The sequence below is a fragment of the Pseudomonas sp. AMR01 genome, assembly GCF_041946035.1.
GTDB classification, from domain to species: Bacteria; Pseudomonadota; Gammaproteobacteria; order Pseudomonadales; family Pseudomonadaceae; genus Aquipseudomonas; species Aquipseudomonas antarctica_B.
Genome location: NZ_JAUTYR010000039.1, coordinates 1 through 43,187, shown reverse-complemented (window position 1 = coordinate 43,187; position 43,187 = coordinate 1). Strand labels below are relative to the sequence as shown.

The following is a 43,187-nucleotide window of genomic DNA, read 5'->3' as shown; positions in this document are numbered from 1 at the left end:
ATGCGGTGTATCAGCCACCAAATTCATCAACTGACCCACCGCATTCGCGAGCAAGCCCGCTCCCACAGTTTTGACCGAGTAAGACTTCAATACCTCCACACACTGTTGAGCTTCTCTGTGGGAGCTGGCTTGCCTGCGATGCTGTCACCTCGGTCCATCAGGCACACCGACCCCAAACAAAGGCACCGAGTGGTGGGGCGCAGTGTTTTGATCACTTTTGGCTGGGCCGCAACCGGACTTTTCCAAAAGTGACCCGCTGTAAAAGCTGAGCCGATATCAGCCGCTACCGCAGCATCGGGCATGTACTCACTCCCCCTTACCACCGCCATTCCCAATCTGCCAAACAAACGGCGGCTCAGCCCCATTAACCACCCAGTCACCCACAATCCGTGCCTTGTAAATCACCGGGTTGTGCGAAGACACGGTTCGAGCATTTCGCCAGTGGCGGTCCAAGGATTTGCCTTGACGCACATCCGACGCACCCAGTGCGTTGAACAATTGCGTCGTCGCGCGCTGAATCAACTCCGATACCACTACCTGCGCCGTGGCGGATTCAATCTCAGCCGCCACATTGGCTTCCCGCTCCAGTCCTTCATCTGCCCCAAACCGTGCCAGATAGGCGCGTTGCGCCGGCACCGCTGCTTTCAACGCACTCGCTTCGGCGGCATACACCAGGGCTGCCACTTCACCCACTACCTGTTGAATTTGCGCGTCCTGACTGACATGCGCTGCATTGCCATGGCTGTAGATACGCGTGCGATGACGCACCTGGTGCGCCACGTCGTTGAGCGCCGCGCGGCCGATTCCGGCGAGGGTGGCCAATAGCACCAACTGATAAAACGCCGTCTGGTATTTGAAGCGGGTAGCAAAGTCAATCACGTTTTCTGTTTCCACCACCGCATCGGTAAACCGCGTGGTGCCACTGCCGGTCGTGCGCTGGCCAAAACCGTCCCAGTCATCGCTCTGTACCACGCCGGGCTGGCGCGTGCGGGTGGCCGCGATGACGTCGCCGCCGGTGTCGCTGCGCTGGGCGTACACGTCAATCCAGTCGGAGAAAAGACTTCCGGTGCTGTAAAACTTTTCACCGTTGAGCGTCCATTTATCACCGTCAGGGCTGACCTGGGTGACGACGTCGCCGATGGTCACATTGCCGATTTCGGTCCAGGCGCAGCCGACGATGTCGCCATCGACAAAGCGCTTGAACCACAGATCGCGGCCAGCGCCGGGTGGTGCATTCAGGCGGTCTTCAGCAAACGCGAAGTGCCCGCGCAAGGCCTGGGGCACGTTGGAGTCGGCGGCAGCCAGCTCGATCAACAGTTCAAACAACTGCGGCAACGAAGCACCGCCGCCGCCGTATTCCACCGGCACGCGCACTGCGCCAAAGCCGGCTTGCTTGAGCCATTGAATCGGCTCATAGGGCAGGGCGCGGGTCTGTTCGCGCTCAACCGCGCCGTCGGCGATGCGCTGGAAGATCGGCCGAAAACGTGCGGCCAGCGTGGGGTAATCGACGCCGGTGGACAGCGGGTTGATCACGTGTTGCTCGGTCATGGGAACAGCTCCTTGGCAGTGTTCAAGTTCCCTGGTGATTGCACAGTCCGTGCCGGGCACAGCGGCCTGTATTTGCTGCGCGGGCCAGCGATTTACTGTTGCTCCAGCAACAGCGGATCGACAAATCGACGCGATCCATAACATCAGCGACCACGCGTCGAGCCGCTTGATGTTGTGCCGCAGCGCTTGCGCCTCCAGGGTTTGCCAGCGACTGGCACGCTTGCTGCTCAAGCCCTCACTCCATCCCTTCGTACGAGGTACTGCCAGATGAGTCAGCAAGCTGTGAAATTTGCCTATTGGGTGCCCAACGTCAGCGGCGGGCTGGTGGTCAGCAAGATCGAACAGCGCACCGATTGGGGCATCGACTACAACCGCAAACTGGCGCAATTGGCCGAAGCCGCCGGCTTTGAATACGGTCTCACCCAAATTCGTTTCACCGCCGGTTACGGCGCGGAAAACCAGCATGAATCCGTGGCGTTCAGCCACGCATTGCTGGCGGCAACCACCACACTCAAAGTGATTGCGGCAATTCTGCCCGGCCCGTGGCAACCGGCATTGGCGGCGAAGCAACTGGCGACCATCGACCAGCTCACCAACGGCCGTATCGCGGTGAATATCGTCAGCGGCTGGTTCAAGGGTGAGTTCCAGGCCATCGGTGAACCCTGGTTGGAGCACGATGAGCGCTACCGTCGTTCCGAAGAATTTATCCGCGCCCTGAAAGGCATCTGGACGCAGGACGATTTCACTTTCAAGGGCGACTTCTACCGCTTCAACAACTACACCCTCAAGCCCAAACCGCTCGGCCAGCCGGAAGTGTTCCAGGGCGGCAGCTCGCGGGCGGCGCGGGACATGGCCGCACGTGTATCGGACTGGTACTTCACCAACGGCAATACGCCGGAAGGCATCAAGGCCCAAGTCGACGACATCCGCGCCAAAGCTGCCGCGAATAAGCATTCGGTCAAAATCGGTGTAAATGCTTTTGTCATCGCCCGTGACACCGAGGAAGAAGCCCGCGCGGTACTCGCGCAAATCATCGACAAGGCCGACCCGCAGGCTGTCAACGCGTTTGGCGACGCGGCCAAACAAGCCGGCAAGTCTTCACCGGAAGGCGAGGGCAACTGGGCCAAGTCCAGCTTCGAAGACCTGGTGCAGTACAACGACGGCTTCAAGACAAACCTGATCGGCACCCCGCAACAAATTGCCGAGCGCATCATCGCGCTCAAGGCGGTGGGCGTGGACCTTGTGCTGGCCGGCTTCCTGCACTTTCAGGAAGAAGTCGAGTACTTCGGCAGGCGCGTATTGCCGCTGGTGCGCGAGCTGGAAGCCAAGGCCGTGATCAAGCAAGTTGCCTGAGCGTTTACCGGGTAAAGACGACGACCGCCGCGCGCAGTTTGTTGTTGCCGAAGCGGCACATTCGCTCGAACTCGCCGTGGCTGACCGGCAGGTGCTGGCAGTCCAGGGGCTGGCGGTGTTGGCTGTGGTCGACGTCCGGGTCGTGCAGGTAGACGAAGTCGTCGTCGCAGTCGGTGACCATCACCCAGTGCGGCGACTTGGAGCGGGTCAGGCGGTAGCTGCTGATCAGCACCAGCGGCTGCCCGCCGTCGCGTAATACCTGAGGCAAGTCAAGGGCGCTGCCGAGTACCTGCTCGACGTCGCTGCTGGCCAACTCTTCCTCAAACGCCTCGTGCACCACGCGCATGACGTCCTTTTTATGCGGGTCGCGTACGCCGTCGAGAAACAACGGCCCGCGCACATTTACCTGCATGCGCACCCGAAAGCCCCGACGCCAAGCCGCCAGCGCCAACCCTTGCGGGCTACAACCGCCGTGGCCGGCAGTCATGAACACGGTGGTGGCTTCGCGCCAGATTTGCAGCTCCTCACGGCGCTGCGCGATGCGCTCAGGCACCAGCGCGCCCATGGCCATCAGCAGGCACGCGGCGCCGCAGGTGAAATCGGTGGTCTGTTGGTAATACGGCACACTGTGCGGGCGCGCGTCCTGATGCTGGACGATGCGCTTTTCCAGGCGCAGCGCGGCGGTGTGGTCTTCGTAGTAATCGTTGATCACGGCAAAGCGTCGATAGCCATTGCGTTCATACAGGGCGAGGGCGCCGGGGTTGTCGGTGCGCACTTCGAGGCGCAGGTAGGCGCAATCGTGCTCAACCGCGCACGCCTCGATACGCGCGAGCAATTGCTTGCCCAGGCCCAGACCGCGTGCGTGTTCGGCAATGGCGATGGAATACAGGCGCGCAAGCGACGTGCCGCGATGGAACAGCACCAGCCCGTAGCCGAGCAATTGGTGGTCTTTTTCCGCCACCAGCAACTGGCCGTGAGCACGGCTGACCATCCACTGAAAGCTGCGCGTCGAGAGCCGGTCGGTGGTGAAACAGTGCTGTTCCAGTGCCACTAATTCGGGCACGTCACAGGGGGTTGCAACGCGAAAGGAAAGAGCCATATGACCGCCGTAAAAGTTGCGTAACGAAACGGGACTTCTCTAAAAGATCGTGCTTAATAGAAAAGGTCGAGTTCTCTAAAGCGGATCAAATATTATGTCGGCGGTACAAGGTCATTGGCGTGAAGTATCCGAGCAAACAGTCGCGGCGACAATAACTTCCAAAGGTTATTTTTCTGCACCCTCCAGAGGCTCCAGTCAAATCGTGATTATTGTCGAACGCAAGGAAGATTGGGCCTCCTACTTTCCCAGCGAAGACATCGTCACCGCTCAGGAATACCTCGAACAAACCCGCGAAAGCGAGACGGGCAAGCGCGTGCAGGTGATCAACCTGTGCCGCAGCTACAAGTACCTGGGGCACGGTTACTACTGCTCGTTGCTGGCGGAAGCGCGGGGGCACAAGGTAATTCCCTCTGTGCGCACCATCAGTGAGCTGACCAAAAAGTCGTTGTATGGGTTGTCGCTGGATGACCTGGATAAAACCCTCGATAAAGCCTTGAGTCATCACCTCTACAGCAACACCGAAGGCTTTACCCTGACACTTTATTTTGGTCGAACCAATATAGAGCCGTTGCAAGAGTTGGCCCGTCAGTTGTTTGAAACCTTTCCGTGCCCGATCCTGTTAGTTGAGTTTCGCAAGAACAACGGCTGGCACATCGAAGGGGTAAAATCTGGCGTGTTGCACAAGTTGCGCGACGATCAGGAAGACCAGTTTGCCCACGCCCTCGACAACTTCAGCCGCAAGATCTGGCGCCAACCGCGTTCACGCCGGTTGGCCCGTTACGACCTGGCGATTCTTCACGATCCCCAGGAGCAACTGCCGCCCTCCAACGCCAAGGCCCTCGAGAATTTCGTGCGAGTCGGCAAGGGTTTGGGCATCGATGTCGAACTGATCGAGCGCAAGGATTACTCGCGCCTTGCCGAGTACGACGCCTTGCTCATCCGCGAGACTACCAGCGTCGACAACCACACCTACCGCTTCGCCAAAAAAGCCGAAAGCGAAGGCCTGGTGGTGATGGACGACCCGGCGTCGATCCTGCGCTGCACCAACAAGGTTTACCTCACCGACCTGCTCAACAGCCATCAGCTGGGCATGCCCGCCACCGAAATTCTCTACAAGGAGCGACCGGAAGATTTCGAACGGGTGGGTGAGCGCCTGGGCTTTCCGCTGGTGTTAAAGATCCCCGACGGTTGTTTCTCACGGGGCGTGATCAAAGTGGAAAGCCAGGAAGCATTGCTCCAGGCCACCGCCGAGCTGTTCGAGCATTCGGTATTGCTGCTCGCCCAGGAATTCTTTTACACCGAGTACGACTGGCGCATCGGCGTTCTCAACCGCAAGCCGATTTTTGCCTGCCAGTACTTCATGTCCAAGGGCCATTGGCAGATCTACAACCACAAGGCCATCGGCCAGGACATCAACGGCGAATGCCGCACCCTGGCGGTCCACGAGGCGCCCAAGGCGGTGGTGGAACTGGCGGTCAAGACGGCCAACCTGATTGGCGATGGCCTGTACGGTGTGGACCTCAAACAGTCCGGCGACAAGGTGGTGGTGATCGAGGTCAACGACAACCCGAACATGGATGCCGGCATCGAAGACGCCTATTTGCAGGACGACTTGTACGCGCTGGTGCTGGAGGAATTTGTGCGGCGCCTGGAGTTGAAGCGCCAAGGCCAGGTGTGGTGACGCGCGATGATTCAGCGCTTTGAGTTAGCCGATGGAAAGCTGTGCAGTGGGGCGCGTGACGATGCCCCCGTCATGTTGTTCAACAACCCGGATTTGCCTGAGCGCGAATGGCTACGGGACCACCATAAACTCGACGAGCACGCCCTGGCCTCGGCGCTCGACCCGGATGAAGTCTCACGAATCGAGTTTCACCCTGACTACCTGTTTCTGATCTGGAAGCGCCCGGAGAATTACTCCGGCGGTGGCAACCTGGTGTTTGAAGTGTCGTCCTGCGGCTTGCTGTTTTCGCCGGGCCGTTTGCTGGTGATTGCCACGGATGAAACCCCGTTGTCGGGGCTCGGTGCACGGCGGCCATTGCACACGCCGCTGGATGTGTTGCTGGACCTGTTGCTCAATAATATCCATCACTATCTGGGCCACCTGAAGGTGATCAAGCTGGTTGCGCGGGAGTTGCAGCAGCAGTTCAACGCGTCGATGAGCAATCACCATTTGATGCAGATGTTCAGTCTCAGTGAGAGTCTGATTTATTACATCAATGCGCTGCACAGCAACGGCGCGGTGTTGTCGCGGTTGCGTAATCATGGCGAGAAGGAACACTTCAGCCCGCAGATTCTTGGGTTGATTGATGATCTGATTATTGAGAACCATCAGTGCTACAAGCAGGCGGAGATTTACTCCAATGTGTTTTCCGGGTTGATTGATGCGCGCGGGAATTTGATGAACAACAGTATGAATAACCTGTTGCGCAAGTTGACGCTGATCAACGTGGTGTTTTTGCCACTTAACTTGATTGCCAGTGTGGGCGGGATGTCGGAGTTCAGCATGATGACGGCGGGGACGCCGTGGTGGGTGTCGTATCCGTTGCTGATGGCGGCGATGGGGGTGGGGGCGGGGTTGATGGTGCTGGGGTTGAAGCGGATAGCGGGTGGGCGGTGAGGTTGTCTGGCGGGGTGCATATCCGTTAGCGGGGCTACGGCTGATATCGGTTGCGCAACCCAACGGCCAACCCTTTCAAGGTCTTTAGATACAACAGGTGATAAGTACCCTGTGGCGAGCGGGCTTGTCCCGCGTTGGGCTGCGAAGCAGCCCCAAAACCAGCGCCCGAAGAATGCCTGACTCACCGCATTGTTGCTTTTAGGGTCGCTGCGCAACCCAACGCGGGCGGTGCGACGATTCGACAAGCCCGCTCGCCACAGAGATGGTGTTCGCCCTGTCAGACAGATTTCCAAAGACCTTGAAAGGGCTGGTTCTTACAGCGGGTCACTTTTGGAAGGGCCGGAAGCCGGCCCAGCCAAAAGTAACCAAAAGGTCCTCGCCCCACCACTCCGCACCTCGCCTTCATTCGGCCAGCGTGGTTAACGGGGCGACTCAGATCAAGATCAAAAGTAAGAGCACGGCGGCCTAGTAGCCGACCTGAGTGGTTGGATCAAAAGCGCTGTTTTTTCTAGAGCAGATTGCGTTTCTTCAGACAAATGGAGTTCTAAATGTCAGCCCTTTCAAGGTCTTTAGATACAACAGGTGATAAGTACCCTGTGGCGAGCGGGCTTGCCCCGCGTTGGGCTGCGAAGCAGCCCCAGAACCAGCGCCCGAAGAATGCCTGACAAACCGCATTGTTGCTTTTAGGGTCGCTTCGCAACCCAACGCGGGGCAAGCCCGCTCGCCACAGGGATGGTGTCCGCCCTATCAGACAGATTCCCAAAGACCTTGAAAGGGCTGGTTCTAAATGTGGGAGCGGGCTTGCTCGCGAATGCGGTGGATCAGTCACTTAATTTATCAACTGACACACTGCATTCGCGAGCAAGCCCGCTCCCACACTGGACCGCTTTTGATCTACACCACTCAGGTCGGCTGTCAGGCCGCCTTGCTTGTGATCTTGATTTTGATCTTAGGCGCCCCGTTAAACACGCTGGCCGGAATTCGACATTGATTTGGGGGGTAAACCGGCAGGGATGCCGGTTTAGCCGCCCCGCGCCATGGATGGCGCGGGGCGGCGGCCCCCCAAATCAATGTCGGATTACGGGCACACCGAGCCTAGGCGAGGTGACGAGTGTTGGGGCAAGAGCCTTTTGGTTACTTTTGGGCTCTTTTCAAAAGTGACCCGCCGTAAGGGCGGAACCCATTTCAGCCATCACCCAATAACGGATATGTACCCAGAAACCCCTACTGCAACGTCAACACCTCAAACCCCTCAGCCGTCACCGCCACCGTATGCTCCCACTGCGCCGACAACCCGTTATCCCTGGTCACCACCGTCCAGCCATCCTTCAAGCTGCGCACTTTAGAACTACCCTGATTCAGCATCGGCTCCACCGTAAACACCATCCCCTCACGCAATTCCATCCCGGTACCCGGTCGCCCGAAGTGCAGAATCTGCGGCTCTTCATGCATCTCCCGGCCAATACCATGGCCACAATATTCACGCACCACGCTGTAGCCATTGGCCTGCGCATGGCTCTGAATCGCGTGCCCGATATCGCCCAGCCGTGCTCCAGGCTTGACCACGCGAATACCGGCCCACATCGCCTCAAAGGTCTTTTCCACCAGCCGCCGCGCTTTGGGCGCGACGTCGCCGATCATGTACATCTTGCTGGAATCGGCAATAAAACCGCCTTTCTCCAGGGTGATGTCGATGTTGATAATGTCGCCATCCTTGAGGATTTCCTTGGCACTCGGCATCCCATGACACACCACCTCGTTGATCGACGTGTTGATGCAAAACGGGTAGTCGTACTGCCCAAGGCTCGCCGGGCGGGCGTTCAAGTCGTTGCGGATGAAGGCTTCAACGGCGCTGTCCAGCTCCAGAGTGGAGCGGCCGGCGGCAACAAAGCTGTCGAGCATCGTGAACACCTGGGCCAGCAGGCGCCCGGACTCACGCATCACGGCAAGCTGCGCGGCAGTCTTGATCATTAGCCGCGCCCCCGGATCAGGTCGGGTTTGTCCAGCAACAATTTGTTGATCAGGTCGTTGTAAGCCAGGTTGGGGTTCAGTTCGGCGAGCAGGCCGATCTTGATCCAGAATTCGGCCTGGGCGTTGATGGAGCGGTCCATGGTGGCGCTGGCCAGGCGTAGCTGTTCGTGCAATTGGTCGGTGATCTTGACGATGCCCATAGGGTTCACTGTGATGATGGAATATACGAAGCGTATACGTTTCGTATGTCCATCGTAAACCCTCGCCGGCTAAATCGTGGTTGGCCGTTGACTTGCGCGGCAGCCGCCCTGATGGCAGCGCCGTGGCGCAGACGGGCGCCAATATCACTGTTGATAGTTTGCGATATGTTGCTGAAAGAGTCGCCGTCCATTCCGATGTTTAAAGCGAAGTGTCGGGTTAAACGATTAATCCAAGCTGTTCGAAGAAAATTTAGTGACTGAATGTAAAATCGTGAGCGACATATATAACAAGTGCGGCCACTTATGAGGAATGGTTACAACGAGTGCGGACTTTGCCGAGTAATCTGAGTCATGAAACGTCTTCCAGGGTCGGCAAGACATGGCGGGCGAGTGATCCGCCTGCAGTTGATTGGTCATATAAATTAATTGGCGGTCTCATAAAAGGAGAGGTTAGCCATGCTTTCGGAATTAGAACTTCGCAGCATTATTGAAGGAAGTTTCCTGCCCAAACGGTGCGAATGCATCAAAGCCGAAGACGCTTCGCTGACGATCAAGGTCTATGACGACCGTGACCGTGACCGAGTGGATTTGGAAGTCAAAGGCATAAACGCCGATAAACTCGACAGCAGTCGAGCCATTTGCAACCTGATTGCCGGGTTGCGCGAAGACCTCAAACACACCCACGCACCCGCGCTGCAAAGAGTGGGCGGGCGCGGCTATTACTAGGCGGATGTTTGAGGTTGAGTCACCGATGACCTGTGGGCCTGGATAAACGCCAGGCCCAGTACGGTTTCTGTCGCCACCGCCAACAGGATTCCCGGCCCGGCGTTTCCATTGATCCATTCCCCGAAACCCAATACAGCGAGCACCAGGCAGCCGGTAATAAACCCGGTGGTCAGGGCGCGGCGTGTCTCGGAGGGTGGCGCATGGCGGGCACGATAAAAAATGATGCCGATGGCCAGAAACAATGCGGCATTACGCCGTGAAACCAACCCGGTCGCGCTGGAATATTCGACACTCCACAGCCATAACAACAGCTCGGGGCGCAGGCCCCAGATCAATGCAAGGGCGAAGCAGAGCAGGGCGGTAAAGAGGGCGAGCGTATAAAAGCGAAGCGGCATGACGAATCCTTTCGGCTGCGGGACAAGCGCGAGAGGATACCAGCTATTGCGCCGCCCTATGTCGTCACCCCTCAGTTCTGAAACAGGCAGGCGTTGGACATTTTGCGATAACTCACGTTTTTCAATTCGCCGGCTTTATCCAGATACTTGATGGATGCATCGATCACCTTGCATTCATCGGTCATCGTTTCATTCATTGCGATCACTTTGTGTATGTTCAGGGGCACGCTGTAGCGATACGGCATCGGCTCTGATTCTGCGTGTGCGATTGCCGATACGGCAGCCAGCGTGAGGGTGCAGCAGAAGATCGCTGGGAATTGCAATTTCATGTGGATTTTCCATCAGTGATGCGGCTCATCGAAGTGATGATCCGGCGCCGCACGCTCAGCCGATGGCTGCAAGAGTGCGGTCGGCCCACTGTTAACCCCCAACCTTAACCATTGATTAAATGAGGGTTTTCAAGAAATTTCCTACATGTATCAGGTAGATTGCCCATCCCGTCGCTGATAGTTCCTACCCAGCAGGGCGGCTCAGTTCTGGAAATCGCACGCTTCGGACATTTTGCGATAACCCACGTCCTCCACCTTGCCAGCCTTGTCCACGAACTTGATATCCGCGTTGATGACCTTGCAGTCATTGGTTGGGGTTTCGTTCATGGCAATCACCTTGTCGATGTTCAAAGGCATGCCGTATTGATAGGGCACAGGTTTGGTCGCAGCCTGCTGAGTGTCGGCCTGGGCAAGGCCGGATACCGCAGCCAGGGCCAGCGTGCCGGTGAACAGTAACGTACGCAGTTTCATGAGGGTTCTCCGCAAGTCGTTCGCGGGCGCATCAACATGATGCGCCGGCGGCCGCACGGGCCCCAGAGGGCGGTGAGTGCGGTCACTTTCAGAGTCGACTCGGGGGATTAACCGTGGATTAATCTTCGGCTAACTGACAAAACCTTCATGAGCGCCCGTTCAGGCTAGCTGCTGGCGATACGGAAGGTCCGGCCCGGTCTTGCTGCACGTAAGCGCGGCGGCGCGAATGGCAAAGCCAAGCATGCCGTCGATGTGCTCGCGGGTCAGTTGTTGCAGGCCCGCCACCGAGTCCAGCCCGCGCTCGGTCAGCCAGGCGATCAGTGCGGCCTGGAAGGTATCGCCGGCGCCGACGGTGTCGGCCATCACCACCTTGACGGCGGGTGCCGACCAGGTGCCGTGCTGGCGACTGAACACGGTTGCGCCGTCGCCACCGCGCGTGAGGAACACCAACTGGCAGCGGTGTTTCAGCCAGCCTTGCAGCACGCTTTGCGGCGACTGGTCGGGGTAGAGCAGGTGCAGGTCTTCGTCGCTGACTTTGATCAGGTCGGCATGCTTGACCAACTCCGCGATGCGGTCACGCCACAGCTGAATATCCGGCTGCGGGTTGAGGCGCACGTTGGGGTCGAGGCTGATCAGGCGCTTGCCGCTTTCGCGCTTGACCAGGCTCAGCAGGGTGTCGCCGATAGGCTGAACCACCAGTGAAAACGAGCCGATGTGCAGGCCGCGAATGTCATCGCCCAAGGCCGGCAGGTGCGTCACCTCCAACTGGCGATCGGCGCACCCTTCGCCACGAAAGCTGTATTGCGGCGAGCCATTGGCGCCCACTGCAACCATCGCCAGCGTGGTCGGCGCGGCAAACTCCACCAAATATCGCTCATCCACGCCCTCATCCTTGAGCACCTGCAATAACCGGCGCCCGAGAAAGTCGGTGGACACGCCGCCGAACAACCCAGCCTCAATGCCCAGACGGCGCAAACCCACTGCGACGTTGAACGGCGAGCCACCGGCAATCGCCTTGTAATTGACCCTGGAAGCCTGCCCGCTGGCATCTTCTTCGCTGAAAAAATCAAACAGCGCTTCGCCACACACCAAATACATAGTCGCTCGCTCTTAAAGGGTTGCCACGAGCTGCTGATAGCGCTCGTAGGCATGTTGGTAGGCGCTCACGTTCTCGGCGACCGGCAGCGTACGGCTGGTCGGGTCGACGCTCACGCATTTGTCGCACAGGCTGGCCAGCGATTCACCGGACTGGCTCCACGCCGCCTGGATCGCCGCGCCCAAGGCTGCGGCTTCGCTTTGTTCGGTGCAGACCACTTCGGTGTTCATGATATCGGCGACCATCTGCCGCCACACCGGGCTTTTTGAGCCGCCGCCGATCAAGCGGATGCTCTGGCTTTGCAGGCCGGTCTGGCGCAGCAGGTCCAGGCCGTAACGCAGGCCGAAGGTGGTGCCTTCCACCACCGCTCGGCACAGGTTGGCGCGGGTCAGGTTGGTCATGGTCAAACCGTGCAGGCTGCCGGTGGCGTGGGGCAGGGCGGGCACGCGCTCGCCGTTGAGGAACGGCAGCATGCTCACGCCGTCGGCGCCAATCGGCGCGTCTGCAACCCGTGCGTTGAAGGCGGCCAGGTCGAGGTCGAACAGCTCGCGAATCACCCCGGTGGCGTTGGTCAGGTTCATGGTGCAGATCAACGGCAACCAGCCGCCGCTGGAGGAACAGAAGGTCGCGACAGAAGCCTGCGGGCTCACATTCGGCTGATCGGCAAAGGCGTAGACGGTGCCCGATGAGCCGAGGCTCATGGTGATCACGCCAGGCGCGATATTGCCGGTGCCGATGGCGCCCATCATGTTGTCGCCGCCGCCGCTGGATACCACCGCATTGGGGTTGATGCCCAGGCGTTCGGCAATCGCAGGCAGAATGCTGCCGACGATTTGATGGGCTTCAAGCAGTTGCGGTAGCGCCGCTTCAAGGCGACCGCTGGGGTCGATGTGCTTGAGTAACGCCACGTCCCATTCGCGGGTGCGCACGTTGAAATAGCCCGTGCCCGACGCATCGCCGTATTCGGTGACGGCGCGACCGGTCAGCCAGTAGTTCAGGTAATCGTGGGGCAGCAGGATGTGCGCGATACGCGCGAAGACATCCGGGTGTTGTTCGCGGGTCCAGAGCAGCTTGGACACGGTGTAGCCCGGCGCGATGGCCACGCCGAGGCGTTCCAGCGAACCGCTTTCGCCGCCCAGGTGGTGCAGCAGGCGGTCGTTTTCCGGCGCGGTTTCGGTGTCACACCACAGTTTGGCGGGGCGCAGCACCTGGCCGTTGTCATCCAGCAATACCAGGCCGTGTTGCTGGCCGGAAACGCCGATGCCGAGGATGTCCTGGCCGTCCACGCCGGCCTGTTGCAGGGCGCGGTGAGTGGCTTCGGTAAAGGCGTCCAGCCATTCCTGGGTGTGCTGTTCGCGGCGGCCATTGGCACCGCTGATCAGCGTATGTGCCGCAGCGCCCAGGCCCAGCACCTTGCCGCTGGAGGCGTCGAGCACAATAGCCTTGGTGCCCTGGGTGCCGCAGTCGATGCCGAGAAACAGGTTTTGCTGGGTCATGATGATTTGCTCAGCAGTCTTGTTTTTGTTGAGGTGTAAATGCAGTCCAAATGTGGGAGGGGCTTGCTCCCGATGGCGTTGAATCAGTCAATATATTCTCCACTGAACCACCGCTATCGGGAGCAAGCCCCCTCCCACATTTTTAAGCCGGTTTCTTCAGGAGGTTTTGCAGGGTTTGGGTGACACCGTTGTCACGCAGGCTTACATAACACCGCTCAAAAGCTGCCACAAATTCAGGCGAGTTGGGAATAGCCGTGCCAAAAATCTCTTCCACACCCAGCAAGCGCTGACTGATCAGCGCATCATCACTCACCAGCCCCTGGCAAAACGCCGCGCGCGGATCCGGGATCTTGTAGCTCACCCCATTCTCATCCACGCCCTTCAAATACAGGGCCCACGCCGCCACTACCAACGCCGCGCGTTCAGTTTCGCGCCCATCGGCAATCAAGCGGTTGATGGTCGGCACGGTGAACTTGGGAAACTTCGACGAGCCATCGGAACACACGCGTTCCAACTGGTCGGCAATCGCCTGGTTCGAGAAGCGGTCGACCAGTGTTTGCTTGTAGTCGGTCAGGTCGATACCCGGCACCGGCGCCAGGTTCGGCGTGACGTCGAGGTCCATGTAGGCGCGCATATAGGCCACAAACACCGGGTCATTCATGGTGTCGTGAACGAACCGGTAACCCTTGAGAAAACCCAGGTACGTCAGCGCCAGATGGCTGCCGTTGAGCAGGCCGATTTTCATTTCTTCGTAAGGCGTTACGTCATCGGTGAACTGCACGCCGACCTTTTCCCAGGCCGGGCGACCGTTGACGAATTTGTCTTCCAGCACCCACTGCACAAAGGGTTCGCAGACCACCGGCCAGGCATCGTCGATGCCGTGTTCGTCGTGCAATTGCAGGCGGTGGGCGGCGCTGGTCATCGGCGTGATGCGGTCGACCATGGCGTTGGGGAAGCTCACGTTGGCCGCTATCCAGTCATGCAGCTCGGCATCTTGCAGGGCGGCAAACGCCAAGAGCGCCTTGCGCGTGACGGCGCCGTTGTGCGGCAGGTTATCGCAGGACATCACGGTAAAGGCCGGCGTCCCGGCCGCGCGGCGTTTGCTCAGCGCGGCGCAGATAAAACCAAACACGGTGTTGGGGGCGTCGGGGTGTGCCAGATCATGCTGGACCTGCGGCAGGTGAGCCATGAACTCGCCGTTACTGTCGTCGATGCAGTAGCCGCCTTCGGTGATCGTCAGCGAGACAATCCGAATGGCCGGGTTGGCCAGCTTGTCGATCAGCGCCTGGGCGCCGTCTTCGGCCAGCAGCATGTCACTGATCGAGCCAATGACGCGCACTTCGGTGTCGTCGGTGTCGCCCAGTTCATACAGGGTGAACAGGTAATCCTGGCCGGCCAGATCGTCGCGGGCCTTGCGGTCTTCGCTGCGCAGGCCGACGCCGCAGATGCTCCAATCCAGGCCCTCGCCGGTGTTCATCAGCGCATCGGTGTAATACGCCTGATGCGCGCGGTGGAAACCGCCGACGCCGATATGGGCGATGCCTTGCGTGGTGCTGGCAATTGCATAGGCTGGGATTTTTACTTCCGGCGCCAATTGAGTGAGGTTCTGTTTATTCAGTTTCATCACAAAGTCTCGCGTAATCAGGCGGCAGCGCGCAGTGGACGGGCCACAGCCACGCCGTCGGAGTCGAACAGGTGGCAGTGCGCCGGGTCCAGGTGCAGTTGCAGCGTCTGGCCATATTGGCTGGCCATGTCGCCGCGAATCCGCATCGTCAATGGCTCGCCATTGGCGGTGATGACGTGGCAGAAGGTGTCGCTGCCCAGGCGTTCGCCGACATCGGCGGTAACGGTCAAGGCGGTTTGGCCTGGTGCGGCGATTTCCAGGTGCTCCGGACGAATGCCCAGGGTCACCGCGCTGCCCACGCTCAAGGTTGCGCCGCTCAACGGCAGGCTGATAGTCGTGCCGGCGTCCAGTTGCACGTCGCAGCCGTGGCTTTCGATGCGGGTGACGCTGCCCTTGAGGAAGCCCATTTTCGGCGTACCCAGAAAGCCTGCCACGAACAGATTGGCGGGCTGGTGATACAGCTCCAGCGGCGAACCGACTTGCTCAACGCGGCCGCTGTTCAGCACCACCACTTTGTCGGCCAGGGTCATCGCTTCGACCTGGTCGTGGGTCACGTAGATCATGGTCGCTTGCAGTTCTTTGTGCAGGCGCGACAGTTCCAGGCGCATTTGCACACGCAGTGCGGCGTCAAGGTTGGACAGCGGTTCGTCGAACAGGAAAATCTTCGGGTTGCGCACAATCGCGCGGCCGATGGCAACACGCTGGCGCTGGCCACCGGAAAGCTGCTTGGGCTTGCGCTCCAGCAACGGGCCGAGTTCCAGGATGCGCGCCGCTTCGTTGACCTTGCTTTCCACCAGCTTCTTGTCGACACCGGCCAGGTCCAGGGCAAACGACATGTTCTTGCGCACGCTCATGTGCGGGTACAGCGCGTACGTCTGGAACACCATCGCCAAGTCACGCTTGGCCGGGGTTACTTCAGTGATATCGCGCCCGTCCAGTTCGATGGTGCCTTCGCTGACTTCTTCCAGGCCCGCGATCAGGCGCAGCAGGGTGGATTTACCGCAGCCCGAGGGGCCGACGAACACCACGAATTCCTTGTCGTTCACTTCCAGGTCGATGCCCTTGATGATCGAGAAACCTTCGAAGCCCTTTTGCAGATTCTTGATTTTCAGGTTGGCCATGGGATGGGCCTCCACGTTGAATTTTTTATAAGGAAGCCGTTATTTCACGGCGCCGAAGGACAAACCGCGCACCAGCTGTTTCTGGCTGATCCAGCCAAAAATCAGGATAGGCGCGCAGGCCAGGGTCGAGACGGCAGACAATTTGGCCCAGAACAAGCCTTCGGGGCTGGAGTAGGAGGCGATCAAAGCGGTCAGCGGCGCGGCATTTGACGAGGTCAGGTTCAACGACCAGAACGCCTCGTTCCAGCACAGGATCAGCGACAGCAGCACCGTGGAGGCCAGGCCGCCTTTGGCGATTGGCAGCAGCACCCGGACCATTTCCTGCCACAGGGTGGCGCCATCCAGGCGGGCCGCTTCGAGGATGTCCTTGGGGATGTCCTTGAAGTAGGTGTAAACCATCCACACCACAATCGGCAGGTTGATCAGGGTGTAGATGATGATCAGCGCGATGCGCGTGTCCAGCAGGCCCATGCTTTTCGCCAACAGATAAATCGGCATCAGCACGCCCACGGGCGGCAGCATCTTGGTCGACAGCATCCACAGCAGCGTGCCCTTGGTGCGCTTGGTTTCGTAGAACGCCATGGAGTAGGCGGCGGGCACCGAAATCAACAGGCACAAGGCGGTGGCGCTGAACGAAATCACCACCGAGTTCCAGGCGTAGGCGAAGTAGTTGCTGCGCTCGTTGATGTGCAGGTAGTTCTCCAGCGTCGGCGTGAAGATGAACTGCGGCGGCGTGGCGAACGCGTCGATTTCGGTCTTGAAGCTGGTCAGCACCATCCAGAAGATCGGAAAGAAAATCAGGATCGCGATGGCCCAGGCCAGGGTGCCGAGCAACACGCTTTGCAGGCGGCGGGATTGTTGAAGCGTCATGGCGCGGCCCTCAAGGCTTGTCAGTCAGGTTTTTGCCGATCATCCGCACCAGGATGATCGCCGCGATATTGGCGATGACCACGGCAATCAAGCCGCCGGCCGAGGCCATGCCCACGTCGAACTGCACCAGCGCCTGGTTGTAGATCAGGTACGCGAGGTTGGTCGACGCATAGCCCGGGCCACCGTTGGTGGTGGTGAAGATTTCGGCGAACACCGAAAGCAAAAAGATGGTTTCGATCATCACCACCACGGCAATCGGGCGCGCCAGGTGGGGCAGGGTGAGGTGCCAGAAAATCGCGATGGCGCCGGCACCGTCCAGGCGCGCAGCTTCCTTTTGTTCCTGGTCGAGAGACTGCATGGCCGTCATCAACAGCAGGATGGCGAAGGGCAGCCATTGCCACGACACAATGATGATGATCGACAGCAATGGGTAATGCGCGAGCCAGTCCACCGGCTCGGCGCCGAAAAACTTCCACACGGCGGCGAGAATCCCCGACACCGGGTGAAAAATCAGGTTCTTCCAAATCAGCGCACCGACGGTGGGCATGATGAAAAACGGTGAAATCAACAACACCCGAACGATGCCGCGGCCAAAGAACTCACTGGCCTCCAGCAACGCACTGATCAACACGCCGAACACCACACTGATCAGCAGCACGCTGCCCACCAGCAGCAAGGTGTTGGTGGCGCCGGGCAGGAAGCCCGAATCGGTGATGAAGTAGGTGAAGTTCTCCAGCCCCACGAATTGGTTTTCGCCGGGGTAGAGCAGGTTGTAGCGGATCAGCGAGAAGTACAGTGTCATGCCCAGCGGCACGATCATCCACAGCAGCAGCAAGGCCACCGAGGGGCTGACGAGGAACCAGCCGGGGTTGGCCAGGCGGTTTTTAGGCGTTGTATTCATTAGGATCAAGACCAGTCGGGTGCGAGTCGGAGCGCGGTCAGTGTGGGAGGGGGCTTGCTCCCGATAGCGGAGTATCAGTCAATATATTCTTCACTGAACCGCCGCTATCGGGAGCAAGCCCCCTCCCGCATTTATTGCGGGGAGGCGACTTTATTTGGGGTAACCCGCTCGCTTCATTTCACGCTCGGTGGTGGTCTGCGCGGCGGCCAAGGCTTGATCCACGGTTTGCTGACCGGTCAGCGCGCCCGAGAAGAACTTGCCGACCTGGGTACCAATCGCCTGGAACTCAGGAATGGTCACCAGTTGGATACCGATGTACGGCACCGGCTTGAGCGTCGGCTTGGTCGGGTCTGCGACTTTCAGCGATTCCAGGGTCACCTTGGCAAACGGGGCGGCTTTCATGTACTCGTCGCTGTAGGTCGACTTGCGCGTGCCTGGCGGAATGTTGGCGATACCATCGGTCTTGGCCACCAGCTGGCTGTATTCTTTGGAAGTCGCCCAGCTGGCGAACACCTTGGCGGCGTCCTTGGCTTTGGAGCTGGTCGGAATCGCCAGGCTCCAGGAGTACAACCACGACGTGCCTTTGTCAGTCTTCTCGTGGGGGGCGAAGGTAAAGCCGACGTGGTCGGAGACCTTGCTCTGGGTTTTGTCGGTCACGAACGAACCGGCGACGCTGGCATCTACCCAGATCGCGCACTTGCCGCTGTTGAACAGCGCCAGGTTTTCGTTGAAGCCGTTGCTGGAAGCACCCGGCGGGCCGGATTTCTTCATGTTGTCGACGTAGAAGTTCAGCGCGTCCTTCCACTCAGGGCCGTTGAATTCCGGTTGCCACTTCTCATCGAACCAGCGCGCACCGTAGCCGTTGGCCAGGGTGGTGATCAGCGCCATGTTTTCACCCCAACCGGCTTTGCCACGCAGGCACAGGCCGTATTGCTCTTTGGTTTTGTCGGTGAGTTTGGCCGCGTATTCGCCGATCTGGGTCCAGGTCGGGTGCTCAGGCATGGTCAGCCCGGCGTCCTTGAACAGGTCGGTGCGGTAATAGGTGATCGAGCTTTCGGCGTAGAACGGCAGGGCGTAGAGCGAACCTTTGACAGACAGGCCGTCACGCACTGAAGGGAATACGTCGTCGAGGTCGTAGGACGCCGGCAGGTCCTTCATCGGTTCCAGCCAGCCCTTGGCACCCCAAAGTGCAGCTTCGTACATGCCGATGGTCAGCACGTCGAACTGTCCGCCCTGGGTGGCGATGTCGGTGGTCAGGCGTTGGCGCAGCACGTTTTCTTCGAGTACCACCCAGTTCAGCTTGATCTCCGGATGCTCGGTCTCGAAGGTTTTCGAGAGCTTTTGCATGCGGATCATGTCGCTGTTGTTGACGGTGGCAATGGTCAGGGTTTGCGCGCCAAGGCTGACGGCGCTGAGGGTCATGCATGCTGTCATGCAAGAACAGGTAAGCAGAGCTTTTGCTGTGAACTTCATCGCGCACTCCTTTTCTGCGCCCAGGGGCTGCAGAAGGACAGTTATTGTTGTTGTGTCTTCCCACGGGAAGTCAGGAAGAGTGTGCCATTGATTACAGCCTTGAAATGCGGATGTGACAAATCCTTGGGCGCACTGGGACTGATACTTTTTTGCACTCGGGCAGCGGTTGGCAGCAACCTTTATGTAAGGCTCAGGCGAAAAACTTAGTGATGCATCACCGTCGCTTTCGCCTGGCGTATCTGCAGGTTATAAGCGGTTATAGCCATGAGCGTACGGGGTTTTTGGCTGTACGATGAGCGTGTTCATCCAGTTTTTATCCAGGGGGCTCATTCGCTTGGCTCCCTCCGTTATGACTAATTTTTCACTGCCCCATTGAGCCATCACGTCTTTCAGTTTCTGTGTGTATTCGTGGGCGGGGCAAGCGATGTCTGACCATGGGTCGACGATCCAGGCATCCTTCCAGGCGGGGCCGGAGAAGTCGACCGTCCCTGCAGGAAGCTCGGTCGGGCCGCCTACCACCGTGAACGCGTGAGCGTCTGAGGCGGCCCATTCATAAGCACGGCCTCCGCTCTTCTTAATGGTTTCTTTCGCCACCAGCGCCATTTCTCCACAGTTACCGGCTCCCGTCTTCAAAACCAAGTCGGCCCGATTCAATGCATGAGGCGCAACAGTGTTGCGTATCCACTGATTGGTCGTGTCTGCAGCTTGCGCTCGCGCCAAATCCGCCTTCGAAAGCACCTTATTGCCGGCACCCAGCCCCGTGGCTTTCATACTACGGTTAACGCTGGCTTTGGCCTGTTCGGCATAAAATCTGTTTTGCTGTGCTGCTGTCAGCGTTTCGAAGCCAGCAGGCTTAGTCAACGTGGTCACTCGGTTGGGCCTGAAGGCGATCCCCAGCTTGTTGATCCCTGTGCTCCGATGCAATTGATAGACCACTTCGCGCTGCTGTTCTTCGGTGAAGTTTTTGCAGTAAGTTCTGAGTTCATTCACCTCCTGTTTCGGGTAGCCCAAACGCTCCAGCTGTTCAAACGCGGACTTGAGTTTTGGCAAGGCGATGAAGTCAGCGTCAAAGGGTACCCTGGACGTACCCAGGCGCTTGATGAATGCATCTCTGTAGCTGTCCACCAGTGGCTTCTCAAGTGGCGATGCCGCTATAAATTTCAGTTCGCCGGTGGGCGCGTTGTTCAACTTCGCATAATAAAACCTGGCCGTATCCGCCTCTATCACCAGATACTTATCGGCGCTTCCGGCAACCGGGGATTTAACGATGACGCCTCTGATTTCGCGTTTGTCGTCAACTATGTCGCTGATGCTGTTGAGCTTGACCACGCGCGTCTCCTGCGCCAATGCATCACTGCCTTGCGCGCCGAAAAAGCCGAATTGTGGATCGTGTTTGATGCTGCCGCTGATTATCGTTTTGTACTTGATTGGCCTGACTTCTGTCGTCGGCATCAATCGGGGCCCCGTCTCACCTTCGACCACTTTGAGAACACGGTTCTCGACAATGACAAATTGATCCTTTCTGAATAATTTCGGGGGCGAGGGAAACAGGCGTGCATGCTCAAGCGCTTGAAGTTCCTGGGCAAACTGCCCACTGGCGTTTGTGATGACCCTGGAGAAACATGTGTCTTCGGCCCCGCGTTTGACTCTGCCACCCATCGAAGGCACTGCGCAGAACGCTTCAAAACCCTCGAGAGGCTTAAAGTGGTCGGCCGATGCCAAGTCAGTCAGTACGCCAGGGTTGCGCGTGTCGTAACGGTAAACTTCGCCTTCATTGACCACGTCGAAGCCATGGCTACGGGGAATGGTATAGGCGTCGGCAGCCAAGGACCTTTCAGTCACCAGCGCTTGAGTGCCATCTGCAAAGGTCTCCTGGCGTAGGGCTGATGAAGTCTGCGATACAAAACCTTCCAGCGCCGGCCCATAAGCCGCCTGTGTCTTGGCATCAAAGGCGTACCAGTTGCCGTCCTGAAACACAGCGCTGATGTTCGCTTGCTGTGCACCTGCGTCAGTTATCGTGCCCTCCGCCCTGTTGGCGGCCGCAGTGATCGCGCTTGACGACTGCGCGCTGCCGGAACTCGTCAGGTCCGTGAGCGCAACGTTTTCGGCCTCTTTAGCCCCAAACTTTTCGATGAACCCGGCAGAGACTTTGGCGGCCGCCCAGGATGCGCCTGATTTTGCCAGGCCCCACAGTTTGCCCGCGCCCTCTGTGGCGGCGTAGATCGCGACATCAATGGCCAGATCAACGCCGGCCTTGAGGAATTGGCCGTGATAAATGTCTTCCAGGCTGCTGGCGCCCGGCAAGGCATGCCAGACGGCCTTGAAAAAGTCGCTGGGCTCTGTCGCGGTTTCAAGGGTATTGCTCGACGCGTTGCGGTGCAGGTTGAGAAACTGGGTTTTGTTCAGGTAAGTCGAATCGACCATGGTTCTGGCCAACCTGTCTATCCGCCCTCGCGCGTAGTGGGGGGAGAACGGGTCATTTTCATTGTGCGCAAGGAATGATGTTTCCTGTGGCCAGGGTTCATCATTGTCGTCGAGCAGGTGTTGGTCAGTGATGCTCAATACAACGTTGGATGTGACACCCGCTTTGGGCTCGGCGCCATTCTTGAACGCTTCGGCATCGATCTCGAGGCTGACGTTTTTGCCGAGTGGGGTTGAGGGGGCTATGTCGGCAATCCGCACAATCCGGCCCCTTGCCGGGTAGATCGCAAAATCCCTCCTGACGCCCTTGTAGACCGACGTCATCACCATGCCGCTACCGGCGCCCGTGACGTTCAGGAACTCCACGTCGCCATAAAGCACGCTCTTGCGCTCTTCTACCGGCAGGTTTGCGAGCATGTCTTTCATCAGCGTTACGGTGTGGCGCCTGCGCAGCTTGAAGTCTTGCTTGATGGCTTTGTCGAACGCATCGTTGATAACCGGAAAGTCGGGTTCTTTGGCTCTGTTACGCAGGCGATCGAAATCAACATGCTGGCCTTCCTGCAGCCATGACTCATCCAGCCTGCCGGCTTCATAGATTTCTGCGAGGCTGTAATGCCTACCGGTGATGACACCCCAGAGTTCGTTTTCCACCATGAACCTGGATTCATAATCGATGTTGGCGCCAAATTCTTCTCTTAAAACCTTTAGTGTCATGCTCCGTCGAGTGGGCGCTTCAACCGTGCTCAACCAGCTTACGCCCTCGGCGGTCGCCTTCGTCTGTGCCTGAAGTTTTACCTGGCTGTCTTTCAGCTGTTCTAACGTGTAGCTGTTCTTATCGACGTCGTTGTTGAGGGCGGCCCAATCCAGCAGTGGGTTCATCTGCGCGTAACTCTTTATCTGCGCTTCAAGTGCTGAAATGGGTTGGATGGTGTGATGATCCATGACCTGCCGGTAGGTCATGTTCGCGGTGGCGCCGGGGGCGGTCCATTCAATCCGGTTCACGGCTGCGGTAAAACCGAACCACTCAGGGGAGCCAAGTGTTACGTGCTTGGGTACCTCTTTTACCAGCAGGTGTGGCGCCGTACCCGACATCAAAAATTGCGTGGCTGCGGGTGCAAGGTTTACCGGAATGCCGTTTTTCGTGATCAGCTCCTGGGTTAACTGCTCACGAATGAAGTCGGTGCCATGCCCCGAGAATTCGGCGCCCGCGAGGTCAATGCCTGCGAGGGTCCTGTGTTGGGTGCCGGCGGTCGGGTCAAGCTCCAGCACCAGAGCGGTCAATAGCCATTGCTTGAGGCTGGTGGCGGTTGCGGCGCCCTTCATCTCGGTTTGCAGGGCTGTCCCGAACGTCAGGGCTTGAGGGGTGGAGATGAGTTGATCCAGCGCTTTCTCGGGGTCTTCACTGAGTTGCGCGACGTGTGTGCCGAGGTAGCTGAGCAGGCTGGAGTCAGGGGCGGTGCGTTTTACAAATGCGCTGACTTTGCTGCGTTGGTCGTTACTCAGAGGGATGTCGGTGGACAGGAAACCCCAATGGTTGCCAAGCGCCGGTGACTTGGAAATCGGTGTACGCAATGCCGCTATCAGGTTGTCGGACTCGGCTTTCGACGTCGGTATGTACCAACCGTTTTCAGCCAGAAAAGTCCTTGCCTCCTTAACTCCTTTGGGTTGATGAGAGGAGTCTGGGTCGACGACAAAACGCATGGAGTCCGCACGGTCGTCTTTATCTATTTCGCCGTTTTCCAGGGTGTTGAGCAACGCATAACGGTCGTTGCTATCGCCCACTGCCATTATCCGCCGGTTCAGCTCATCGGCTGCCCGTTGTAAGTTTTCAGGCGTGCGCGGCAGTTGTTGAGTGCGGCCTATGAGTTCCAGCTGTTTCGCGAACGCCGGGCTGCCGGGGTCGGTACTGATGCCGTAGAAATTGAACACCCATTGGAACGGCACGCTGTTGCCATCAGCGAGGTCGACCCTGATCGACTCTCCATTGGCAGAGAAGGGCGTTGCCGCAGCGCTCCTTTGCATCAACGCGTCGGCGTGCTCAGGGAATTTTTTTGCAGTTTCGCGGGTTCTGGCACGTTGATCAGCATCATCACGTGGCGGGAGCCAGACCGCGCCGAGCGGGCTGAAATTGTTTTTCCGGTAGAACTCTCCCATTCCGAGCGAGTTTGCGGCCTTTTTCAGGTAAGTCTTCTGAAGATCGAACAGGCTGGACGGGGTTGACTGCATCACTGCCGACGCCGCCCTGGACGGATCGGCCTTGAGTTCAAGCATGGTTCGATGCACGGCGATCGCCATTTCTGTTTCAGCGCGCGCCATAACCTCTTCGCGGGTTTCTACGCTTTGTTCGGTGAAGTCTGGATTGGCCTCGACAGCGGCCGCCAGGCGTTCCAATGGCGAGAGCGAAACGGGCGTGTTTTCCAGTTGCACAATCGTGGCCTGTTGGCGTTGGCGCACGGTTGCGGCTTCGGGGTCGCTGGAACCCGTGTCGATCAACGCCTTGAAACCGTTGTTTTGGTTTATTTCGACGACCCGGCTCAGGGTAGCGATGAGCTGGCGTTGTTGCCTGTTCTGTTGTCCCGTGTCCTGTTGGTGGGACGGCGCCTCGTTGTAAAAACTCATGACTTCATACAGAGGCGCAGAAGTGCTGCGGGGATATTTGACGAGCCCGTCGTCGCCTGTGGGCATCTGTTGGGCCGCGTCCTTAATCTCGGCCCAGGCATCGGCCCACCCGGATACATCGTTCAAGGTGAACGTGGTGTTCACACCCTTCACGGTACCCGCCAAATCACCGCTCACCGGGTTGATAGCGATGCTGGTGGGGTCCAGATCGTTCTCTTGCGCAAAGGTTGTAAAAGCGCTGCCGTTGAGCGCGCTCAGGAAGTTTTTGCGCACCAGGTTGAAGGTTGAAAACTCGGGAATGTTTTCCAGAACCACCGACGTCTCGTATTGACGGGTTTCTGGAACCAGTTTCATCAGCCCCTGGCTGACCTTCTGCGCCAGCGCCTGATCGGCTTGCTGAACCTTTTGCTGCATCGTGGAAGGCGTAAACCGTTCAACGATGCTTGTCAGCGCTTGGGAGGGCAAACCCACAATGCGTTGGATGGCCTCCCGTTGTCGCTGCTTGATAGGCGCGTCGATTGGGTTGGCGCTGCTTAACGCCTTGAAGCGCCCATCGCTCAACAGTTGCGCGGCGGTGGACAGGGTGTCGTTGCTATTGATGTCGCCCAGTTGCAAACCATAGAAATGCGCGATGGCGCTGGCCGGCGCTTGCTCTCGACCATAGAACCGGAGTTCTTTGGGCGGCGCTCCCGTGAGCTTCTTTACAGCGGCTAAAACGGCCGCTGAGGCGGCGGACCATTCGGGGTCATCGTGCGAGAAGCTGCTGACGAGGGCGCCGTGTTCTTTTTCACGCAAATCGCCGTTGGCGCCAATGATCAGGTTTGACGTTTCGATCAACTTGGCTTCGGCAAACGATTTGAAAGGCTCCGATTCCAACGCATCGGCCAGCTCCGACCAGCGCTGGCCAAACGCAGAGTGTGGCGGCACGCCAACGTTCTCTTGCGCATCGCTGGAGCGCCCGGTTTCGCTGGCGAGCCGTTGGCGGATCAAACTGTTGCCAACACCCACGGCAAGTTCGCTGTCCCCCCGTTCAACCAGGGCCTCGGCAAACCGACGGACTGCCGCATCGCGTGGCGCGGCGGCCAGCTCCGTATTCTGCAAGTCCCGGCGCGAGCGTGACAGCACAGGGCGAACGTACGATTGGCTCGCCGGCGTGCTTTCGAGAGGTTCTGGATTCGGCTGGGCGTTGGCTGTTTGCGGCGTACGGTTGCTTGTCTCGGCGGCGCGCGTGAGCGCGGCGTGAAGGGGGGACGGTCGAACGTTGATCATGGAGTTGCCCTTTGCCAGTCAGTCAGAAAAAGCATCGGTCAACGTCGGACTGCCCACGTGTGATGCTTGCTTTGAGTGACAGAGGGCTCGATCAGGTTCCTTTGGCCAGGTAAGAAACGCAGCCGTCTTACGCGTATTTTTCGCCAATATGTTTCGCTGGCCCGCTCAAGCCAGGTTTTGTTCCGTCAGCCGCTGCACCGCCAGGCGCCGGTGGGCAGGTTTTCAGGCGTTGTATTCAGGGTATTCAAGGCAAGTCAGATGCGCACAGAATCTGCGTTGGAGCGCGGTCAATGTGGGAGCTGGCTTGCCTGCGATGGAATCACCTCGGCGTCACTGAAACACCGAGTTGTTTGTAGCGCAGGCAAGCTCCCACAAAAGCCCAGTTCCTGTATTTATTGCGCTGTCAATCGTCGGCGAAGTCGAATACATCTCGGATCTGCGCGGTGTTGAACACGCCTTTGCCCGTGCCTTCAATCAACTTGAATGTGCCGTCCGGGTTGATATTAACCCCTAGCGAGCTGGCGATCGTGGTCTCTACACCAGCTTTTCTGAGGAGGGCCAGCAGCGGTTTTTTCCCCTGGTATTCTTGCCCCAACACGACCCCCATGCCTGTCGCAGATTGTGAGTCAATACCGCCTACGAATATCACCTTGCCGCCACCGGCCAGTGAGTCATTCAAAGTTTGGATTAGCTGATAAGAGTCTTTATCGAATAAACCAAACTCCAGATTGCTGCCGGTCAGGTGCATCAGTGTACGTTTCTGATAAACCCCGTCCTTCAGGTCAGTCAGCACCGCCAGTGCGGAGCAGTCTGTAAGGCTGCGAGTCGACAGCACTGAGTGCGCGTCTTCAGCGGTGTGCGAGTAACCCATCAATACTTCAACTGGCTTTACAGGCGCAGGCTTGATCTTCGGTGCTCCAAAGGTACGCGGTTGATAATCGACTTTGGTTCTATAGATCACCGGCTTTTCATCACTGCCGATATTGAGCTCGATCTCCGTGCCGGTATCTTTGAAGATATTGAACTTGATATCCCGGCCAGCAAGCTTGCGGTTCAGTTCTGCTTCAGCCAAGCGGTGGATCTCACGGTCGCTGAGGTTTGCGTAGTTTTTGCGGTAACGTGCCAAGGCGTCTTCGTAGAGTTTGAATGGGTCTTCATCGCCAACGCCCAGGTAGTCTGTAATGATTTCCTGCTCAAAACCCTTCACGCGCGCACCTGTGAGCGCACTGAGTTTCGCCGCGAGAGACTGTTTACCGCCGTTGCCGGAGTAGCAGGCTAATAACCGCACATCGCTATAGTCTCGGATGTCTATGCCGCGCGCCAACAATTCCCGGTCAATGTCTTCTGCCTCGTAATGCTTGCCATCTTCTCCAAAGATGTGTGCCGCTTGCTCACCTATGGGTTTCTCACCGTGGCCCATGATATTGAGGCGTTGCTTGCCGTTGTAGGTGTCCAGAAAGACTTGAATGTCGCCGGCAAGCGGTTTGATATCCGCCGGACCTCCCAGTGCAATGCGGTTATTGGACGCTGGAGTGGGCGTTGCCACCTCTTCCACCAACAGGCTGCCGCCGGTTGCCGGCCTTGGTGAAAGGGTTGTGGAGGGTTCAGGTAATGACCGCGCCTTGAAATGGATCAACAACGTCGCAAGGTTGACCAACAGATCTGTCAGCGCCGCCTCTTTGCCTGTCGAACGCTCATCGTCCAGAACCTCCAGGTCGTGGATGATGCCCTCAGCCTGCAGCAGCAAGCCGAGCACGGCGCCAGGGCCGCGCAGCACTGGCAGCAGCGCATTGAGTAGCAGCAAACCCCCCGTCTTGAGGGACGCCCAGCGGCTTTGCGCATCGGATGTCGATTGTTGGTCGGCCAGGGTAATCAAGCTGTTCGCGTTGGCTTCGTACAGGTATTCCATCAGTTTGCCCTCCTGCAGTGTTTGCTGCAGGCGGGAGTCCACGGCCAAGGGAACTGTCTCGTTGAGGGTGACGGACCCCAGGTTGAGCCCGAATATCACCAGGTTAGGGTGTTTAAAACCGTTACCGCTGTAGAACTTTCGCGTACTTTCGTCAGGTAACCAGGCCAGGGTATCGTTTTGCAGCTTGCCTGACGTCTGGATGGCTTCCAGCAGAGCCTCGCGAGTAGGAAATTGCAGAAGCGGGGCATCGGGAATCAGCGGACGATACAAAATATGCGGGCCGGTTGTGCTGTCTTTGGGTTCGATCAGGTAAGCGCCTTCAACCACATCGGTTTTGCCAGTGGGCTTATTATCGAAAGCCAATGGCCGTATGACGATTTCTTTCCCGTCTACGCTCTTGGGGCCTGGCCCCGGCTTGAGTATTTCCTGGATATACCGGAACCCTGTGTTGTTGAAACCGGCTTTTCCCTTGATGCCAAGTTCCAGCGCTTTGAGCTGCAGCTCGATGGGCACTTGCTGGACAAACAGTGATCGGCGTTCGGCCATTTTGGCCGGGTCGTCGAGTAGTTTTTCCTTGAGTAATGCGGGGTAGGTTTTGCCGATATCAAGGTCGCTCACCAGTTGCTTGAGCACGCCCTCTTTCTCAAGTGCTGGCACCCGGACTTTGACTTCTGCGCCGTTCTCATCGTTGAACCCTGACTTGAAAAAAACTTCGATCTGACCATTAGGCAGCCCCGACAGGTTATTGAGTAGCATGTCAGTCAGGCTCATGGTTTGGCGATCGATAAAGCCGGAGCCCAGCGTCCCGTAAGGTACTTTGAAGACCACCTCCAGGTTCTCGGCGGCGTACTGCGTCAGCTTTTTATTGTCGGGCAACAGGTCGAACTGCTGTTGCGCAAACGTACGGATGTCTTTGATGTCGCTGTTGTACGCACGGCCCTTGTTACGTTGTATGAAACTTGCCAGCCCCTGGCTGAGCTCATGCATCACAAAACGTTCGGCTTCGCCGGCATTACTCATCCAGTCGGGCAGCTTGATTGTTACTGGCGTCGGGTTCTCTGCGCCAATCGATGGTGGCGGGTTGAACAGGCTGTCGCCTTGATGCTGTTTGATGAGGGTTTGGGCCTGGGTGTCGAACATATTAGCGGTGAGTTCCTGCCGGATATGTCCTGACTTTTTGACGTCATCCCAGGAGTCATAAGCGCTGACTTTTCCACTGGGCTCCACTACCAAGAGGATGTTGCGGTTTGATTGCGCCAGGTATCGATGAATCAACATGTTCGGCGTAGCATCGCCCAAGGAGTAGACGGTAACACCCGATGAATTAGGATCGAGTGGCGCGGGCCGCGTCGATCCTTCGGGATGCCTCACGACACTGTCCACGGTTTTACGTTGCTCGTCATCCAAACCGGGTTGTTTCAGGCTGGCCAGTTGCAGGTTGCTGCGCAGCATATGGCTGATCAACGCAAGACGGCTGTCGCTGAAGACGCTGTCGGCACTGGTCGGACTGCTGAACGCCGGTTTGCTCCAATAGTCTCGCGAATCAGCCTCGTAATCTGTGTTCAGACGCAACGGCAACGCACCTATGACACCGCTTAGCGCTGACAGATCGAGAGCGAATGGGGTGTCGGCAGCGTTGCCCGTGCGGGCCAATAAATCAGGGCGCGTGTCAAAAGCCCTGTCGGTGCCGGTGAAATTCGGGGCCTCACTGCCGGCCAGGTAGCCCAGGGCAAGCGCCATCAATTGTGTTCGCTTAACGCCTCCAGGGTTGTCCGGGTCGGGTGTTTCAATGGCGATCTGGTTAACGTCGACGTCCAGTGAAGGGGCGGCCTGCTTTATCCGCTCGCTGAGCAATCGTGCGACCACCGAGTACACGTTGGGCTCACCGGCAAACTGACGGCGTGCGATAGCGGCCATCGGGTCGAGGACAGGGCGGGTCTTTTCAATCGGCGGTGCAGCCGCTTCAGGTTCAGTTGTGCTTGGGTGCGCGAGCGTCTGGATAGCGGCGCGTTGCCGTTGCTGGACCGCGCGGGAACGTTTGTCTGTTGGCGGGGTGTCTTTGCTCAATGCGCGAAAGCCGTTGCGAGTGAGTGTTGAGGTGTGTGTGAGCACGCCCACCAAGGTGTCGTCATTGCCCGGCTCGGCGTAAAACCGGGTTATCCAGGCGAGGCTGATCTGCGCGTCTTTGCCTGGCGGCACCTTTGTGTTGCGCAGGGCTTGCCCCAGGGTTGAGTGTTCAGGTATCTCAGACATTGCAAAACCGGTGCGCGGGCCTTTGCCGTAACGAGCCATTTCGGGCCTGAGGCTTAACAAGGCACTGCTGCACATTCTGGCCAGTTCCCGATCAGCGTCCTCAACCAATTGCGTGGGCTTGCGTTGCGAAGGGGAGAGAAGCGAGGGGTTCAATGCGATTTCCCCGGCAAAATTTTCTATCGCTTCCCGTTGTTGTTCTCGGATGTGCGAATAAGCCGGACGGTTGAACTCGGGTGCCTTGGAGTCAGGCTCACGCAACGCATTGAAAGAGTGGTGGTCTTGCTGTTCGGTGATCAAGCGGAGGATGTCCGCTTGTATGTCGCCTGGGCGTACGCCGTAGAAGGTGCCTATTACCTCGGCAGTGGCACGGCTTGCGCCGGTATATTCGAGCGGGCCAAGCCGCGAGGAGAACGCATGCGCGGCGGCGCTAACCGCTGCAGTGGCTTGTTCATAGCCCGTATCGTAGATGCTGAATGTGGCACGCTTGCCGTTTGCAACACAATCCATAGCCCATCCTGACTGAGTGTTCAGTTTGAGGGTTGACGTATCAATCTTGTGTTTACTGGCGAAACTTGCAAAAGGTTCGCTTTGAATCGCATGGGTGAGCTGAGCCCAGGCTCTACCGAACGTTGAGCCGCAAGGAATATCGGAAATAACCGGGCTTTGCAGCCGGGACTCTCTTCCGGCAGGATCGGCAATGAGCTGTTCCATCAATGCGGCGCTATGCAGGGAGGAGAGGGCAGCATCGCCTGCTCTGATGAGTGCCGTTGCGGCTTTTTTGGTCTCCAGATCCACCACTGTGCTGCTACGTTTAGTCCGTACATGATCAGTAGAGGCTATTTCGGATTTAGCTTGAAGGCCGTATGCAGACGGGGCGAGCGGGCTCCAGCGTAATGGCTTGATTCTCATGAGAACGTTTTCCTAAGGCGTGCGACAGCTGACGTGTCCGCAGTCGTTATCGAGTGCGAAGATCGCAGATAAGCCTCGTGGAAACTTATCTTTTAACCGTAGGACTATTGGTCGTGAGGGGGGCAGGCGTTCACTTCAAACTATTGCAGCGTGTTAGTCGCGCCAGTTTATGTGTGCGCCAGGCCGCTGTGCATGAGTGGGCATGGCGGGCGTACACCTAGGCCAAATTCTGCTCGGTCAAACGCTGTACCGCCAGGCGGCGATAATGTGAGGGGGTCATGCCCTTGAGCTGCTGGAAGCGTCGGTTGAAGTTGGAGATGTTGTTAAAGCCTGACTCGAAACACACATCTGTCACCGCCTTATCGCCGTCGGCCAGCAACTCGCACGACTTGCTGATCCGCAGCCGATTAACAAACTCGATAAACGTACGCCCGGTCGCCTGCTTGAATACCCGCGAAAAGTAGGTAGGTTTCATCCCCAAATACTCCGCCACTTCCTCTAGCGACAACTCCCGCGCGTAATGCGCAAAGATGTAATCCACCGCCCGGTTAGTCCGATCAATACTGTGTTCATCCGCCAGCTGCGGTGTGGTCACGCCCGACAGCAATTGATAGTCCTCACACGCACTGAGCACTTCCAGCAAAATAAAGAAGTGCCCCAGCCGCGCCATGCCCTGGGCGTCCTCAATGCGTTGCATCAAGGTCATCGCCTGAGCAATCGTGCGTTTGCAGCGAAACTCGATCCCGTACTGCGCCCGCTCCAGCAACGGCGCCAGTGTCTTGAGTTCAGTAAAAATCTGGCTGCCGCCCTCGAACAACTCATCGGTGAAGTTCACCAACATGTCGCGCTTGGGCACCACCTCGTCTTCCTCCACCTGGCTGATCCAGTTGTGGGGCAGGTTGGGGCCGGTGAGGAACAGGCTTTCCGGGTAGAAGTTGCCGATGTAGTCGCCGATAAACACCTTGCCGGAGCTGGCAACGATCAGGTGCAGCTCGTATTCCTTGTGGAAATGCCAGCGCACCAAAGGGCAGGGGAAGCCGTGCTGACGATAGATGATGGACAGGCCGTTATGGTCGTCCATCAGCTCGTAGGAAGGGTCGGTGATTCGCGTTGCTCGGGTCATGCTGCCGTCGCTTTATTGTGGTTGCTGCAAGGGATAATGCCCCCTTGCGCGCAACCTCGCCAGCGGCGGTGTTTAAACCACGCGGTTTTTTGCCTCGATCCACTGCGACATGTACTGCGTACTTTTATGCGCATGGTGGCGCAACATGCCGCCGGTGAAGTTGCGGCGGCGATGGGCATCCAGGTCGCTGCGGCAACGTTCCAGGCAGTCCACCAGCGCAGGGCCGTGAATGGCGTAAGCGTAGCGACGGGCGAGCAACTGGCGGCCGTCTTCCTGGGCCTGGGTCCAGCGCTCGCGGTCCAGATACAGCGCCACGGCAGCGGCAGCCAGGGCGGCGGCGGAATTTTCGATCACGCCCGGCCATGGCTGCTTATCGCCCATGGCCTCGGCGCCGATGGGCGTGGTGATGTTCGGCGTGCCACACAGCATCGCATCCGCCAGTTTGCCCTTGATCCCGGCGCCAAAGCGCAGGGGCGCCAGGCAGATACGCGCGGCCGACATCACTTGCAGCGCGTCTTCGGCCCAGTTCATCACGTGAAAACCTTGCGCGGCATTGTGCAGCGCGGTGGCCTTGGGTGGGGTGTAGGAACCGTAGATATGCAGCTGCGCCCCCGGCAATTGCTGGCGGATCAACGGCCACAGGCTGTTCTTCATCCACAGCACCGCGTCCCAGTTTGGCGCATGACGGAAATTGCCGATGCTCAGGAAATGCGCGCGGTCTTCATACCGTGTGAACGGCTCGCCTGGCGGCGCGAGCATCAACGGGCACCAATGGAGCAGGGCAGCCGGCACGTGGAACTGCTCGGTGAGCAGGCGCATTTCCACGTCGGAAATCATCAGGCTGATATCACAGCGGTAAATCGCCGCAATCTCTCGCTTGGCCAGGTCAGTGTCGGCCATCAGCAGGAATTCTTCTTCAAGCGCCGGGTTAAACAGCGCGGTGAAGTCGTCGCTGTCAGGATGAGCCTTGAGGTGGTCCTTGAAACGCTGGTGACGTGCGTCGCGCAGGCTTTGCAGGTCGGAGGTTTCCAGCACGCGCAGGGCATTGGGGCAGCATTTTTCTACACGCCAGCCGAACTGTTCTTCCATCATGAAACGGTCGAACAACACGATATCCGGGGCCAGTTCCCGGATAAAGTCATCGAAACTGCTGCTATTGAGCTCGATTGCGCATTCAGCGATCCCCAGTGCCGCCAAGTCTGCCTTGTGCTCGCCGACGGTGGCCGGGCTGCTGAAGGTGATGTGCCAGCCCTGGTCCAGAAAACTTTGCAATATCTGCATCATGTGCCCGCCAGCCGCGGAGGAGCGGGGCTCCGGCCAGACGTAACCGATGACCAGGACTTGGGTGGCGGGCTGATTCATCAACGGCGGTTTCCTCGAGCGGGGGCGAAAAGCGCGCAATTAAACCATAGCCGCTCTGAATAGGCCGCTGGCATGACAATTTGCGCGCGAGGATAGGTAGCCACGGCAGTTTGTGGTTAACTTCGGCCTCTCGAATTCGTTTCAATAAACCCAGCATAAGGATTCTGTTCATGGCTCAAGTTACCCTCCGTGGCAACCCAATCAAGGTTGAAGGCGAGCTGCCGCAAACCGGTACCCAGGCTCCAGACTTCACCTTGACCGCCGGCGATCTGTCGGACGCAACCCTGGCCACTTTCGCCGGCAAGCGCAAAGTGCTGAACATCTTCCCAAGCGTTGACACCCCAACCTGCGCCACCTCGGTGCGCAAGTTCAACGCCCAGGCCAACGAGCTGAACAATGCGGTGGTGCTGTGCATCTCCAGCGACCTGCCGTTTGCCCAGGCACGCTTCTGCGGCGCCGAAGGCCTGGAAAACGTGAAAAGCCTGTCGGATTTCCGCGACCCGGGTTTCGCTGTTGACTACGGCGTGTCGATCACCGAAGGCCCGCTGCGTGCCCTGACCGCCCGTGCCGTTGTGGTACTGGACGAGAACAACCACGTGTTGCACAGCGAACTGGTCAGCGAAATCGGCCAAGAGCCTAACTACGAAGCAGCCCTGGCTGTTTTGAAGTAACTGTTTCAACGCATTACTGTCGTTTGGCAGTAACACGTGTGATGCATGATTGCGGCCTGGCCTAGTCCAGGCCGTTTTTATTGGTTGCTCAAACGCTTAGCGAAATAGCGAGCGGACTTAGGTCAGAAGTTAAAAGTTGTAAGCCCAAGGTAAATTGCCGGTAAAGGCGCTTTTCTTAATGCGCCCCAGTGCTTATCTTTCAGCCTCCCAAAGAAGAAGCTCTCGCGCCCAATGGTTGATCACTCCATGCAATCCTCCCCCCGTAATTCCCGTCGCTGGCTGTTTGGCCTGCTGGTACTGCTGGTTATCGCCGGCTTGTGCTGGAAATTCTGGCCTGGCACCCACAAGGATGCTGACGCGAAGAAACCCGCCGGGCAGCATGCCAGCAAGTCGGGGATGACGCGCCCGGGCTTCGGAGGGGCCACCGGCCCGATCCCGGTGCGTGTAGCGCCGACGGTGTTGGGTGAGTTCCCGGTGTACTACAAGGCGTTGGGCACGGTTACGGCACTCAACACTATTAATGTGCGCAGCCGGGTGGGCGGCGAGCTGGTGAAGATTGCCTTTGAAGAGGGGCAGATGGTCAAGGCCGGCGACCTGCTGGCAGAAATTGACCCGCGCAGCTACCAGAACGCCTTGCTCCAGGCCCAGGGCACGCTGTTGCAAAACCAGGCCCAGTTGAAAAACGCCCAGGTTGACGTGCAGCGTTATCGCGGCCTGTATGCCCAGGACAGTATCGCCAAGCAAACCCTGGACACCGCCGAAGCGCTGGTCCTGCAATACCAGGGCACCGTCAAGACCAACCAGGGCGCGGTGGATGACGCCAAGCTCAACCTCGAATTTACCAAGATCCGCGCGCCCATCGGCGGCCGTGTCGGCTTGCGTCAGGTCGACGTGGGCAACCTGGTGGCCGCCAATGACACCACGTTCCTTGCGGTGATCACTCAGACCCAGCCAATCAGCGTGGTCTTCACCCTGCCGGAAAACACCCTGGACACCGTCCTCAGCCGTTACCACGCCGGCAACAAATTGCCCGTGGAAGCCTGGGACCGTGGCGACGTGAAAAAGCAGGCGGTCGGTGTGCTGCAAAGCCTCGACAACCAGATCGACGTCACCACCGGCACCCTGAAATTCAAGGGCCGCTTCGATAACAAGGACCAGGCGCTGTTTCCCAACCAGTTCGTCAATGTGCACCTGCTCGCCGACACCCTGCACAACGTCGTGCTGGCGCCGTCCGCCGCTATCCAGTACGGCAACAACGGCACCTTCGTCTACAAGCTCGATGGCGACAAAAAGGTCAAGGTGCAGCCGCTGGTAGTAGGTGACACCGATGGCGACAACACGGTGATCAAGGAAGGCCTGGTTGCCGGCGACCGCGTGGTATTGGAAGGCACCGACCGCCTGAAAGACGGCAGCGAAATTGAAGTGGTGAACGACAGCAGCGCAGTACCGACCACCCCGACCGGACACTTGCAAGGCAAGCCTGCATCGAAAGGGGAGACCGGCGCTGACGCCGGCAAGGCGCAAAAGGTCGGTTCATGAACCTGTCGCGACTGTTTATCCTTCGCCCGGTTGCCACCACGCTGAGCATGCTGGCCATTGTTCTGGCCGGTATCATTTCTTACCGCCTGTTGCCGGTTTCGGCCTTGCCACAGGTGGATTACCCGACTATCCGGGTGATGACGCTGTATCCCGGCGCCAGCCCGGACGTGATGACCAGTGCGGTCACCGCGCCGCTGGAGCGCCAGTTCGGGCAAATGCCCGGCCTTACGCAAATGGCCTCCACCAGCTCCGGCGGCGCATCGGTATTGACCCTGCGTTTCAACCTCGACATCAACATGGATGTCGCCGAGCAACAGGTGCAGGCCGCGATCAACGCCGCCACCAACCTGCTGCCCAAGGATTTGCCGGCGCCGCCGGTGTACAACAAGGTCAACCCGGCGGATACCCCGGTGCTGACCCTGGCGATTACCTCCAAGACCATGCTGCTGCCCAAGCTGAACGACTTGGTCGACACGCGCATGGCGCAAAAAATTGCGCAGATCAGCGGCGTCGGCATGGTCAGCATCGCCGGCGGCCAGCGCCAGGCCGTGCGCATCAAGGTCAACCCCGAGGCTCTGGCGGCGAACAGCTTGAACCTGTCCGACGTGCGCACCTTGATCGCCGCGTCCAACGTCAACCAGCCCAAGGGCAACTTCGACGGCCCGACCCGCGTGTCGATGCTCGACGCCAACGACCAGTTGGTCTCGCCCGAGCAATACGCCGAGCTGATCCTGGCCTATAAAAACGGCGCGCCGTTGCGCCTTAAAGACGTCGCTCAAATTGTCGATGGCGCCGAAAACGAGCGCCTCGCCGCCTGGGCCAATGAAAACCAGGCCGTGCTGCTGAATATCCAGCGCCAGCCGGGCGCCAACGTGATTGAGGTGGTCGACCGCATCAAGGCCTTGCTGCCGAGCATCACCGATAACCTGCCGGCCGGCCTCGACGTGACCGTGCTTACCGACCGCACCCAGACCATCCGCGCCTCGGTCACCGATGTGCAACACGAATTGCTTATCGCCATTGCCCTGGTGGTGATGGTGACTTTCCTGTTCCTGCGCCGTTTCAGCGCCACGATTATTCCGTCTATCGCCGTGCCGTTGTCGCTGATTGGCACCTTTGGCGTGATGTACCTGGCCGGTTTCTCCGTGAATAACCTCACGCTGATGGCCCTGACCATCGCCACTGGCTTTGTGGTGGACGATGCCATCGTGATGCTGGAGAACATCTCGCGTTATATCGAGGAGGGCGAAACGCCGATGGTGGCGGCGCTCAAGGGCGCCAAGCAAATCGGCTTTACCCTGATTTCCCTGACCGTGTCGCTGATTGCGGTGCTGATCCCGCTGTTGTTCATGGCGGACGTGGTGGGGCGCTTGTTCCGCGAATTTGCGATTACCCTGGCGGTGGCAATTCTGATTTCCCTGGTGGTGTCCCTGACCCTGACGCCGATGATGTGCGCGCGTTTGCTCAAGCGCGAGCCGAAACCGGAAGAACAAGGCCGTTTCTACAAGGCCAGCGGTGCCTGGATTGATTGGCTGATCGAAGCCTACGGTCGCAAGTTGCAGTGGGTACTCAAGCATCAGCCGCTGACGTTGCTGGTGGCCATCGCCACCCTCGGCCTGACCGTGGTGCTGTATCTGGTGGTGCCCAAGGGCTTCTTCCCGGTGCAGGACACCGGTGTTATTCAGGGTATTTCCGAGGCGCCGCAGTCGATTTCCTTTGCGGCCATGAGCCAGCGCCAGCAGGAGTTGGCCAAGGTCATCCTCGCCGACCCGGCGGTGGAAAGCCTGTCGTCCTACATTGGTGTGGACGGTGATAACGCGACCCTCAACAGCGGCCGTTTTCTGATCAACCTCAAGCCCCACGGCCAGCGCGACTTGAGCGCAGCGCAAATCATCACCCGCTTGCAGCCGGAAATCGACAAGCTGGTGGGCATTCGCCTGTTCATGCAGCCGGTGCAAGACCTGACCATCGAAGACCGCGTCAGCCGCACGCAGTACCAGTTCAGCATGTCGTCGCCCGACGCCGAGCTGTTGGCGCTGTGGAGTGACAAGCTGGTGCACGCCCTGAGCCAGTTGCCGGAACTTACCGACGTCGCCAGCGACCTGCAGGACAAAGGCCTGCAGGTGTACTTGGTGATCGACCGCGATGCGGCCTCGCGCCTGGGCGTCAGCGTGTCGAACATCACCGATGCGCTGTACGACGCCTTCGGCCAGCGGCAGATTTCCACGATTTATACCCAAGCCAGCCAGTACCGCGTGGTATTGCAGGCCCAATCCGGTGAAACCCTCGGCCCGGCCGCGCTGAACCAGATTTATGTGAAAACCACCGACGGCGGCCAGGTGCGGCTGTCGAGCCTGGCCCGTGTGGAGCAACGTCAGGCGCAGTTGGCGATTGCGCACATCGGCCAGTTCCCGGCGGTGATGATGTCGTTCAACCTGGCCCCCGGCGTGGCGCTGGGCAAGGGCGTGGAGCTGATCAACCAGACCCAGAAAGACATCGGCATGCCGGTTGGCGTGCAAACCCAGTTCCAGGGCGCGGCGCAGGCATTTGAGGCGTCGTTGTCGAGCACCTTGCTGCTGATTCTGGCGGCGGTGGTCACCATGTACATCGTGCTGGGTGTGCTGTACGAGAGCTACATTCACCCGATCACCATTCTCTCGACCTTGCCGTCGGCGGCGGTGGGGGCCTTGCTGGCGTTGCTGCTCAGCGGCAATGACCTGGGCATGATCGCGATCATCGGCATTATCCTGCTGATCGGTATCGTGAAAAAGAACGCGATCATGATGATCGACTTCGCCCTCGACGCCGAACGTAATCAGGGCCTCGACCCGCAGACGGCGATTTACCAGGCGGCGCTGTTGCGCTTCCGGCCGATCCTGATGACCACGCTGGCCGCGCTGTTCGGTGCGGTGCCGTTGATGCTGGCCAGCGGTTCCGGCGCTGAATTGCGTCAGCCACTGGGCCTGGTGATGGTCGGCGGTTTGCTGGTGAGCCAGGTATTGACCCTGTTCACCACGCCGGTGATCTACCTGTACTTCGATCGCCTGGGCCGTCGCTGGCGCAAAGAGCCGCAAAGCCTGGAGTCGGTTGAGTCATGAACCTGTCCGGACCTTTTATTCGCCGGCCGGTAGCGACCATGCTGCTGAGCCTGGCGATCATGTTGCTCGGCGGCGTCAGCTTCAACTTGCTGCCAGTGTCGCCGTTGCCGCAGATCGACTTCCCGGTGATCGTGGTGTCGGCCAGCCTGGCGGGCGCCAGCCCCGAGGTGATGGCGTCTACCGTGGCCACGCCGCTGGAGCGTTCGTTCGGCGCGATTGCCGGCATTACCACCATGAGCAGTTCGTCGAGTCAGGGTTCGACCCGCGTGATTCTGGCGTTCGATTCCGACCGGGATATCAACGGCGCGGCGCGGGAAGTGCAGGCGGCGATCAATGCCTCGCGCAACCTGCTGCCGAGCGGCATGCGCAGCATGCCCACCTACAAAAAGATCAACCCCTCCCAGGCGCCGATCATGGTGCTGTCGCTGACCTCCGACGTGTTGCAGAAGGGCGAGCTGTACGACCTGGCGTCCACCATCCTCTCGCAAAGCCTGTCCCAGGTGCCGGGCGTGGGCGAAGTGCAGATCGGCGGCAGCTCCTTGCCGGCGGTGCGTATCGAGCTGGAGCCCAAGGCCCTCGACCAGTACGGCGTAGCCCTGGACGATGTGCGCAACACCATCGCCAACGCCAACCAGCGGCGACCCAAAGGCTCACTGGAGGATGCCGAGCGCAATTGGCAGATCCAGGCCAATGACCAACTGGAAAAGGCCAAGGATTACGAGCCGCTGCTGATTCGCTACCAGAACGGCGCAGCCCTGCGCTTGGGTGATGTGGCGAAGATCAGCGACGGTGTGGAAGACCGCTACAACAGTGGCTTCTTCAACAATGACTCCGCCGTATTGCTGGTGATCAACCGCCAGTCCGGTGCCAACATTATCGAGACGGTGCGCCAGATCAAGGCGCAATTGCCGGCGTTGCAGGCGGTGCTGCCCTCCAGCGTCAAGCTCAACCTGGCGATGGACCGCTCGCCGGTGATCACCGCGACCTTGCATGAAGCCGAGATGACCCTGCTGATTGCCGTGGCCCTGGTGGTGCTGGTGGTGTACCTGTTCCTGGGTAATTTCCGCGCCTCGTTGATCCCGACGCTGGCGGTGCCGGTGTCGCTGGTCGGCACCTTTGCGGTGATGTACCTGTTCGGTTTTTCGTTGAACAACTTCTCGCTGATGGCACTAATCCTCGCCACCGGTTTGGTGGTGGACGACGCCATTGTGGTGCTGGAGAACATTTCCCGGCATATCGATGACGGCGTGCCGCCGATGAAGGCCGCGTACCTGGGCGCCGAGGAAGTCGGTTTTACCTTGCTGTCGATGAACGTGTCGCTGGTGGCGGTGTTCCTATCCATTTTGTTTATGGGCGGCATTGTTACCAGCCTGTTCCGCGAGTTTTCCATCACCTTGTCGGCGGCGATCATTGTTTCGTTGATTGTGTCGCTGACCTTGACCCCGATGCTGTGCGCGCGCTGGCTCAAGCCGCACATCAAGGGCCAGATGACCGGTTTGCAGCGCTGGAGCCAAAAGGTCAACGACCGCATGGTCGCCATCTACGCCACCAGCCTCGACTGGGTGCTGCGTCACCGTCGGCTGACCTTGCTCAGCCTGTTCGTGACCGTCGGCGTGAACGTTGCGTTGTACGTGGTGGTGCCGAAAACCTTTATGCCGCAGCAGGACACCGGCCAGTTGATCGGCTTTGTGCGCGGCGACGACGGGCTGTCGTTCAATGTGATGCAGCCGAAGATGGAGACCTTCCGCGAGGCCGTGCTCAAAGACCCGGCGGTGCTTAGCGTGGCCGGTTTTATCGGCGGCAACAACGGCACCAACAACGCGGTGATGCTGGTGCGCCTCAAGCCTATCGCCGAGCGCAAAATCTCGGCGCAGGCGGTGATCGAGCGCCTGCGCAAAGACGTGCCGCTGGTGCCGGGCGGCCGTTTGTTCCTGATGGCCGACCAGGACCTGCAATTCGGCGGCAGCCGTGACCAGACCAGCGCGCAGTATTCCTACATCCTGCAAAGTGGCGATTTGAGCGCGTTGCGTCTGTGGTATCCGAAAGTGGTCGCCGCCTTGCGCGAACTGCCGGAGCTGACCGCCATCGACGCACGCGAAGGCCGTGGCGCAGCGCAGGTGACGCTGGTGGTGGATCGCGATCAGGCCAAGCGCCTGGGCATCGACATGAGCATGGTCACGGCGGTGTTGAACAACGCCTACAGCCAGCGGCAGATTTCCACCATCTACGACAGCCTCAACCAGTATCAGGTGGTGATGGAGGTCAATCCGAAATACGCCCAGGACCCGATTACCCTGAACCAGATGCAGGTGATCACCTCCACCGGCGCGCGGGTGCCGTTGTCGACCATTGCCCACTATGAGAACAGCCTGGCGGACGACCGCGTCAGCCACGAAGGCCAGTTCGCCTCGGAAAACATCGCCTTCGACATGGCGCCGGGAGTGACGGTGGAGCAGGGCACGGCCGCCATCGAGCGGGCGATTGCCAAGGTCGGTTTGCCGGAAGACGTGATCGCCAAGATGGCCGGCACCGCCGATGCATTCGCCGCGACCCAGAAGGGCCAACCGTTCATGATCCTCGGCGCGTTGGTGGCGGTGTACCTGGTGCTGGGCATCTTGTATGAAAGCTATATTCACCCGCTGACCATCCTGTCGACCTTGCCTTCGGCGGGTGTCGGCGCGTTGCTGTCGATCTACCTGTTGGGCGGTGAATTCAGCCTGATTTCCCTGTTGGGGCTGTTCCTGCTGATCGGCGTGGTGAAGAAAAACGCGATCCTGATGATCGACCTGGCGCTGCAACTGGAACGGCATGGCGGCATGAGCCCGCTGGAATCGATCCGCAGCGCATGCCTGTTGCGCTTGCGCCCGATCCTGATGACCACGCTTGCCGCCATCCTTGGCGCCTTGCCCTTGCTGCTCGGCGCCGGCGACGGTGCGGAAATGCGCAAGCCGCTGGGCCTGACGATCATCGGCGGCCTGGTGTTCAGCCAGATCCTGACCCTTTACACCACCCCGGTGGTTTACCTTTATCTCGACCGCGCGCGCCACCGCTTCAACGCCTGGCGCGGCGTGCGTACCGATGCTGCCCTGGACACTTCGCTATGACTGACTCAACAAACGCCAATGCAAGCTCCATGTGGCGAGGGAGCAAGCGTCCTCGCCACAGTTCGGGTTTCAGTCAGGGGGTGAGGGCGGTAACCATGGTGCTGTGCGGCGCACTGCTCGGCGCCTGCGCCATCGGCCCGGATTACAAGCGCCCGGAGGTCGTCGAACCTGCGCAGTTCAAGGAAGCCCAGGGCTGGACGCAGGCGAAACCGAGCGACTCCCTGGCCCGTGGCGCCTGGTGGGAGCTGTATGGCGATCGTCAACTCAATGACTTGGTGACGCGCCTCAACACCGCCAACCAGACCGTGGCCCAGGCCGAGGCGCGTTTTCGCCAGGCCCAGTCCCAGGTACGCAGTGCCCGGGGAGCGTTTTTCCCCACGCTTGACTTGAGCGTCGGGAAAACCCGCGCCAGCCAGGGCACCGGCAGCAGCAGCGCGAGCCTCAGCAGTTCCAGCAGTGGTATCCGCGACACCCTTAACGCGCAGTTGGGCGTGAGTTGGGAAGCGGATGTGTGGGGCAAGTTGCGCCGGGGCCTGGAAGCCAATGAAGCCACGGCCGAAGCCAGTTCGGCGGATTTGGCGGCGATGCGTTTGAGTCAGCAATCGGAATTGGTGCAGGACTATTTGCAACTGCGCGTCATGGACGAACAGACGCGTCTGCTGCAGGCCACGCTCGACACCTATAAACGTTCGCTGCAAATGACCGAAAACCAGTACCGGGCAGGTGTTTCCGGGAAAGACGCGATTGCCCAAGCGCAGACTCAGTTCAAGACAACCCAGGCGAGCCTGATTGATTTGATCTGGCAGCGTGCACAGCTGGAGAACGCCATCGCCGTGTTGATCGGCGAGGCGCCGGCTAATTTCAATTTGGCGGTGAGCAAGGATATTCCGGCGCTGCCGCAGATTCCGCTGACTTTGCCGTCGCAGTTGCTGGAGCGTCGTCCGGATATTGCTTCGGCTGAGCGTTCGGTGATTGCGGCAAATGCGAATATCGGGGTGGCCAAGGCGGCCTATTATCCGGATTTGAGCTTGAGCTTGGCGGGTGGGTATTCGAGCAGTACCTATGCGAACTGGGTCAGTTTGCCGAACCGGTTTTGGTCGGTGGGGCCGAAGTTGGCGATGACCTTGTTTGACGGCGGGCAGCGATCGGCTGAGGTGGATCGGTCCGAGGCGAGTTACGACGAGACGGTGGCCAAGTATCGGCAGACGGTGCTGGATGGTTTTCGCGAGGTTGAAAACTATATGGTGCAGTTGAAAGTGCTGGAGGATGAGGCGGTGGTCAGCAATGAAGCGCTGGACGCGGCTCGGGAGTCGCTGCGGTTGACCGAGAACCAGTATAAAGCCGGGTTGATTGCGTATCTGGATGTGGTAACGGTGCAGGCTACGGCGTTGAGTAACGAGCGGACGGTGTTGACGCTGTTGCAGACGCGGTTGGTGGCGAGTGTGCAGTTGATCGCGGCGTTGGGTGGGGGTTGGGATGGTCAGACTTCGTCTGGCGGTAAACAGTGATTGGGTGTATATCCGTTATTTGGGTGATGGCTGAGATCGGTTCCGCTCTTACAGCGGGTCACTTTTGGCAAACGCCCCAAAAGTAACCAAAAGGTCTTCGCCCCACCACTCG

The 43,187-nt window shown here is 59.0% G+C and carries 27 protein-coding genes; 9 read left to right on the top strand and 18 right to left on the bottom strand.

The window, feature by feature from the left end; all coding sequences use genetic code 11:
• Positions 1-306 precede the first annotated feature (306 nt).
• Positions 307-1,548 carry an acyl-CoA dehydrogenase family protein gene (locus Q7C20_RS23065; protein WP_375070503.1) on the bottom strand — a complete coding sequence of 414 codons (1,242 nt, stop codon included), beginning with the start codon at positions 1,546-1,548 and terminating at the stop codon, positions 307-309.
• Between the two features lie 267 nt (positions 1,549-1,815).
• On the opposite strand from Q7C20_RS23065, the gene sfnG reads away from it, so the two are divergent.
• Positions 1,816-2,901 carry a dimethylsulfone monooxygenase SfnG gene (sfnG, locus tag Q7C20_RS23060; protein ID WP_375070501.1) on the top strand — a complete coding sequence of 362 codons (1,086 nt, stop codon included), beginning with the start codon at positions 1,816-1,818 and terminating at the stop codon, positions 2,899-2,901.
• A gap of 4 nt (positions 2,902-2,905) precedes the next feature.
• Here sfnG and Q7C20_RS23055 read toward each other — a convergent pair whose 3' ends face one another.
• Positions 2,906-4,000: a GNAT family N-acetyltransferase/peptidase C39 family protein gene (locus tag Q7C20_RS23055; protein ID WP_348062575.1), complete on the bottom strand. Its 1,095-nt coding sequence runs from the start codon at positions 3,998-4,000 to the stop codon at positions 2,906-2,908.
• Positions 4,001-4,094: 94 nt separating this feature from the next.
• Here Q7C20_RS23055 and Q7C20_RS23050 point away from each other — a divergent pair, with 94 nt between their 5' ends.
• Together Q7C20_RS23050 and Q7C20_RS23045 are read left to right on the top strand one after the other, a co-directional pair.
• The gene (locus tag Q7C20_RS23050) at positions 4,095-5,681 is read left to right on the top strand and encodes a RimK family protein (protein ID WP_375070499.1); all 1,587 of its coding nucleotides are present in this window, start codon (positions 4,095-4,097) and stop codon (positions 5,679-5,681) included.
• 6 nt (positions 5,682-5,687) lie between these two features.
• On the top strand, positions 5,688-6,617 hold the full coding sequence (locus Q7C20_RS23045; RefSeq protein WP_375070497.1) for a magnesium transporter CorA family protein: 930 nt from the start codon (positions 5,688-5,690) through the stop codon (positions 6,615-6,617).
• Positions 6,618-7,841: 1,224 nt separating this feature from the next.
• Here Q7C20_RS23045 and map read toward each other — a convergent pair.
• Both map and Q7C20_RS23035 read right to left on the bottom strand, forming a co-directional pair.
• The gene (gene map, locus Q7C20_RS23040; protein WP_375070495.1) at positions 7,842-8,588 is read right to left on the bottom strand and encodes a type I methionyl aminopeptidase; all 747 of its coding nucleotides are present in this window, start codon (positions 8,586-8,588) and stop codon (positions 7,842-7,844) included.
• On the bottom strand, positions 8,588-8,788 hold the full coding sequence (locus Q7C20_RS23035; RefSeq protein ID WP_348061049.1) for a ParD-like family protein: 201 nt from the start codon (positions 8,786-8,788) through the stop codon (positions 8,588-8,590). Before Q7C20_RS23035 ends, map begins: the two co-directional genes overlap by 1 nt.
• Positions 8,789-9,244: 456 nt before the next feature.
• Here Q7C20_RS23035 and Q7C20_RS23030 point away from each other — a divergent pair, with 456 nt between their 5' ends.
• On the top strand, positions 9,245-9,514 hold the full coding sequence (locus tag Q7C20_RS23030; protein WP_375070493.1) for a DUF1652 domain-containing protein: 270 nt from the start codon (positions 9,245-9,247) through the stop codon (positions 9,512-9,514).
• Here the strand turns inward: Q7C20_RS23030 and Q7C20_RS23025 are convergent.
• From Q7C20_RS23025 to Q7C20_RS22960, 14 genes are all read right to left on the bottom strand, one after another.
• Positions 9,511-9,909: a hypothetical protein gene (locus tag Q7C20_RS23025; protein ID WP_375070491.1), complete on the bottom strand. Its 399-nt coding sequence runs from the start codon at positions 9,907-9,909 to the stop codon at positions 9,511-9,513. The genes Q7C20_RS23030 and Q7C20_RS23025 overlap by 4 nt on opposite strands.
• A 71-nt stretch (positions 9,910-9,980) precedes the next feature.
• Positions 9,981-10,238 (bottom strand): DUF2790 domain-containing protein, encoded by a 258-nt coding sequence (locus tag Q7C20_RS23020; protein ID WP_375070489.1) that lies wholly within the window; start codon positions 10,236-10,238, stop codon positions 9,981-9,983.
• Positions 10,239-10,439: 201 nt separating this feature from the next.
• On the bottom strand, positions 10,440-10,709 hold the full coding sequence (locus Q7C20_RS23015) for a DUF2790 domain-containing protein (RefSeq protein ID WP_348061041.1): 270 nt from the start codon (positions 10,707-10,709) through the stop codon (positions 10,440-10,442).
• Positions 10,710-10,868: 159 nt separating this feature from the next.
• The gene (locus Q7C20_RS23010) at positions 10,869-11,807 is read right to left on the bottom strand and encodes a carbohydrate kinase (protein WP_375070487.1); all 939 of its coding nucleotides are present in this window, start codon (positions 11,805-11,807) and stop codon (positions 10,869-10,871) included.
• Between the two features lie 12 nt (positions 11,808-11,819).
• Complete coding sequence (gene xylB, locus Q7C20_RS23005; RefSeq protein WP_348061037.1) at positions 11,820-13,301, bottom strand: xylulokinase; 1,482 nt, start codon at positions 13,299-13,301, stop codon at positions 11,820-11,822.
• Positions 13,302-13,443: 142 nt separating this feature from the next.
• Complete coding sequence (locus Q7C20_RS23000; RefSeq protein ID WP_375070484.1) at positions 13,444-14,925, bottom strand: mannitol dehydrogenase family protein; 1,482 nt, start codon at positions 14,923-14,925, stop codon at positions 13,444-13,446.
• A gap of 17 nt (positions 14,926-14,942) precedes the next feature.
• Positions 14,943-16,046 (bottom strand): ABC transporter ATP-binding protein, encoded by a 1,104-nt coding sequence (locus Q7C20_RS22995; protein ID WP_375070482.1) that lies wholly within the window; start codon positions 16,044-16,046, stop codon positions 14,943-14,945.
• 39 nt (positions 16,047-16,085) lie between these two features.
• Positions 16,086-16,916 carry a carbohydrate ABC transporter permease gene (locus tag Q7C20_RS22990; protein WP_375070480.1) on the bottom strand — a complete coding sequence of 277 codons (831 nt, stop codon included), beginning with the start codon at positions 16,914-16,916 and terminating at the stop codon, positions 16,086-16,088.
• Between the two features lie 10 nt (positions 16,917-16,926).
• Positions 16,927-17,817: a carbohydrate ABC transporter permease gene (locus Q7C20_RS22985; RefSeq protein WP_375070477.1), complete on the bottom strand. Its 891-nt coding sequence runs from the start codon at positions 17,815-17,817 to the stop codon at positions 16,927-16,929.
• A gap of 150 nt (positions 17,818-17,967) precedes the next feature.
• The gene (locus Q7C20_RS22980; protein WP_348059646.1) at positions 17,968-19,290 is read right to left on the bottom strand and encodes a sugar ABC transporter substrate-binding protein; all 1,323 of its coding nucleotides are present in this window, start codon (positions 19,288-19,290) and stop codon (positions 17,968-17,970) included.
• 246 nt (positions 19,291-19,536) lie between these two features.
• Positions 19,537-25,599, bottom strand: a complete 6,063-nt coding sequence (locus Q7C20_RS22975) for a hypothetical protein (protein ID WP_375070475.1) — start codon at positions 25,597-25,599, stop codon at positions 19,537-19,539.
• 403 nt (positions 25,600-26,002) lie between these two features.
• The gene (locus Q7C20_RS22970; protein WP_375070473.1) at positions 26,003-30,670 is read right to left on the bottom strand and encodes a dermonecrotic toxin domain-containing protein; all 4,668 of its coding nucleotides are present in this window, start codon (positions 30,668-30,670) and stop codon (positions 26,003-26,005) included.
• Between the two features lie 217 nt (positions 30,671-30,887).
• Entirely contained in the window at positions 30,888-31,793 is a 906-nt protein-coding gene (locus tag Q7C20_RS22965; protein WP_348059639.1) for an AraC family transcriptional regulator, read from the bottom strand.
• Between the two features lie 72 nt (positions 31,794-31,865).
• On the bottom strand, positions 31,866-33,155 hold the full coding sequence (locus Q7C20_RS22960; protein WP_375070471.1) for a glycosyltransferase: 1,290 nt from the start codon (positions 33,153-33,155) through the stop codon (positions 31,866-31,868).
• Positions 33,156-33,325: 170 nt separating this feature from the next.
• Between Q7C20_RS22960 and tpx the strand changes: the two genes are divergently transcribed.
• The 5 genes from tpx to Q7C20_RS22935 all read left to right on the top strand — a co-directional run bounded on the left by tpx (position 33,326) and on the right by Q7C20_RS22935 (position 43,075).
• The gene (gene tpx, locus Q7C20_RS22955) at positions 33,326-33,826 is read left to right on the top strand and encodes a thiol peroxidase (RefSeq protein WP_348059635.1); all 501 of its coding nucleotides are present in this window, start codon (positions 33,326-33,328) and stop codon (positions 33,824-33,826) included.
• Positions 33,827-34,057: 231 nt separating this feature from the next.
• A complete protein-coding gene (locus Q7C20_RS22950) occupies positions 34,058-35,365 on the top strand; it encodes an MdtA/MuxA family multidrug efflux RND transporter periplasmic adaptor subunit (protein WP_375070468.1) in 1,308 nt (435 codons plus the stop codon).
• Entirely contained in the window at positions 35,362-38,463 is a 3,102-nt protein-coding gene (locus Q7C20_RS22945; protein WP_375070466.1) for an MdtB/MuxB family multidrug efflux RND transporter permease subunit, read from the top strand. Before Q7C20_RS22950 ends, Q7C20_RS22945 begins: the two co-directional genes overlap by 4 nt.
• Positions 38,460-41,567 (top strand): efflux RND transporter permease subunit, encoded by a 3,108-nt coding sequence (locus Q7C20_RS22940; protein WP_375070464.1) that lies wholly within the window; start codon positions 38,460-38,462, stop codon positions 41,565-41,567. Before Q7C20_RS22945 ends, Q7C20_RS22940 begins: the two co-directional genes overlap by 4 nt.
• On the top strand, positions 41,564-43,075 hold the full coding sequence (locus Q7C20_RS22935; protein WP_375070462.1) for an efflux transporter outer membrane subunit: 1,512 nt from the start codon (positions 41,564-41,566) through the stop codon (positions 43,073-43,075). The genes Q7C20_RS22940 and Q7C20_RS22935 overlap by 4 nt, the downstream gene beginning before the upstream one ends.
• Positions 43,076-43,187: the final 112 nt, after the last annotated feature.

What these genes read in the sequence shown, in the direction of transcription:
- Q7C20_RS22970 (WP_375070473.1), bottom strand. Translation starts at nt 30,670, where the DNA reads ATGAGAATCAAGCCATTACGCTGGAGCCCGCTCGCCCCGTCTGCATAC.
- Q7C20_RS23055 (WP_348062575.1), bottom strand. Translation starts at nt 4,000, where the DNA reads ATGGCTCTTTCCTTTCGCGTTGCAACCCCCTGTGACGTGCCCGAATTA.
- Q7C20_RS23000 (WP_375070484.1), bottom strand. Translation starts at nt 14,925, where the DNA reads ATGAAACTGAATAAACAGAACCTCACTCAATTGGCGCCGGAAGTAAAA.
- Q7C20_RS22960 (WP_375070471.1), bottom strand. Translation starts at nt 33,155, where the DNA reads ATGAATCAGCCCGCCACCCAAGTCCTGGTCATCGGTTACGTCTGGCCG.
- Q7C20_RS22995 (WP_375070482.1), bottom strand. Translation starts at nt 16,046, where the DNA reads ATGGCCAACCTGAAAATCAAGAATCTGCAAAAGGGCTTCGAAGGTTTC.
- Q7C20_RS22945 (WP_375070466.1), top strand. Translation starts at nt 35,362, where the DNA reads ATGAACCTGTCGCGACTGTTTATCCTTCGCCCGGTTGCCACCACGCTG.
- Q7C20_RS23025 (WP_375070491.1), bottom strand. Translation starts at nt 9,909, where the DNA reads ATGCCGCTTCGCTTTTATACGCTCGCCCTCTTTACCGCCCTGCTCTGC.
- Q7C20_RS22985 (WP_375070477.1), bottom strand. Translation starts at nt 17,817, where the DNA reads ATGAATACAACGCCTAAAAACCGCCTGGCCAACCCCGGCTGGTTCCTC.
- Q7C20_RS23015 (WP_348061041.1), bottom strand. Translation starts at nt 10,709, where the DNA reads ATGAAACTGCGTACGTTACTGTTCACCGGCACGCTGGCCCTGGCTGCG.
- Q7C20_RS22980 (WP_348059646.1), bottom strand. Translation starts at nt 19,290, where the DNA reads ATGAAGTTCACAGCAAAAGCTCTGCTTACCTGTTCTTGCATGACAGCA.
- Q7C20_RS23035 (WP_348061049.1), bottom strand. Translation starts at nt 8,788, where the DNA reads ATGGGCATCGTCAAGATCACCGACCAATTGCACGAACAGCTACGCCTG.
- Q7C20_RS23030 (WP_375070493.1), top strand. Translation starts at nt 9,245, where the DNA reads ATGCTTTCGGAATTAGAACTTCGCAGCATTATTGAAGGAAGTTTCCTG.
- map (WP_375070495.1), bottom strand. Translation starts at nt 8,588, where the DNA reads ATGATCAAGACTGCCGCGCAGCTTGCCGTGATGCGTGAGTCCGGGCGC.
- xylB (WP_348061037.1), bottom strand. Translation starts at nt 13,301, where the DNA reads ATGACCCAGCAAAACCTGTTTCTCGGCATCGACTGCGGCACCCAGGGC.
- Q7C20_RS22965 (WP_348059639.1), bottom strand. Translation starts at nt 31,793, where the DNA reads ATGACCCGAGCAACGCGAATCACCGACCCTTCCTACGAGCTGATGGAC.
- sfnG (WP_375070501.1), top strand. Translation starts at nt 1,816, where the DNA reads ATGAGTCAGCAAGCTGTGAAATTTGCCTATTGGGTGCCCAACGTCAGC.
- Q7C20_RS23065 (WP_375070503.1), bottom strand. Translation starts at nt 1,548, where the DNA reads ATGACCGAGCAACACGTGATCAACCCGCTGTCCACCGGCGTCGATTAC.
- Q7C20_RS23045 (WP_375070497.1), top strand. Translation starts at nt 5,688, where the DNA reads ATGATTCAGCGCTTTGAGTTAGCCGATGGAAAGCTGTGCAGTGGGGCG.
- Q7C20_RS22940 (WP_375070464.1), top strand. Translation starts at nt 38,460, where the DNA reads ATGAACCTGTCCGGACCTTTTATTCGCCGGCCGGTAGCGACCATGCTG.
- Q7C20_RS22950 (WP_375070468.1), top strand. Translation starts at nt 34,058, where the DNA reads ATGGTTGATCACTCCATGCAATCCTCCCCCCGTAATTCCCGTCGCTGG.
- Q7C20_RS22935 (WP_375070462.1), top strand. Translation starts at nt 41,564, where the DNA reads ATGACTGACTCAACAAACGCCAATGCAAGCTCCATGTGGCGAGGGAGC.
- Q7C20_RS22975 (WP_375070475.1), bottom strand. Translation starts at nt 25,599, where the DNA reads ATGATCAACGTTCGACCGTCCCCCCTTCACGCCGCGCTCACGCGCGCC.
- Q7C20_RS23010 (WP_375070487.1), bottom strand. Translation starts at nt 11,807, where the DNA reads ATGTATTTGGTGTGTGGCGAAGCGCTGTTTGATTTTTTCAGCGAAGAA.
- Q7C20_RS22990 (WP_375070480.1), bottom strand. Translation starts at nt 16,916, where the DNA reads ATGACGCTTCAACAATCCCGCCGCCTGCAAAGCGTGTTGCTCGGCACC.
- Q7C20_RS23050 (WP_375070499.1), top strand. Translation starts at nt 4,095, where the DNA reads ATGTCGGCGGTACAAGGTCATTGGCGTGAAGTATCCGAGCAAACAGTC.
- tpx (WP_348059635.1), top strand. Translation starts at nt 33,326, where the DNA reads ATGGCTCAAGTTACCCTCCGTGGCAACCCAATCAAGGTTGAAGGCGAG.
- Q7C20_RS23020 (WP_375070489.1), bottom strand. Translation starts at nt 10,238, where the DNA reads ATGAAATTGCAATTCCCAGCGATCTTCTGCTGCACCCTCACGCTGGCT.